General features: G+C 63.5%; 52 protein-coding genes (2 of these 52 cut by a window edge). 39 read left to right on the plus strand and 13 right to left on the minus strand.

Annotated elements, in window-relative coordinates; all coding sequences use genetic code 11:
* The 4 genes from D0Y85_RS00710 to D0Y85_RS00725 all read left to right on the plus strand — a co-directional run.
* On the plus strand, positions 1–191 hold the end of the coding sequence (locus tag D0Y85_RS00710) for a hypothetical protein (protein WP_117309200.1). It extends 241 nt beyond the left edge of the window; 191 of the gene's 432 nt are visible here — the last part of the coding sequence; the start codon falls outside the window, past its left edge; it ends in the stop codon at positions 189–191.
* Between the two features lie 57 nt (positions 192–248).
* Positions 249–686, plus strand: a complete 438-nt coding sequence (locus D0Y85_RS00715) for a rhodanese-like domain-containing protein (RefSeq protein ID WP_025875933.1) — start codon at positions 249–251, stop codon at positions 684–686.
* A 99-nt stretch (positions 687–785) separates the two neighbouring features.
* Positions 786–1,304, plus strand: a complete 519-nt coding sequence (gene secB, locus D0Y85_RS00720) for a protein-export chaperone SecB (protein ID WP_025875931.1) — start codon at positions 786–788, stop codon at positions 1,302–1,304.
* A gap of 20 nt (positions 1,305–1,324) precedes the next feature.
* Entirely contained in the window at positions 1,325–2,350 is a 1,026-nt protein-coding gene (locus D0Y85_RS00725; RefSeq protein WP_032978039.1) for an NAD(P)H-dependent glycerol-3-phosphate dehydrogenase, read from the plus strand.
* A gap of 96 nt (positions 2,351–2,446) precedes the next feature.
* Here the strand turns inward: D0Y85_RS00725 and D0Y85_RS00730 are convergent, their stop codons facing one another.
* A complete protein-coding gene (locus D0Y85_RS00730; protein WP_117309201.1) occupies positions 2,447–2,902 on the minus strand; it encodes a nuclear transport factor 2 family protein in 456 nt (151 codons plus the stop codon).
* A 129-nt stretch (positions 2,903–3,031) separates the two neighbouring features.
* On the opposite strand from D0Y85_RS00730, the gene D0Y85_RS00735 reads away from it, so the two are divergent.
* Positions 3,032–3,709 (plus strand): hypothetical protein, encoded by a 678-nt coding sequence (locus D0Y85_RS00735; protein ID WP_117309202.1) that lies wholly within the window; start codon positions 3,032–3,034, stop codon positions 3,707–3,709.
* A gap of 30 nt (positions 3,710–3,739) precedes the next feature.
* On the opposite strand, the gene D0Y85_RS00740 is transcribed toward D0Y85_RS00735, so the two are convergent.
* The 4 genes from D0Y85_RS00740 to D0Y85_RS00755 form a co-directional block, all read right to left on the minus strand.
* A complete protein-coding gene (locus D0Y85_RS00740) occupies positions 3,740–4,108 on the minus strand; it encodes a hypothetical protein (RefSeq protein ID WP_033832719.1) in 369 nt (122 codons plus the stop codon).
* 466 nt (positions 4,109–4,574) lie between these two features.
* Positions 4,575–4,787 (minus strand): helix-turn-helix domain-containing protein, encoded by a 213-nt coding sequence (locus D0Y85_RS20695; RefSeq protein ID WP_199776064.1) that lies wholly within the window; start codon positions 4,785–4,787, stop codon positions 4,575–4,577.
* Positions 4,788–5,106: 319 nt separating this feature from the next.
* On the minus strand, positions 5,107–5,694 hold the full coding sequence (locus D0Y85_RS00750; protein WP_117309204.1) for a hypothetical protein: 588 nt from the start codon (positions 5,692–5,694) through the stop codon (positions 5,107–5,109).
* Between the two features lie 411 nt (positions 5,695–6,105).
* Positions 6,106–7,038 (minus strand): aromatic alcohol reductase, encoded by a 933-nt coding sequence (locus D0Y85_RS00755; RefSeq protein WP_117311817.1) that lies wholly within the window; start codon positions 7,036–7,038, stop codon positions 6,106–6,108.
* A gap of 142 nt (positions 7,039–7,180) precedes the next feature.
* Between D0Y85_RS00755 and D0Y85_RS00760 the strand changes: the two genes are divergently transcribed.
* The 4 genes from D0Y85_RS00760 to D0Y85_RS00775 all read left to right on the plus strand — a co-directional run bounded on the left by D0Y85_RS00760 (position 7,181) and on the right by D0Y85_RS00775 (position 10,134).
* Positions 7,181–7,549, plus strand: coding sequence for a helix-turn-helix domain-containing protein (locus tag D0Y85_RS00760; protein ID WP_229290520.1), 369 nt, complete (start codon positions 7,181–7,183; stop codon positions 7,547–7,549).
* 203 nt (positions 7,550–7,752) lie between these two features.
* Positions 7,753–8,307 (plus strand): TetR/AcrR family transcriptional regulator, encoded by a 555-nt coding sequence (locus tag D0Y85_RS00765; protein ID WP_229290521.1) that lies wholly within the window; start codon positions 7,753–7,755, stop codon positions 8,305–8,307.
* Positions 8,308–8,381: 74 nt separating this feature from the next.
* Positions 8,382–9,368, plus strand: coding sequence for an MDR family oxidoreductase (locus tag D0Y85_RS00770; RefSeq protein ID WP_117309206.1), 987 nt, complete (start codon positions 8,382–8,384; stop codon positions 9,366–9,368).
* Between the two features lie 322 nt (positions 9,369–9,690).
* Entirely contained in the window at positions 9,691–10,134 is a 444-nt protein-coding gene (locus tag D0Y85_RS00775; protein ID WP_099786284.1) for a Rid family hydrolase, read from the plus strand.
* A 93-nt stretch (positions 10,135–10,227) separates the two neighbouring features.
* Here D0Y85_RS00775 and D0Y85_RS00780 read toward each other — a convergent pair whose 3' ends face one another.
* The 3 genes from D0Y85_RS00780 to D0Y85_RS00790 form a co-directional block, all read right to left on the minus strand.
* Positions 10,228–10,704, minus strand: a complete 477-nt coding sequence (locus tag D0Y85_RS00780; protein WP_025875918.1) for a nuclear transport factor 2 family protein — start codon at positions 10,702–10,704, stop codon at positions 10,228–10,230.
* Between the two features lie 63 nt (positions 10,705–10,767).
* Entirely contained in the window at positions 10,768–11,337 is a 570-nt protein-coding gene (locus D0Y85_RS00785) for a TetR/AcrR family transcriptional regulator (RefSeq protein WP_117309207.1), read from the minus strand.
* A 212-nt stretch (positions 11,338–11,549) separates the two neighbouring features.
* Positions 11,550–12,392, minus strand: a complete 843-nt coding sequence (locus D0Y85_RS00790) for an SDR family oxidoreductase (protein WP_229290523.1) — start codon at positions 12,390–12,392, stop codon at positions 11,550–11,552.
* 76 nt (positions 12,393–12,468) lie between these two features.
* Between D0Y85_RS00790 and D0Y85_RS20480 the strand changes: the two genes are divergently transcribed.
* Positions 12,469–13,323, plus strand: coding sequence for an AraC family transcriptional regulator (locus tag D0Y85_RS20480; protein WP_051585132.1), 855 nt, complete (start codon positions 12,469–12,471; stop codon positions 13,321–13,323).
* Positions 13,324–13,326: 3 nt separating this feature from the next.
* Here the strand turns inward: D0Y85_RS20480 and D0Y85_RS00805 are convergent, their stop codons facing one another.
* From D0Y85_RS00805 to D0Y85_RS00815, 3 genes are all read right to left on the minus strand, one after another.
* On the minus strand, positions 13,327–14,313 hold the full coding sequence (locus D0Y85_RS00805) for an NAD-dependent epimerase/dehydratase family protein (RefSeq protein WP_117309209.1): 987 nt from the start codon (positions 14,311–14,313) through the stop codon (positions 13,327–13,329).
* A gap of 28 nt (positions 14,314–14,341) precedes the next feature.
* On the minus strand, positions 14,342–14,890 hold the full coding sequence (locus D0Y85_RS00810) for a TetR/AcrR family transcriptional regulator (RefSeq protein WP_099786279.1): 549 nt from the start codon (positions 14,888–14,890) through the stop codon (positions 14,342–14,344).
* Between the two features lie 71 nt (positions 14,891–14,961).
* Positions 14,962–15,234, minus strand: coding sequence for a winged helix DNA-binding protein (locus D0Y85_RS00815; RefSeq protein WP_117309210.1), 273 nt, complete (start codon positions 15,232–15,234; stop codon positions 14,962–14,964).
* A gap of 11 nt (positions 15,235–15,245) precedes the next feature.
* Here D0Y85_RS00815 and D0Y85_RS20485 point away from each other — a divergent pair, with 11 nt between their 5' ends.
* Positions 15,246–15,410, plus strand: coding sequence for a hypothetical protein (locus D0Y85_RS20485; RefSeq protein WP_162887586.1), 165 nt, complete (start codon positions 15,246–15,248; stop codon positions 15,408–15,410).
* A 204-nt stretch (positions 15,411–15,614) separates the two neighbouring features.
* A complete protein-coding gene (locus D0Y85_RS00820) occupies positions 15,615–16,811 on the plus strand; it encodes an ATP-binding protein (protein ID WP_117309211.1) in 1,197 nt (398 codons plus the stop codon).
* Positions 16,812–16,850: 39 nt separating this feature from the next.
* Here the strand turns inward: D0Y85_RS00820 and D0Y85_RS00825 are convergent, their stop codons facing one another.
* Together D0Y85_RS00825 and D0Y85_RS00830 are read right to left on the minus strand one after the other, a co-directional pair.
* Positions 16,851–17,549 carry a hypothetical protein gene (locus tag D0Y85_RS00825; RefSeq protein ID WP_117311818.1) on the minus strand — a complete coding sequence of 233 codons (699 nt, stop codon included), beginning with the start codon at positions 17,547–17,549 and terminating at the stop codon, positions 16,851–16,853.
* A gap of 156 nt (positions 17,550–17,705) precedes the next feature.
* Positions 17,706–17,975 (minus strand): hypothetical protein, encoded by a 270-nt coding sequence (locus D0Y85_RS00830; protein WP_025875897.1) that lies wholly within the window; start codon positions 17,973–17,975, stop codon positions 17,706–17,708.
* Between the two features lie 2,116 nt (positions 17,976–20,091).
* On the opposite strand from D0Y85_RS00830, the gene D0Y85_RS00840 reads away from it, so the two are divergent.
* From D0Y85_RS00840 to D0Y85_RS00965, 27 genes are all read left to right on the plus strand, one after another.
* Positions 20,092–22,254, plus strand: coding sequence for a type I secretion system permease/ATPase (locus tag D0Y85_RS00840; RefSeq protein ID WP_117309213.1), 2,163 nt, complete (start codon positions 20,092–20,094; stop codon positions 22,252–22,254).
* Positions 22,251–23,672, plus strand: a complete 1,422-nt coding sequence (locus tag D0Y85_RS00845; RefSeq protein ID WP_117309214.1) for an HlyD family type I secretion periplasmic adaptor subunit — start codon at positions 22,251–22,253, stop codon at positions 23,670–23,672. The genes D0Y85_RS00840 and D0Y85_RS00845 overlap by 4 nt, the downstream gene beginning before the upstream one ends.
* Positions 23,673–23,934: 262 nt before the next feature.
* Complete coding sequence (locus D0Y85_RS20960) at positions 23,935–27,003, plus strand: calcium-binding protein (RefSeq protein WP_117309215.1); 3,069 nt, start codon at positions 23,935–23,937, stop codon at positions 27,001–27,003.
* Positions 27,000–27,803: a glycosyltransferase family 9 protein gene (locus D0Y85_RS00855; protein WP_162887587.1), complete on the plus strand. Its 804-nt coding sequence runs from the start codon at positions 27,000–27,002 to the stop codon at positions 27,801–27,803. Before D0Y85_RS20960 ends, D0Y85_RS00855 begins: the two co-directional genes overlap by 4 nt.
* A 78-nt stretch (positions 27,804–27,881) precedes the next feature.
* A complete protein-coding gene (locus tag D0Y85_RS00860; protein WP_117309217.1) occupies positions 27,882–41,951 on the plus strand; it encodes a LysM peptidoglycan-binding domain-containing protein in 14,070 nt (4,689 codons plus the stop codon).
* Positions 41,952–41,961: 10 nt separating this feature from the next.
* The gene (locus D0Y85_RS20490) at positions 41,962–42,417 is read left to right on the plus strand and encodes a hypothetical protein (RefSeq protein WP_162887588.1); all 456 of its coding nucleotides are present in this window, start codon (positions 41,962–41,964) and stop codon (positions 42,415–42,417) included.
* 84 nt (positions 42,418–42,501) lie between these two features.
* On the plus strand, positions 42,502–42,897 hold the full coding sequence (locus tag D0Y85_RS00865) for a hypothetical protein (protein WP_162887589.1): 396 nt from the start codon (positions 42,502–42,504) through the stop codon (positions 42,895–42,897).
* Between the two features lie 350 nt (positions 42,898–43,247).
* The gene (locus tag D0Y85_RS00870) at positions 43,248–43,547 is read left to right on the plus strand and encodes a hypothetical protein (RefSeq protein WP_162887590.1); all 300 of its coding nucleotides are present in this window, start codon (positions 43,248–43,250) and stop codon (positions 43,545–43,547) included.
* Positions 43,548–43,668: 121 nt separating this feature from the next.
* Positions 43,669–44,205: a tetratricopeptide repeat protein gene (locus tag D0Y85_RS00875; RefSeq protein WP_117309220.1), complete on the plus strand. Its 537-nt coding sequence runs from the start codon at positions 43,669–43,671 to the stop codon at positions 44,203–44,205.
* Positions 44,206–44,225: 20 nt separating this feature from the next.
* Positions 44,226–44,576 (plus strand): hypothetical protein, encoded by a 351-nt coding sequence (locus D0Y85_RS00880; RefSeq protein WP_162887591.1) that lies wholly within the window; start codon positions 44,226–44,228, stop codon positions 44,574–44,576.
* 182 nt (positions 44,577–44,758) lie between these two features.
* Positions 44,759–45,898 (plus strand): tetratricopeptide repeat protein, encoded by a 1,140-nt coding sequence (locus D0Y85_RS00885; RefSeq protein WP_162887592.1) that lies wholly within the window; start codon positions 44,759–44,761, stop codon positions 45,896–45,898.
* A gap of 18 nt (positions 45,899–45,916) precedes the next feature.
* Positions 45,917–46,180 carry a flagellar biosynthetic protein FliQ gene (locus tag D0Y85_RS00890; RefSeq protein ID WP_057499772.1) on the plus strand — a complete coding sequence of 88 codons (264 nt, stop codon included), beginning with the start codon at positions 45,917–45,919 and terminating at the stop codon, positions 46,178–46,180.
* Between the two features lie 3 nt (positions 46,181–46,183).
* Positions 46,184–46,954: a flagellar biosynthetic protein FliR gene (locus tag D0Y85_RS00895; RefSeq protein WP_117309223.1), complete on the plus strand. Its 771-nt coding sequence runs from the start codon at positions 46,184–46,186 to the stop codon at positions 46,952–46,954.
* Positions 46,951–48,018: an EscU/YscU/HrcU family type III secretion system export apparatus switch protein gene (locus tag D0Y85_RS00900; RefSeq protein ID WP_117309224.1), complete on the plus strand. Its 1,068-nt coding sequence runs from the start codon at positions 46,951–46,953 to the stop codon at positions 48,016–48,018. The genes D0Y85_RS00895 and D0Y85_RS00900 overlap by 4 nt, the downstream gene beginning before the upstream one ends.
* Positions 48,015–50,075: a flagellar biosynthesis protein FlhA gene (flhA, locus tag D0Y85_RS00905; RefSeq protein WP_117309225.1), complete on the plus strand. Its 2,061-nt coding sequence runs from the start codon at positions 48,015–48,017 to the stop codon at positions 50,073–50,075. The genes D0Y85_RS00900 and flhA overlap by 4 nt, the downstream gene beginning before the upstream one ends.
* Before the next feature lie 7 nt (positions 50,076–50,082).
* Positions 50,083–50,763, plus strand: a complete 681-nt coding sequence (locus D0Y85_RS20965) for a flagellar hook basal-body protein (RefSeq protein ID WP_117309226.1) — start codon at positions 50,083–50,085, stop codon at positions 50,761–50,763.
* A 16-nt stretch (positions 50,764–50,779) separates the two neighbouring features.
* On the plus strand, positions 50,780–51,559 hold the full coding sequence (locus D0Y85_RS00915) for a flagellar hook-basal body complex protein (RefSeq protein WP_117309227.1): 780 nt from the start codon (positions 50,780–50,782) through the stop codon (positions 51,557–51,559).
* Between the two features lie 14 nt (positions 51,560–51,573).
* Entirely contained in the window at positions 51,574–52,260 is a 687-nt protein-coding gene (flgA, locus tag D0Y85_RS00920; RefSeq protein ID WP_162887593.1) for a flagellar basal body P-ring formation chaperone FlgA, read from the plus strand.
* A 28-nt stretch (positions 52,261–52,288) separates the two neighbouring features.
* Entirely contained in the window at positions 52,289–52,828 is a 540-nt protein-coding gene (locus D0Y85_RS00925; protein WP_240329303.1) for a flagellar basal body L-ring protein FlgH, read from the plus strand.
* Positions 52,825–53,940 (plus strand): flagellar basal body P-ring protein FlgI, encoded by a 1,116-nt coding sequence (locus D0Y85_RS00930; RefSeq protein WP_117309230.1) that lies wholly within the window; start codon positions 52,825–52,827, stop codon positions 53,938–53,940. Before D0Y85_RS00925 ends, D0Y85_RS00930 begins: the two co-directional genes overlap by 4 nt.
* Positions 53,941–53,961: 21 nt before the next feature.
* Positions 53,962–54,321, plus strand: a complete 360-nt coding sequence (locus tag D0Y85_RS00935) for a hypothetical protein (RefSeq protein ID WP_205420717.1) — start codon at positions 53,962–53,964, stop codon at positions 54,319–54,321.
* A 2-nt stretch (positions 54,322–54,323) separates the two neighbouring features.
* Entirely contained in the window at positions 54,324–54,716 is a 393-nt protein-coding gene (locus tag D0Y85_RS00940; protein ID WP_117309232.1) for a flagellar basal body rod C-terminal domain-containing protein, read from the plus strand.
* Complete coding sequence (fliE, locus tag D0Y85_RS00945) at positions 54,716–55,012, plus strand: flagellar hook-basal body complex protein FliE (protein WP_064237848.1); 297 nt, start codon at positions 54,716–54,718, stop codon at positions 55,010–55,012. Before D0Y85_RS00940 ends, fliE begins: the two co-directional genes overlap by 1 nt.
* A gap of 34 nt (positions 55,013–55,046) precedes the next feature.
* The gene (gene fliF, locus D0Y85_RS00950) at positions 55,047–56,435 is read left to right on the plus strand and encodes a flagellar basal-body MS-ring/collar protein FliF (protein ID WP_117309233.1); all 1,389 of its coding nucleotides are present in this window, start codon (positions 55,047–55,049) and stop codon (positions 56,433–56,435) included.
* Complete coding sequence (locus D0Y85_RS00955; RefSeq protein ID WP_117309234.1) at positions 56,432–56,878, plus strand: hypothetical protein; 447 nt, start codon at positions 56,432–56,434, stop codon at positions 56,876–56,878. The genes fliF and D0Y85_RS00955 overlap by 4 nt, the downstream gene beginning before the upstream one ends.
* Positions 56,875–57,528 carry a FliH/SctL family protein gene (locus tag D0Y85_RS00960; RefSeq protein WP_117309235.1) on the plus strand — a complete coding sequence of 218 codons (654 nt, stop codon included), beginning with the start codon at positions 56,875–56,877 and terminating at the stop codon, positions 57,526–57,528. Before D0Y85_RS00955 ends, D0Y85_RS00960 begins: the two co-directional genes overlap by 4 nt.
* On the plus strand, positions 57,525–57,671 hold the 5' end (the start) of the coding sequence (locus D0Y85_RS00965; RefSeq protein WP_117309236.1) for a FliI/YscN family ATPase. The gene runs 1,170 nt beyond the window's last position; only the first 147 of its 1,317 coding nucleotides appear in the window; it begins with the start codon at positions 57,525–57,527; the stop codon falls past the right edge of the window. Before D0Y85_RS00960 ends, D0Y85_RS00965 begins: the two co-directional genes overlap by 4 nt.

Genomic DNA, 57,671 nt, shown 5'->3' on the forward strand with positions numbered 1-57,671 from the left:
CGTCCTACCGCGAGCGCAGCAGCGCATCGCTCGAAGGCGGCCTGGTCGAGCGCCGGGTCGAAATCGGGGTGATCAACCAGAACACCCAGGCCGAGCGCACCGTGGTGGTGACCGAGCGCTGGCGCTGGGATCCGGAAGCCAAGCGCTGGTGGCAAAGCGCGGGCCTGCCGGACCTCTGGCAGGGGCAGTGACGGGTCGCGTCCGGCTTGTGCGACAATCGGCGCCCGCTTAATCGACCCGTGACCTGAGTGAATTACGAAGAGTTGCTGGCCTTCGCAGGCCGAAACCCGATGCTGTCCGCGGCCCTGGTCGGCCTGACCGTGGCCCTCATCGTCACCGAAATCCGCCGCCTGTTCCGGGGCTTCAAGGGCATCAAGCCCGCCGAACTGACCCAGCTGATCAACGCGGGCGGCACGGTGGTGGTTGATCTGTCGCCCAGCGCCGATTTCGAAAAGGGCCACATCGCCGGCAGCCGCAGTGCCCAGGCCAGCGCGTTCGGCCCCGAGCACAAGCTGGTGGCCAACGCCAAGCAGGCCCCGGTGGTGCTGGTGTGCCGCAGCGGCAACGCGTCCGAGACCGCCGCCAAGGCGCTGAAGAAGGCCGGCTTCGAGAAGGTCTTCGTGCTCGACGGCGGCATCCCCGCGTGGCAGCAGGCAGAACTGCCGCTGGTCAAGGGCCGCAACTGATAGCAGGCGGTGGCGGATGTGGCCTTGTTTGCGCCCTCCGCCGCCCCCATCGCAGTAATTCGACCATCGTTTTCATTGCATTCACTGGAGTTACTGGAAATGTCCGAAGAGACCACCAACGGCGCTGTCGCGCCGGTCGATGCCGCCACCGGCCCCGCGTTCACCGTCGAGAAGATCTACGTCAAGGACGTTTCCTTCGAGTCGCCGAATGCCCCGTCGATCTTCAACGACCAGGTGCAGCCGGAACTGCAGCTCAACCTGAACCAGCAGGTCCAGCGTCTGGGCGAGAATGCCTTTGAAGTCGTGCTGGCCGTGACCCTGACCTGCCAGGCCGGCGAGCGCACCGCGTACGTGGCCGAAGTGAAGCAGGCTGGCGTGTTCGGCCTGGTCGGCCTGGACCCGCAGTCGATCGACGTGCTGCTCGGCACCCAGTGCCCGAACATCCTGTTCCCGTACGTGCGCCAGCTGGTCAGCGACCTGATCCAGGCCGGCGGCTTCCCGCCGTTCTTCCTGCAGCCGATCAACTTCGAAGGCCTGTACGCAGAAACCCTGCGCCAGCGCCAGGAGCAGGGCGACGCACCGTCGCTGGCTGACTCCGAGCCGGCCGGCAACGCCTGATCCCGGCCGCGACGTCACGGATGAGCACTACCGCTGACAAGGTTGCCGTACTCGGCGCCGGTTCCTGGGGAACCGCGCTGGCGACGCTGCTCGCCCGCCACGGTCGCCAGACCGTGCTGTGGGGGCGCGATGCCGCCGTGGTCGAGGCCATCGACCAGCGCCACGAGAATCCGCGTTACCTGCCGGGCATTCCGTTGCCGGAATCGCTGCGCGCCACCACCGACCTCGCGTCGGCGGTGGAAGGTGCCGCCTGGATCCTGGTGGTGACCCCGTCGCATGCATTCGGTGAAACCGTGCGCGCGCTGGCACCGCTGCGTCCGGCCGGTGCCGGTGTGGCCTGGGCCACCAAGGGCTTCGAGCCCGGCTCTGGCCGCTTCCTGCATGAAGTGGCGCGCGAAGTGCTGGGCGAGGACGTGCCGCTGGCCGTTGTCACCGGGCCGTCGTTCGCCAAGGAAGTCACCCTGGGCCTGCCGACCGCGATCACCGTGCACGGCGACGTGCCGGAGTTCGCGCAGACGGTGGCCGAGGCGATGCACGGTCCGGCGTTCCGCGCCTACACCGGCGACGACATGGTCGGTGCCGAGCTGGGCGGTGCGATGAAGAACGTGCTGGCCGTGGCCACCGGCGTGGCCGATGGCATGCAGCTGGGCCTGAACGCCCGTGCCGGCCTGATCACCCGTGGCCTCAACGAGATGCTGCGCCTGGCGGCAGCGATCGGCGCCAAGCCGGAAACGCTGATGGGCCTGGCGGGGCTGGGCGACCTGGTGCTGACCTGCACCGGTGACCTGTCGCGCAACCGCCGCCTGGGCTTGGCCCTGGGCCGCGGGCAGACGCTGCAGGACGCCATCCGCGAAATCGGTCAGGTGGTCGAGTCGGTGCAGACCGCCGACGAAGTGATGCGACAGGCGCGCCGTCATGGCATCGACCTGCCCATCTCCGACCGCGTGCGCGCCGTGCTGCATGGCGAGCAGACCCCGGAAGAAGGATTGCGTGCGCTGTTGGCACGCGAACAGAAGCCGGAATATCCGGATACGCTGTTCAAGTGAATCGAAAAACCCCGGCCCAGCGCCGGGGTTTTTTCTGTGCGCGCGCGAAACCCATCCACGCATGGCGTGGATCTACTGTGGAACCCGTAGCGCCCATCACCGCGACCGCGGCGGCGTGTTGGTGTTGTCCATGTCCGAAAAAATCATCCATGGCCCACCCGCCACCCGCTTCAACGTCAGCGTGAACTTACCGGTATCGCCTGCGTTGTTGCCGTAGGTGTATGCACCAATGATGTAACCGGTGGATTCCTCTGCGGCATAGGCCAGCGCACGCAGCCGCAACGGGCTGCTTCCCTGGCCGGCATACGCCGCCTCGATCGCCGCGCGCCCACGCACGGGCGGCTGGTTGTTCTGCAGGATGAAACCATCCTCGGTAAACAACCTCGCCAACGCCTTCGCATCACCGGTGCGCCACGCCTGTTCGTAATCGCGCAGCACGCGATCCAGCGCGGCGGGCAGGGCTGCATCGGCAAGACGTGCGGCGGGCGAGGATGCGGTGGGCTCCTGCGCAACAACGGGCCCGGCCAGCAACAGGCCACTGATGAGAATCACGGCAAGTCTTGAATGGCACATACGTCTGCATCCTGGCGGTGATGGAAGGCGTGATTGCCAGAGTATCCACCTTGGCTGGCGGGTAGAATCACGCGGTCGCCGGCTGGGCGAATGGACACAGGACAGGGAATGACGTCTCGAATGATGGGAATGGCAGGGCTGGTCGCGTTGCTGGCCGCGTGCACGCAGGCACCGGCACCGGAAGCAGGCACCGCAGCTGCACCCGCCGCTACTGCTGCGCCGACGGAAGCCCCAGCCGCCACGGCCACGGTGGTCGAGAACGCGCCTTCCGTCGAAGACGGCGTGGACCCGTCGGTGTGGGACAACGAAGGCGAGCCGGAAGGTGAGCCCCCCGGCGCCGAACTCACCTGCGCGGACAATCCGCTGGCGACTTATTTCTTCACCCTGGTCGGCGGCAACACCGTGGACGACTGCGGCCGCAAGGACCCGAAGGTGCTGGCCGCGTTCGACGCCCTGATGAAGAACACTGCAGCGGCCGAATCGCCCGACAAGAACGTCCCTTCGCTGCGCGAACGCCTGCTGAGCGGTCCCAGCGGGCCTGGCGAACTGATGGTGCTGCAGGGCGAGCCGTGGTGGCTCTACACCGCCTGTCAGGCGCACCAGTGCTCGACCACCGCGCTGGCGATGCTGTATTCGCCGACGCACTCGAAGATGGTCGGCCGCCTTACCGCCCGCTGCAACGTGTGGTGGCTGGGTGAGCCGAACGCAGAGCAGCGCGCGCTGATCGAGCGCGAGCGGCCGGTGGACGAGGCGATGCTGAAGGAAGAAGGCGATTCCTGCGAGTGATGGGCGGTAACGCCGGAAGATTCTCCGGCGTTACGCCTCTGGCCGCATCCGCGCGCTGACCTGCGCGGTCAGCGCCAGGCACGCCATCATCAAACCTTCCATCACCCGATCGCCCACGTATTCGTCGTCCGGTCCGTTCTGGCGGACGCGCTCGGCCGCCAGCAGCATTTCCAGCGCTATGCGCAGGCCCGCCAGTGCGCAGTCCGCATCGGCCAGCGCCATGCGGCGGCCGGGCATCTGATGACGCTCCGGCCACGGCTGGCCGTCGGCGGCTGCGCCTTTTCCAATCCGCGTCAGCGTGGCGATGAAAGCTCTGGGATCGATCGCAGATGCTTGTTCTGATGACGCATCGCCAGCTGCGCGATAGGGGTGAGGGCGAGGAAATTCCGGTGCAGTCATGGCTGGGCTCCGTGCAGGACAGACGATAGCCGCCACACAAAGGTGGCGGGCGGAGACGTGGCTCGAAAACCGGGCGCTTGTTGAAGCCGGCAGGCACAGGGCCTCCACGCTCCGCCCGCCATAGCCGGCAGACGGATTGCCAGCCGGCGTCACGCGGGGTGACGCCGGCTGGCAAGCGTAATCAAACAAGCGCACGGGTCTTCGAGGCCCGGCCATCCTTTCTCGATGGCCCGTCATCTGTACCTCTGTGGCTGCGCAACGCCAATCAGACAAGTTGCATTCAACGCTTGATGCAAGACGCTTTCGGCATTCTCCCACGCTGTTAAGCCGCCCCAGACGCCGATGGCGCAAGGGCCCTAAGCGATAGAGGAATATGCGACATGGGTCGTGATTGCCAGCGTAGTGGGCTGACACGTCAACGAGGCAATAACGACAGAACTCCGCGATGCGGCGATACAACGTGGTGCTAGTCGAGCTCTATGAGAAAGCGCGTGGCCATGGCAGATGGCACCACAGACGCCCCGACCCGCTTCAGTTCAACCAGCCCATAGCCTTCCATCATCCGAAGGGTACGAGAAAGGCTTGGAACCTTGCGCCCGCAGTGCTCGGACAGTTCGGTGAGCGACCTGGGTTGAAGTTCGCGCAGCAGTCGCAGCAGCCGGCGGTTCTCATCGCTCAATACTGCGGCCAGGGAAGACAGGGTCGGGAAGGCTATCGCCCCCTCCGTAACCTGCGGCGGTGCCGATCTGTCCTTTCGTTCTCCGCCGATGACACAACGTCGGAAGGTACTTTGGACTGGCGAACGGCAGGTATCGGAATCTGTCATCGGTGCGGGATTGCATTGGGACCGATAGATCATGTCTGGCCGAGCACGCGCTGGATTGAACAAACGGCGCATGGATGGCGCAACCGAAGGCTGTGTCTGCTTCCGGCCAGAGGCAGACGTTCAAGGCCTGAGCTAAGCCGAGCCGCGAGGCAGCGTCGGCTTGAATGATGCCTTACTTAGCAACTACAGGGGACTTCACAAAGGAGAACCTGCAAGCCGTATCTGTTACCGCCGTGAGCCGCAGCAAGAAATTAGAATCAGCCACGTTCGCCTCGACTTCATGCCCAACGCTCATCGATGTGTTGCGATTACCCAGAATGAACTCACACTCGTTGGAGTGTGTGTAAGCGCGGACAACGCCTAGTAGCAGTACGTTTGGAATCAGATACTCGGAGCTGCCTTTTGCAACGGTGACATTTAGCGATTCCTGTGAAATCGTCGCCAGTTCCTGAGACAGGCGATCACGCTCAGACGAGAGCTTTGGCACTTGGTCTGCCAGCGCTCGCAGCCTCACGCCATCCGCCCGAAGTGCGACGAGTTCACTGCGCTCGTTGGCTGCAAGGTTCACGGACTTGCTCGCCTCGCGAAGCGCGGTGATGGTTTCCAAGGGCTTCCATGCTTCCGCCGCCTTATAGGAAGCGAGCTCGTTGGACTGCAAATGGGTGGCAAGCGTCCAAGTACCAATGGCTACGGCGGCACAGGCGGCGCTGATCCAGCTTATGACCTGTGCGAAGCTAAATTGTTTCTCACGCAGGCTCACAAACTCTTCCTTCTGCCATCCATCTGCCTAATAGCCGTTTGCTCCCCTCGCTGGGTCCGGCTACCCCATTTGTTCACATAGCACCGCATGGAGGGCCCTGATAATGATACGACGCGATCTTAGGGTGAGCGGGTCAGCCTCGCAAGCAGATGAATGGTCGGATCCGGCGATCTGATCGGCGTGCGCTTCATAAGCCACGGAGGATCACCGATGAATTTTTCCGCCTAGGATCACTAGCCGAAAGGAGAGCCGCAGCCAAGCGGCGTCCTCGGCCTTTTTCCGCTTTCGGCCAAAAGCGGACATTTGCCACGCCCGCAACAAACCTATCTAGTTCGCCGGTCGTACGTTTAGCACGCGTCCAATAAATTGAAGGCACAGCATGCTGTACCTTCGTAGCTTGCGCCTACGGACTCAGGAGACCTTAAGGTTGGTTTTCATCCAGTCTCTGATTCCCTCAAGCTTCGCCCCCGCCTTCACGTTGAAGGTCAGATCCTTGTCCCAGGAAACCCCCTTGCCCTGCGCAAAAACAGCTCGATACTTCTTGATCATGTTTGACGGGTCGTCGGCCAGTTCCTGCATCAATTGCGGAGTGCTCCAGACACTGTAGCTGAAGGCCTCTCCGAAATGCTCTTCAAGAATTTCCGGCAGTTCTTCGTAGCGAATCGTGTCGCCTGCCAGATAGACGATCTCGTTCCGAATTGGCGGCGAGTGGAACATGATCTGTGCAGTCATGGTACCAATGTCGTCAGGAGACGTCAGCGTAACTGAGTTGGCACCTGATCCGAGCGCGTGGACACTTCTGTTGGCAAGGTCGATGACACCGAATTCAGGTTCGAAGAGATAGCTGGTGAACATTCCGGTGGAAATGACAACCCAGTCCATCGCCGCCTGCGCGCGGAGATAGTCGCGCACGTCCAACTGCGCATCGAACAGATCTTGCGGCCCCCCGCGGCCGATGGCGTCGAAGTCAGCGCCGAACTGCCAGGGGAAATATCGCGGAATGCCCGACTTCACCGCCGCGCGGGCCACCTTCATCGGGGTATCCAGCCCTGCTGCATAGCCAGCGCAACCAATTACAGTGTCATAACGAGAGAACAGCTCCGCCAGCTCGTTGACGGTTGCCTTGACGAGATCACCTGGGACAAGGGCCACACCAAGCGAACGGATCTCATCGATGACGGCGCGCTTTTCTGGCAGCGTAGATTCGATCGACGCATTCCGAAGCATCACACTGATTGTTGCGCCATGGTTGTTAGCCATGCGGGCAAGGTTGCGGATGACCGGCATCCCGAGTTCGCCGGCGCCCAGTACTAAGATCGAGCGAGAATCAATCGATGTAGACATTGGAACCACCATGTGTGCTTAAGATGAAAGCGATTCTGCCCCTTCCACCCTCGCCACGTAAGAAGGCACACCGATGATACCGGACGCACCATTCATGAGTTCAGAAGATCTGCTGCGGCATTCCCAATCTATATGTGAGGGAATGAGCACTGATGATGACGGCCTTCGACGTGAGGTGCTTATGCATGCAGGTAGCCGCTGGTCCTTGGGAATCATACATACGCTCGGCGTGTATGGAACATTGCGTCACGCGGACGTGGCCAGACGAATGACGGGAATCACTCAACGCATGCTGACGCGCACGCTGCGTCAGCTGGAAAGGGATGGCTTGATATGCCGGCAGGACTTCGGGGAGGTGCCCCCTCGCGTGGAGTACAGCATCACCCCTCTGGGCAAAGACCTTCTGGTGCTGATGATCCCTATGTGGACTTGGGTTGTGCAGCACGCTGAAGACTTCCGAAGCTGTCGACAGGAATTCGATGCAAAAGCAGACGGAACCTCCTCCCTCTGATACATCCAGCACCAGTCCGCTGCCTGAACTGCCTTGCAGATTCGTTGAAGAAGGCTCCCCTCGCCGCCCAGGTATGAGTGAGCCTTGCGATTTATGACCGAGCGGTCTAAAGTGAACGCATGCCCATTTCTTCAACCCCGACACCGCCACGCCGCGGGCGCCCACCCAAACCCGGTCGCGGGTTCGAGGATACCCGCGGTGAAATGATCCGCGTTGGTCTGGAATTGTTGACTGAGCGCAGCTTCTCAGCGACAGGCGTTGACGCTGTGGTGAAGAGTCTGGGAGTTCCAAAGGGCTCGTTTTACCACTACTTCGACAGCAAAGAGGCCTACGGCCTGGCTGTGCTTCAGGCGTACGACGCCTATTTCTGCCGCAAGCTTGATCGTCACCTCCTTGACGTAGCGCGGGATCCCTTGGATCGAATCGTCGCGTTCATGGCTGATGCCTGCAATGGACTACGGCGATTCCAGTTCCGCCGCGGGTGTCTGGTCGGCAATCTTGGGCAGGAAGTCGGCACCCTGCCCATCGCTTTCCGAGATTGCCTGCTGAGCGTGTTCAATGGATGGGAGCTTCGACTGGCCAACTGCCTACGGCTCGCCCAGGCTCGGGGTGACCTGTCCTCCGCTGCTGACTGTAAAGCGATTGCGAGTTACTTCTGGATAGGCTGGGAGGGCGCAGTCCTGCGCGCCAGGCTGGAGGGCGGCGTCGCGCCATTACAGATCTTCTCGCAGTGCTTCATTGCAGGGTTGCCTCGGTAGTCGCTTTTTTGCCCATTTCTAGTCGATCGGTCTTAATCGCGAGGCGTGATCGTACGTCAACGTGAGGAGCAGATATGTTCAACGCAGTGCACATCAACAAGGTCGCAGACAAGCTCGAGGTTTCAGTCGCGCAACTGGCGGAGTCAGCGCTGCCACCAGGCAATGTCACAGTTCGTATTGCCTACAGCACCTTGAACTATAAGGATGCGATGGCCATCACTGGCCAGGGAGGCGCGGTGGTCAGAACGTTTCCCATGGTGCCAGGTATCGACTTTGTCGGCACTGTCAGTGAGTCTGCAGACGCCCGCTACAAGATTGGTGACTGGGTCATTCTCAATGGCTGGGGAGTTGGGGAGCGGTATTGGGGCGGACTCTCGCAGGCAGCCCGGGTAAATGCCGATTGGCTGATCCCCTTACCTCAAGGCATGAAACCGCAGCATGCGATGGCTATTGGTACGGCTGGCTATACAGCGATGCTGAGTCTGCTGGCCCTGGAGCGGCATGGGCTCACGCCGGAGGCCGGAGATGTCCTGGTCACAGGCGCCAATGGAGGCGTAGGCAGCTTCGCCATTGCGCTCCTTGCGGCACGTGCGTACAGGGTGGTCGCGTCCACCGGACGCCTTGAGGAGGCCGAATACCTAAAAGACCTGGGCGCCGCCGAAATTATTGATCGAAGGACCCTATCCGAGCCTGGTAAGCCCCTTCAACAGGAGAGGTGGAGCGCTGCCATTGATTCAGTGGGAAGCCATACACTGGCCAATGCTTGTGCCGCGATCAAGGCTGACGGCGCCGTGGCTGCGTGCGGGCTGGCCCAAGGCATGGATTTCCCCTCCACGGTAGCTCCCTTCATCCTGCGCGGGATCAGTCTTCTCGGCATCAACAGCGTGACACGCCCTACGTCGGAGCGAATCCAGGCATGGGCTCGACTCGTAACAGATGTTGATGTGCGGAAGCTCGATGCGATCACCCATGAAATCGGTCTTGGGGACGTAATCGAAAGCGCACACGGGCTGATGGCCGGCAAGGTGCGGGGCCGTATCGTGGTCGATGTGAACCGCTGACGGCTTGCTTCAGTCGATTTGCAGCAACGTCTGCGCACGTCTTCAGGTGATAGGAAAGGCGACGTTTAGCGCGACGGTCGGCGATCTGCACAAGCGAAGCTTCCTGTCACAGTAACCGCGGGCCGGTCCGCTTTCCCCGCTCACAGTCGCCGGCGGGCGCGCAGCCGATCAGGATCGTGCTTCGTAATCCCGCAGGTATGTCCGCTTCCGGCCAGCAGCAGCCGCACGAGGCTCACGATCACGCTTGCCTCACCCGTTCGGGGCAGGCGGGGACCCGAGCCTGCCGGCAGACTGGCGACCTTATCCTTGGAAGGACAACGCAATGAGTACCTCCAACCGCAAGACGGCCAGCTTCGGCGTGCCGTGGGAATCGGCCTATGGGTATGTACAGGCCGTGCGCGTGAACAATTCGATCTTCGTGTCGGGCCAGCTCTCGCACACGCCAGAGGGACAGCTGGTGGCGCCGGCCGCTTTGGGCGCTGATGGAAAGCCTGCCAACTTCGGCACCATGGAAGCGCAGATGAAGCGCACCTACGAGAACGCGCAGGTGTTGTTGGCCGAGCTGGGTGGATCGTTGGCGGATGTGGTTGAGGAAACCCTGTTTGTCATTGATGTGCCTGCGGCGTTCGCCGCCAGCAGCAAGGTCAGGCCTGCCGTCTATGGCCAGCCTGTTCCCCAGGTGGCCAGCAACCTCATCGGGGTTTCCGCGCTCGCTTTCCCCGAACAGTTGATCGAGATCGCGTTCCGCGCTGAAGTGCAGCCGTAACCGTACCCTGAAGCGAAGGAGCACCCCGCGCTGACATGGAAAGCCCGCGGGCGCATTCACGCCCGCAGGCCTTCCTCACGTTGGCTCCGCAACTTACATGCCCAGATCGGACAGCCCCGGGTGATCATCCGGGCGGCGCCCCAGTGGCCAATGGAACTTGCGTTCGCTGTCCTTGATGGGCATGTCGTTGATGCACGAGAAGCGGCGCTCCATCAGACCATCCGCACCGAATTCCCAGTTCTCGTTTCCATAGGAGCGGAACCAGTTTCCAGAGTCGTCGCGCCATTCATAGGCGTAGCGCACGGCGATGCGGTTGCCGGTGAATGCCCACAACTCCTTGATCAGGCGGTACTCAAGCTCTTTCTTCCACTTTCGGGCAAGGAACTGCCGGGCTTCCTCGCGGCCGTTGGTGAACTCGGCGCGGTTTCGCCACTGGGTGTCGAGCGAATAGGCAAGCGCCACTTTGTCGGCATCGCGGGAATTCCAGCCATCTTCTGCCAAGCGAACCTTCTGGATCGCCGATTCGAGAGTGAACGGGGGAAGGGGGGGACGGGGTGCTTCTGCGGACACGGTGGGGCCTCCAGTGGAAATGGATGAACGGGGTACTGCGGCGGGATTTCGGCTACTGCGGCGTTAGCGCGTGGCTTGCTTCAACAACACCTGCGCAACGACCCTTGCGGTGTCTGCGGCGTCGTAGTCACCCATCACGCGCGATACGGTGATGGCGCCTTCCATCAGAAGCAGCAGCTGCTGCGCCAGAACGGCCGGCTGCGCGATGTTCAGTTGCCCGGTGAGCTCCAGCGTGTAATCGAGCAGTTTCTGCTTGTGGTGCTTGGCGATCCTGCGGATCGGGTCGTGGGAATCGCCGACCTCGCCTGCCGTGTTGATGAAGGCACAGCCGCGATAGCCCTCGGACTTGAACCAACCTTTGAGCACCGTGAACATGCCCAGGATGCGCGCTTCCGGGCTGCCGGCCTTGTCGCATTCCTGCCTGAACCAGTTGAGCCAGCGCACGTCCCGCGCGCTCAGCGCGGCTGCGGCAACCTGGTCCTTGTTTTCAAAGTGTCGGTAAATGCTCTTGCGCGCAACGCCAGAGGTCTTCACCAGCAGATCCATGCCGGTCGCATGTATTCCGTTCTGGTAAATCAGCGCCTCCGCCGTGTCCAGGATCTTCAGTCGGGTGTCGGTCGTTGTCTTATCCATGGCGCCAAGGTAGAACGATCGTTCTACCTTGTCAACCAGCGATTACACATCAGCTCTGCGGCACAGTTGCCGAAGGCGACCTGCCAGGTAATCCGGACATTTCCACAACCTGTAGCGCCCGGCCGGGCTGACCAATATCTGACTCGGATGGCATGCACACGCCAGCTTCCGCTTTCGGCCAGAAGCTGGACATCGCGAGGCCCTCTAGTCGCTTACAGGAGCATTCCTCCTGAGGCCTCAATGCGCTGACCGGTAATCCAATGACTGCCTCCCGCCAGCAGGTTTGCCACGGCCATGCCGATGTCGTCGGGGCGACCCGTACGTCCCATCGCCGTGTGCTGTGCCACATAGTGGTTCACGGCGGCATCGTCGCGCACTGCACCGCCGAAGAAGTCGGTCTCGGTGGCGCCAGGGGCTACGGCGTTGACCGCGATGCCCCTCGGTCCCAGCTCGAGCGCGAGATAGTGGGTGGCGGTTTCCAGTGCGCTCTTCATTGCTGCGTACACCAGGCTGCCCGCAGCCACGTGGCGGGTCAGGCTGGTGGAGATGTTGATGATGGCGCCGCCATCGGCCAGCTGCGGCGCCAGCAACTGGGTCAGCAGCAGTGGCGCTTTGAAATGCACGCGGTACAGCAGGTCGATGTCATCGCCGCGGATCTCACCGAACGCCGATGGTGCGTGCAGCCCTGCATTGTTCACCAGCTGTTGGAAGTGCGATGCACCCCAGCGCTGCAATTGTGCCCGCACAGCCGATACGAAGGTCTCCAGTGATCCAACCGCATCCAGATCCAGCGGCAGCATCGCGGCGCGTACGCCATAGGCTTCGATCTGGCGCAGGGTTTCGGCGGCCTGAACCTGCTGATGCTGGTAGGTAATCATCACGTCGCTACCCTGCCTGGCCAACTGGAGGGCAATGCTGCGGCCAATGCCGCGGCTGCCGCCGGTAACCAGGGCGATGGTGCGCGGAGTGTGTACGCTGTTCATGGTGGCTTTGTCTCGTGAAACGGAGCGTGACATGCTGCGCCCACGGTGCCGTCCGCACTTGCCCAATTGCACACGATCCTTGCCCGATTTCCCTGCTACCTGTGATCGCCAAGCCCCGCTGCGTGCATTAGCGCTGCAGGCGCAGGCGGTGCTGCGCGCACGCAGCCTGGACGCGGAGCCGCTGCTGGAACTTCTGCCCGGCGCTTGGCTGGCGCGTACAGGATCAACGCGCGCTCCGGCCCCGGCTCTGTACCGTCCCGCGGTGGCGGCGGTGCTACAGGGGGCCAAACAGGTATGGGTGGGCGATGCGGTGCTGGAATATCGCGCCGGCGATGCACTACTCACCCGTCAGCCCGTTCCCGCTCGCGGGATGGCCGCCCGGGGCAACCACCAGACGCATTTTCTGGGGCTGGTGGTGGAGTTGGACACCGTCTTGTTGCGACAGTTGCTGAGCCAGTTGGGCAACCCACCTACAGGCCAAGCGCCTCATCCTGCGCCATTCAGTGTGGTAGCGCTGGATTCACCCGTATTGAGCTGTCTGCTGCGTCTGCTGGAGCTGGCCCTCGACACGCCCGACGCCCAGCGGCTGCTGTGGCCTGCCCTGCAGCGTGAGCTGCTGTTTCGTCTGTTGCAGGGTGAAGCAGGGCCAGCACTGCTGGCGATGGCCCAGCCATCTCCCTTGGCACGGCGGATGGCGGGCGCGATTCGCACCCTGCAACGCAGCTTCCGGCAACCGCTTGATGCGGCCGCGCTGGCCAGCCGTGCAGGCATGGGCAGCGCGCTGTTCTATCGGCATTTCCGTGCGGCAACGGGCCTGTCACCGCTGCAGTACCAGAAGCAGCTGCGCCTGATCGAGGCACGTCGCCTGCTGCAGCGGGGCGGCACCAGCATCTCCGCCACCGCGTTCGCCGTGGGCTACGAGAGCCCTTCTCAGTTCAGCCGCGAGTTCAGTCGGCTGTTCGGCCACGCACCGCGCGAGGCTCTCCCGCCGATCGCTCGATGAGTATCAGCCTTGCTCGGCCACTTGGCGCTGCAGCATCGCGATTCCGGCTTCCAGCGTAACCGCCGGCCGATAGCGAAGCTCGCTGCGTGCACGGCTGTCATCCAGCGTGACCTCCACCGCTGAAGATGCGAACTCCTGGCGGGTCATTGGCGCACGCAGAGGCAGCCGCAGTCTGCGGAACAGGTCATCCAGTCCGATGAAAACACGCAGCAGCGCACGCGGCACCTGTTTTTCAGGCGGTTGTACGCCATAAGCCAGCAACTGAGCGCCAATCAGACGGCGGAACGGCACGGGCGCACCATCGCAGATGTGGTAGACACGGCCGCCCGCACCACGCGTCAAGGCGCAGCAGACCGCTTCAGCCAGGTTGTCCACGTGGGTGGACGAGGTGAGGTAGTGCCCGCCGTCGATCCAGGCGAAGCGGCCGCTGCGTACGGCCTGCAGCAAGTAGGGCATAGCGGTCGTGTTGTCGCGGCCCCAGACAAATCTTGGTCGCAGCACCTTCACTGCGAAATGCGGTGTGGACAGCGCGATCGCCACCCGTTCTGCTTCAGCCTTGCTCGCGCCGTAGATGCCTGCTGCGCGCGCCGGATACTGATGGTCCTCGCGCGCCTGATGCAAAGGCGCACCGGTGGTCAGTGCCGATTCGCTGCTCAGCACGATCGCCACCGACACACCCGCAGTACGGGCGGCCGTCAGCACGTTGCGGGTGCCTTCCACGTTGGTCTGCCACTGGCTGGGTGAAGCATTTCGGTGGTCGGTGTCGGCGGCCGCGTGGATCAGCGCGGCGCAGCCCTCCATCGCCGCAGCGATGTCGGGGTCCAGCAGATCGCCGTGTACCGGCTGGGCGCCCAGCGCCTGTACCACCGCCGCCGCCTGGGGGCTGCGCACCAGCGCACGCACGTGGTGACCGTCTGCACACAGGCGGCGAATCAAATTGCGGCCCACGTAGCCGCTTCCTCCGGTCAGGAAGAGGGTGGAAGAACTCATCAGGGTTACCTCGGGGGAGAGAACGGGTTCAGCGCGGCGGCGTCTCGATCAACGCGCCAATGTCCTGCAGCAGCTGCTGCCGCTGCGCGGCCGGCCACTGCACGTAGTCCAGCGACTCCAGCAGCTTCATACCCTCCAGCGCGAGGTATGCCAGCAACGCGCTGCGTGGGTGCGTGGCCTGCTGCTGGATCTCGGCCAGGATCTGCGCCTGGTTGTGCTGGATGGGCGCGCGCAGCTGTGGATCCTGGGCCATGGCCGCGCACAGCGCCAAGGCCACCGGCTGGAATGCCTCGGGAAAGGGCTGGGCCGCTGCGGCAATACGACCGCGCAGCAGCGCATCCTGGTTGAACCCCTTGGCCGCCTCGCGGTTGAAGGCGTTGTCGCGGGCCACCGCACGTTCGACCACGGCCTGGATGAGACCGGCCTTGGACTGGAAGTCGTAGACCACCGAGGCCTTGCTGACCCCGGCTTCGGCGGCCACCGCATCCAACGTCAGGCGCGCCGCGCCCATCTGGGCGACCACGCGCTCGGCAGCATCAAGGAGCTGCTGCGGATCAATACTTTTGCGACGGCCCATCACCGGGCCCCATATTTAACCATCCGGTCGATTATAAATGTGGATGCGCTAGTGTAAAGCCCTCTGGTGGCCTACAGCGCGTCATGGAGTGCGCCCAGCTGGCGCAGGATCTGCGTGGTCGCCGACAGCTCGGCGTCGGAGTACTGCGCCAGCGCATGCTGCATCCACTGCTGGATGTTCGCTTCGCGCTGCCGGTGGCGCGCTCGACCGGCAGCCGTCAGCTTCACCCGCACCTTGCGCCGGTCGTCGGCTGCCTCCTGCTTGTCCACGTAGCCAGCACCTACAAGACCTTTCAGCAGCTGGGTCACGGCCGCAGTGGAGGTTTCGGTGCCCTCTGTCTTCAACCTGACGTGCGATGGAGCGTCAGCAGGAAGAGCAAGCTCCGCGTGAGCGTGGGCAACTGCTGCAGCAGGCGATCATTTCGGGGAACGCCTACTTCGACGAGAACGGCTCGACGGATATCGAGCGGCGCCGCAAGACGGCGCTGTTGTATCGGGCAACGCTGGAAATCAAGCTCTGAACGGTCATCGACGATCGGCGCGACCACGAGACCAAGGAGATGGCCTGACCTGCGCAATGTCTGCATTCGGACAGATCGGTCGTTCACCTCCCGCAGGGGGCCCGAGTGTCCGCCACGACCCAGCCTGAAAAGGCCGCAATCACCCTCGCATCAACCTACACAACGGTTCCATGGGATGATGCGGTGCCCACCGGACGACCGACCATGCAGAAGCTGACGGACCCCAATCTGCTGGACGACATCGCCGAGATCGGTCGAATCCAGGCCGTGCCGCGAATCCTGGAGACCGTCGCTCACATCACGGGCTCACGATTCACGGCTATTGCCCGCGTGACCCAGACAACCTGGACCGCGTGCGCGACCTTCGACACCCTGGGGTTCGGGCTGGTTCCCGGTGGCCAACTGGTGCTTGAGACCACCATCTGTGACGAGATCAGGCAGTCGGCGACGTCAGTTGTATTTGCGCATGCAAGCGAGCACCCGGTTTACTCCCAGCATCACACGCCACGGATCTACGGGCTTGAGAGCTACGCGTCCGTTCCCATCCATCGGCCAGACGGCAGCTTCTTCGGCACGCTCTGCGCGATTGATTCGACACCGGCCAATTTCGACGTAGCCCACGTCCAACGCTCCATGGAGTTGCTGGCCGACCTGGTAGGAAGTTACCTCGACAAGGAAGATCGCCTTGAGCGAGCGGAAACGGCGCTCTCCGATGCGCATCGTGTCGCCGACCTGCGCGACCAGTTCATTGCCGTGCTGGGTCATGACCTGCGCAGTCCGTTGCAGGCCATCAGCATCGCCGCAGATTCGCTGGCATGTGAGGCGGGCACTGAGCGTCAGCAACGGATGCTCGCGCACATCACTTCCGGCGTTGCCAGAATGGACGGACTGATCAACGACGTGCTTGATTTCGCCAGGGGACGTCTGGGCGGCGGCATTCCCATCGCGCTGCAGCTGACAGGCACGCTGGAAGAAGACCTGAAACGGGTTGTGGAAGAGGTGGCAATCGCCACAGGCCGCCAGGACATCAAGGTCCACATAAAGATAGACGACGACGTGGTCTGCGACCCGAGCAGATTGGCACAGCTCCTGGCCAACCTGCTCACCAATGCAGCGGTACACGGAGAGCGCTCGTCCCCGATTACGCTGACCGTCCACTCCGAGCCGGAAATGCTCACGCTCGACGTACACAACGATGGACACATTCCATCAGCGAGGTTGGACGCGATTTTCAGCCCATTCTCACGTGAAAAGAGTGAGCGTCCGCGGCCGGGTCTCGGCCTCGGCATCTACATTGCGTCGGAGATCGCGCGGTCCCATGGCGGCACGTTGGAGGTGGAGTCCAGTGCGGCCGCCGGCACCTTGTTCACGTTCAAGATGCGCAGGCTGGAGCTTCCGTAGCGGTCTGCCGCGACCACGTCCGCAGCCTTCAACCGGGTTTCATTTGCGGGCGTGTCGCGCGTCTTTTTCATCCACGTCCTTCGCAGCCGCGCGACTCTGCGCGAACTCCGGGAACGTCTCTTCGATCGAGTCCTTGTCCGGCAGCACGTAGAACACGCCACCCTTCTCGAACGTGGGATGCACGATCTGCTCGTAGAACCCGGGCGAGACATTGATGCAGCCGTGGGTGACACGGTTGTCGTCCGGTGTGGCCGATGCCAGTCGTTCGCTGCGCTTCTCTTTCGGGGTGCCCGGTGGAAGCGGGTGCATCGACACGGCGGAATCGTAGTCCACCCACAGCACGCGTCCGGCGTCCTCGGACGGGCCATAGGCGCCAATGAAACGACCCGCCGGGGTCGTGCGGTCGTGGCCGGGAATCGCGCTCAGTGCGAGCTTGGCGACGCCGGGTGCCGAGTGATCGCCGATGGCCGAACCAAACAGCGCTGGCGCTGCGCCGCGCAGCTTGCCGTCACCGCCGAAGACCAGGACCTGCGCAGCCGCCTTGTCCATGATCGCGAACGGATAGCCCTGGTTGTCCTTGCTGGCCACGACCCAGCCGGCCAGTTCAATCACCGTATCGGACACTTCCTGGCCCGGCGGAAGTTCATCGGCGGCGGTCGCCGTTTCCGTGGGCGCGTCCTTGGCTTCCTTGGCGTTCCTGGCGCTGGCTGCGCCGGTTCCTGCCAGTGCCAGCGCGATGGCCAGCGTGGCCGATACGGCCCGGCGTGCAGGGAGTGAGTACGTACGAATGGGACGGCTCCTTCGGATGACGACCGAGAGGCTGAAAGACACCAGTGGCCGGTGAAGGCCACTGATGTCTGGTTCAAGCGTTCATCAAAGTGGGTGGGAGAGCGGTTACCCGCGCGGCTTGCGGCCGGGGACCCTTTCGAGCTGCTGCACGCGGCCTTCGATCTGATCCAGACGCTGGTTGGCCTGCTGTGCAGACTGGTTGGCCGATTCGGCGCTCTGTGCCGCGCCCTGCACCTTCACGTCGAGCTGGTCGAGACGCGAGTTGATCGTTGCAAATTCGTCTTTGTAGGTGGCGCAAGCACCGAGGCTTACGGTAGCAACGATGGCTACGGTGACGGCACGTGCCGCGTTGATTTGCTGCTTGGTCAGGAACATTCCACTCCCTCCTTCGTCTGGGGAGTCTGGAATATAGCGGCCTTTGTTCCCGCCGCTGCCAAGTGCTTTCAGCTGCAGTTGGAAGACGTGGATGGCCTGTGAAGGTCGGGCAATCAACAATCCTTAACAAGCGGGCACAAGCGAGCTCTGCTGCATCGGTTGATGTCCTTGTGCCACTTCAATCTCCCCAATTCATCAGCCTGAAGCCGATTCATGTCGTTCCTCTCAATGGGTGGAGATGAGCATGGCGGAACAACATCGACGCGCGCACGCGCTTCCGTGAGTGCAGTGCTCCTGTGCGATCAACGACCGAAGCGGCTTGGCAGGTCGGCGTGCATCCAGCGAGCTACTACATAGACGGGCAACCATAGGCTGATCCTGCTAGGAAACCATAGGTTTAGCTAAAAGCGCTCAGTACAGATCAACCTAGGGTTGCCTAGCAACCATAGGTACGTCACTACCTGCACGCAAAGCCTTTAACATCAAGTGGATACAGTTCTTGAAGTTGGCGTTCGGGCATAGCTGTCAGACTTTGGTTGCCCTTCCTCCAGAGATAGCCGTGCTCGCGAGGGTCGTACCACCACCAGGGTCACACTGTGGGCACCCGACAGTTGGACTGCACTGGTGGCGCGTAGCGGTGGGCGAAGGACCCTTGCCGCGCAACGACCGAGTACCAGGGGCGCTGTTGGACGCGGCTAGCTTCACAACGTGAAGCTCAACACCTTCCTCGTTGGCGGCTTCGGCTGGATCCTTGCCTGTAAATCTCTGAGCCGATGTTGTCGGGTCCGTTTGTCTTCGCAGTCATGCCACGTTCCCCGAGCTCAGTAGGCTGCGGATGCGAATTAGCGAAAGGTGGTAAGCAGCGCTCTCGCAGGGGGGAATTATCACGGCTTCGTCGTCGATCCTGCGAATCCGAGTAACACATTCCAGAATTGATCACATCCCCATAAAGCTGACAGGCGCACCTCATGCTCTGGCCTTGGGCAGGTGATTCACCTTGAGCTTGTGATTCGGAGACTACCTGCAATTCTGCAAAACTGTCCTCGATTGGCGTACTCAACGCAGCTTGGTAGTCGAAGCTCGCACGTAAATGTGCCGGAAAGTCGAGCGCGCCCTGCACGACAAACGCTTGGCCTCGATTGCCAACCACCATGTGGTCCACCTCGCTCATACCTGCCTGCTTGGTTGCGATAGTTCCTGCGATTGCCAAACGCTCTACAGCGTGATCTGGCAGTCCGTCCTGGGCAAACACCAGCCGCTGCGCGGCTTGATGATTCTGGCTTAAGCTCGCATTGGATATGTGATCAGGATCGCGTGGATCGAGGGACGCTTTGGGGCCAACGGACGAAGGGAGGGGCGGAGTCTGCCGGTAGATTTGAATAGAGCCGTTGAGAAGCATGCCAATCTGTTCGCGTGAGCTCGATTGGGCGGATAGAGCCGCGCGGTTCACCGTCTAGGGCCACTTGTTGCAGATTCCTGCTGAACCGAACGGCATCACCTTGCAGCCGGCGGGCTATCCCGATAGCGAATGCAACGCCATCCCCACCCTGAACCAAAGGTGCCAATCGATCATGACGCCCCTCAGAGCGCTCGATCATCTTCTGAGTGCGCTGCAAGAAATCCTGCATCTGTGCTTCAGTGAAGCTGGCTGTCACCGTTTCACCCGGCTGAAGAACTCCTAGTCCTTTGTGCGCCCAGGTGAGCGCTCCATTCAAAAAGACTGCAGTCGCTACATCCGTGTCGACGACGAAGTCGTAGCTACGCGCATCCACGTCCTCCCGGAGCGCGTCAGCCTCACGGATAGCCGGACGCCAGGTTTGAATGCAAGGGCCGCCGGAGCCAGCGCGAATTCACTATCTACTGCGGGGAGCGGTTCTACGAGTTACCCAGCACGGAAAACATAGATTCGATGGCCGCCGCGGTCCGCTGCATCGTTGCCTGATGGCTGCCCTTCAGAATCACAGAAGAACGACAGCATCACTGCTCCAGACAGCCCTGGCTGATCTTTTCCCTTGGCCTGCAAATAGCTCTCCATATCAGTCTTGACAAGGAGGTTTAGCGGCCCCAATCTCCCGCTCCGGGGATGCGCTCAACGGAAGCAGCGCACGGGAACGTTATGCCACAGGGAGACGCGGCACCTTCGGTGCCGGGGGACGAAGGGGCGCACGAACACCAGGACCTGGCACTGCGGGGGCTGGTGCTGCTTGCTCAATTCCATGGCATCGCCGCTGACGCAGGTCAGCTGACGCATGATGCTGGAGTGGGCAGTACGGCAATGGACGAGACGACGCTGGTACTCGCCGCGCGCAAGCTGGGCCTGAAGGCCAGAGTGAGCTCGACGGCGCTGGCGCGCCTGGCGATGACCAGCCTTCCGGCGCTGGCACTGGGTGACAACGGCGACGCCTTCATCATTGCCCGGATCACCGGCGACCAGGTACTGATCCACGACCTCACCCAGCGGCGTCCACGCACCATCGACATGCCCGCGCTGCAGCAGCGCTATCGCGGGCGACTTCTGCAGGTGGCCTCGCGGGCGTCGGTGCTTGGCGAACTGGCCCGCTTTGATTTCAGCTGGTTCATTCCTGCGGTCATCAAGTACCGGAAGATGCTGCTGGAGGTCTTTGTCGTCTCCTTCTTCATCCAGCTGTTTGCCCTGGTAACGCCTCTGTTCTACCAGGTGGTGATGGACAAGGTGCTGGTGCATCAAGGCCTGACCACGCTGGACGTGATCGCGATCGGCCTGGTATCGATCGCTGTATTCGACGTCGTCCTGAGCGGACTGCGCACCTATGTATTCGCCCATACCACCAGCAAGATCGATGTCGAACTCGGTGCGCGCCTGTTCCGCCATGTCCTGGCATTGCCGCTGGCCTACTTCGAGTCCCGCCGCGTGGGTGACACCATCGCCCGCGTGCGCGAACTGGAGAACATACGCAGTTTCCTGACCGGGCAGGCCCTGACATCGGTACTCGACCTGTTCTTTACCGTGGTCTTCCTCGCCGTGATGTTCTACTACAGCGGTTGGCTGACGCTGATCGTGATGATGTCACTGCCGGTCTATGCCCTGATTTCCGCCAGCATCACGCCGGTGCTGCGCAAGCGGCTGGACGAGAAGTTCGCACGCGGTGCCGACAACCAGTCCTTCCTTGTCGAGACGATCAGCGGTATCGGTACGGTCAAGGCCAGCGCGGTCGATCCGCGGGTGACGCGTACCTGGGACAACCAGCTGGCCGGCTACGTGAATGCCGGCTTCGGGGTCACCAAGATTGCCACTGTTGGCCAACAGAGCGTGCAGTTGGTGCAGAAGCTGGTTGGCGTCGCCATCCTGTTCTGGGGCGCGAAGCTGGTGATCGACGGCAGGCTGTCACTGGGCCAGCTGATCGCGTTCAATATGTTGTCCGGGCAGGTGGCGGCACCGATCATCCGGCTGGCGCAGCTGTGGCAGGAGTTCCAGCAGGTCGGCATCTCGGTCCAGCGCCTGGGCGACATTCTCAACACGCGCACCGAACTGCCGGGCAGCCGCATGGCACTGCCGCCGATCCGGGGTGACATCACGTTCGAGCAGGTTGGATTCCGCTATCGAACGGATACGCCCGAGATCCTGGCCGGCATTGACCTGCACATCCCGGCCGGGCAGGTCATTGGCATCGTCGGGCGTTCGGGGTCCGGCAAGAGCACGCTGACAAAGCTGGTGCAGCGCCTGTACACCCCCGAGCGTGGGAGGGTGCTGGTGGACGGGCATGATCTGGCCTTGGCCGATCCTGCCTGGCTGCGCAGGCAGCTGGGCGTGGTACTGCAGGAGAACTTCCTGTTCAACCGCAGCGTGCGCGAGAACATCGCACTGAGTGACCCGGGCATGCCGCTGGATCGGGTGATCCAGGCGGCAACCCTTGCCGGCGCGCACGAGTTCATCTCGGCCCTGCCCGAGGGCTATGACACCCGGGTGGGCGAGCACGGCGCCGGTCTGTCTGGGGGGCAGCGGCAGCGGGTGGCGATCGCGCGTGCGCTCATCACCGATCCGCGCATCCTGATCCTGGACGAAGCGACCAGCGCGCTCGACTACGAGTCCGAACATGCGGTGATGGCCAACATGCGCGAGATCTGCAAGGGTCGCACCGTCATCATCATCGCCCATCGCCTGTCCACCGTGCGCAGGGCCAACCGCATCGTCGTGGTCGATCGCGGCCGCATTGTCGAAAGTGGAACCCATGATGAGCTGCTGGCCGGGGCCGGTGGCCACTATGCCCAGCTGCACCGCCTGCAGCAGGGGGCCGCATGAAGCACATCCGCGACGGACTGGGTGATTTCGCCACACGCTATATCGCTGTGTTCAAGGCGGCCTGGCGCAATCGCCACGCACTGGACTCGCTGCAGCGCGACGCCGACGAGCGTGCGTTTCTGCCTGCGCACCTGGAGCTGGTCGAAACGCCGACCTCGCCGGCTGCACGCTGGACCCTGCGCATCATCATGGCGCTGTTCTGCGTGGCATTGCTCTGGGCAACGATCGGCAAGCTCGATATCGTCGCGGTAGCGCCCGGCAGGACCGTCATCGACTCGCGTACCAAGGTGGTGCAGCCGGTGGAAACCGGCGTGGTGCGGCGCATCCTGGTGCGCGACGGGCAGGTGGTGAAGGCTGGGCAGGTGCTGATCGAGCTTGACCCGACCGCAACGGCGGCCGATGTGGTCAAGTCCGGCGACGCCTTGTTGAATGCACGGATGACCTCGATGCGCCTGCGGGCACTGGACATGGCCGTGCAAGCGGGTGAAGTGCCGGTGATCCGTGCGGAGCCGCACCTGCCGGCCGACCGCGTCCTTGCGGAGCAGATGCTGGCGCGCAGCCAGTACGAGGCACTGCAGGCCAAGCGGCATAATCTGCAGGCTGTGATCTCACAGCGTCGCGCCGAATGGGAAAGCGCCAAGGCCGCAGTCAAGCCATTGGAAGAGTCGGCACGGATCTCCACGTTGCGGGCGGATGATTATCGCCGCCTGCTGGAAGGCAACTACGTCGGCCGCCATGACTATCTGCTTCGCGAGCAGGAGCGCATCGCGGGCGAGCGTGACCTGATGGCGCAACGTAACCGTCTGCGGGAGATCCGGTCCGCCCAGCAGGCTGCCGAGGAAGAGCTGCGCGTACTGATGGCGGATTTCCACCAACAGACGCTGGATGGCCTGCGCGCCGCGCAGGAGCAGGTCGGCCAGATGACACCCGAAGTCTCGCGCACGGGCCAGCGTGACCAGCAGAAGATTCTGCGCGCCCCGGTCGATGGCACCGTGCAGCAGTTGGCCGTGCACACCGTGGGCGGCGTTGTCACTCCGGCGCAGCCGCTGTTGGCCGTGGTGCCCAGCGGGGAAGCGCTGGAAGTGGAGGCCAGCATCCTCAACAAGGATGTCGGCTTTGTCCGCAATGGCCAGCCGGTGACTGTGAAAGTCGAGAGCTTCCCGTACACACGCTATGGATACCTGACGGGCAGGGTGGTGAGCGTGTCGCATGACGCCTTGCAGGACGAAAAGCTGGGCCTGGTGTTTCCGGTGCGGATACGCTTGGACAGCGCAACGCTGGACATTGATGGCATCCGCGTGCGGATGACCGCAGGCATGAATCTGAATGCCGAGATCAAGACCGGCAGGCGACGGGTGATCGACTACCTGTTGAGCCCGTTGCGCCAGCATGCGGGAGAAGCGATGCGTGAGCGATAGTTTCGTTCATATAGCTGCGCCGACGAGGTAAATGTCGGCAGCAGGCGACCTCTGCACGCCGGCTCCGATTGGCAGGCCAGGGGCGGTCACGAGACAAGTGCGAGGGCTGCCGAGGCTGGGCTGAGGCAAGGGCTAAACCTTCCGACGCTCGCCGGGATACCGGTAGTGGGAGTCCTGACGTTGGAGCTGGGCTCCGGATTCTATGTGCCACCGGGATGATCCTGGTCGCTACCCCTTCTGTATCCCCTCCAGGAACTGAGTCATGAGCGAACCGAACCACATCGTCGGAACCGACAGCTTTGACAATCTTTATGGAACAGAAGATGACGATGTTCTCGAGGGACTGGATGGTTACGACATTCTGTATGGAAGGGGAGGTAACGACGTTCTGCTGGGCGGCTACGCAGGGGACCATCTCTATGGCGGTACTGGAAACGATCTGCTGATAGGTGGTCCAGGCGACGACTTCCTGAGTGGCGATGAGGGGGACGATGTCTATCGCTTCGACAACGGCTTCGGCAACGACGTGATCGAATCATGGGGGCAGTCCGGCAGCGATGTGGTTGAGTTCACCGGCACCCTGGTGCTGTCCGCTTTCAGCTTTACGTTCACGGACAGAGGCCTGGTGCTTGAAGCATTTGGCAACAGCCTTTCGCTATCGGGCTTTTCTCTCGATGCTGCCTATCCGGTACAGGAGTTTCGTTTTGCCGACGGCGTCGTGATGACGGCAAGTCAGCTTTACGATTGGGCAATGAGGCCAACGGATGCCGACCAGAGACTTGCAGGCACCGAAGGCGACGACGTAGTACATGGCGGCGGTGGCAATGATTGGTTGAACGGAAATGGAGGCGACGACACTCTCTGGGGTGATGATGGCAACGACTCACTCCAAGGAGGTGACGGCAATGACGTCCTTCATGGGGGCTCTGGCGGCGACAACCTCTATGGGGACAGCGGAGACGATGTTCTCATCGGCGGGAGTGGCGCCGACCGCCTTTCGGGGGGCGAGGGAAGTGATACGTATCACTTCGAAATCGGCTTCGGTTCCGACGAGATCGATGAACCAGCATCGAGCAACGCGGCCGACCTTGATTTCATCGAGTTCGGCAATGGAATCCAGGCCTCCAGCGTTCTGCTCTTCCGCGAAGCTGACGACCTTCTGCTGAAGCTGGCGGGCAATACAATGGACAGCATCCGCGTCCGGGATTTCTACGTCGCGCCCGAGCCGGGCATGGAAGGCATCGACGGTGTGAAGTTTGCCGATGGCACTTACTGGAGCGCGGCTGAGCTTCGTCAGCGTGTGCTGACACCCAATGATATGGCCCAGCTGATGATCGGCACCGAGCTTGCCGATTTGCTGGATGGTGGCGGTGGGAATGACACGTTGGAGGGCGGTGGCGGCGATGACGAACTCATTGGCGGATCCGGCCACGATGTCCTGCGCGGCGGGACTGGCAACGACCTCCTGAAGGGGGGCAGCGGCCATGACGAGCTTGACGGTGGAGAGGGTGATGACCGGCTGATGGGCGGCACAGGCAATGATCGCCTGTCAGGTGGAGCCGGCACCAATACCTATGTCTTTGCGCGTGGAGACGGGGTAGACACCATCAGCGCTGCCGGCTCGGAGGGGCTGGATGTGCTCGAACTGGGCGTGGGACTGGGGCGCGCCGAACTCGCCTTCGTGCGGCAGGGCGACGCGCTGCGAATCGATGTGATCGGCAGCGCTGACAGCATCGTCGTCGAGGACGCGTTCAATGGCGGGGCCCTGTCACGCTTGCGCTTGGCTGACGGCAGCGTGCTGGAAGCCGCGCAGATGCGTGAGCTGGCCCTGCTCGAGCATCGCGGCAGCGGCCTTGCGGACACGCTGGCTGGGGGCCTTGCGAATGACTATCTGCTTGGCCTGGATGGCAATGACATCTTGAACGGCAGCGCCGGCGACGACCTCCTGGAAGGCGGCCGTGGCAACGATACCCTTGACGGTGGGACCGGCAACGACACCTACGTGTTCGCGCCCGGATGGGGGCAGGATGTCATCCTCAACCTGGACGTGCATGCTGATGGACTGGATACGGATCGTATCGTGTTCGTTGGCGGTATCCGCGCGGAAGACGTGGAGGTGTCCAGTACCGGGCATGACCTGGTGCTTCGGCACAAGGCCACGGCTGACCGGGTGGCGGTGAGTGGCTTCTTCGTCGATGCGGTGGGACAGGATCGCCAGATCGATGAAGTGCAATTCAGTGATGGCAGCATCTGGACACTGGCCGATCTCTACCAGGCTCAGCAGATCGGGACGTCTGCAGCCCAGACGATGCATGGCGGAGCGCTCGCTGACCTGCTTGATGCCGGTGGCGGCAACGACTGGCTGTATGGGCACGATGGCGACGATACCCTGGTCGGCGGAGCCGGCCATGATGTACTGGTCGGTGGCCGCGGCAGCGATACCTACCGCTTCGATCTCGGCTGGGGCACCGACATCATCGACAACAGCGCGGCAGGCGATACCGCGTCGGATATTGACCGGGTTGTCTTCGGCACCAGTGTGGCGATCCAGGATATCCGCGTGTCGAGCCACCTGGATGATCTGGTGCTCCAGCATGCCAACGGCGACTCGGTAACATTGCAGAACTTCTTCGGCGCAGGCAATCAGGTCCAGGAGGTGGTGTTTGCCGATGGGACGCGCTGGATGCAGTCTGATCTGTTGCAGATGCAGCTGCCCGGCGACGCCAGCGATCAGTATCTGTACGGCACCGCACTCAATGATCTGATCCAGGGACTGGACGGCAACGACCAGTTGTACGGCAATGCCGGTGCTGACACCCTGGAGGGCGGTGCCGGAGATGACGTGCTGGATGGCGGCACCGGCAACGACATCCTGGATGGCGGCGAAGGCAACGACATCTTTGTATTCGCGCGTGGCAGCGGGCATGACCGCATCATCAGTCAGGATCCGGATGGCGCCTTCTGGGATGTCCTGCAGATGGGGACAGGCATTGCCGCAAGCGACGTCACGCTCAGCAGGAATGGCAGGGATGTGGTGCTCACCCTCGACGGTGGCAACGACAGCGTAACCCTGGTTGACTTCCTGCCTGCCATGGAAGGTGACTGGCCCACCGCACTGGATGAAATCTGGTTTGCCGACGGCACGGTATGGGATGCTCCCGGCATCGTTTCGGCATTGCCGGTGCAGGCTTCTGCCCAGGGCGCCGAGGTCGGACAGCTGGTCGCGGCGATGGCAACGTCGGCTGCCGACAGCAGCCGTTTCCTGCAGCCGCATGCGGACCGCTCGGAGGCAGGTACGCAGCTGTTCGCCGTGCACACGCTGCTGCGATGAGCCCGCCGCCCGTGTCGGTGCCTGCGGAGTCGGTGGTGTTCCCGCTGGGAGGACTGCACCTCGGTGACCTGCTGATGGCGCTGCCGGCGATTGCCGCAGTACGACGCTTCGCCACGCCGGTTGTATCGGGGCTGCAGCCGCGGCACTTTGCCGCGGTGTCGGCGCTGCCTCTTCTATTCCGACAGAACGGTCCGCCGGCGGCACGGACGCTGTTGCCGATGTGGCGGACCGGCGAGCACCGAACCGATGGCTGGCTGGCCACGCTCGGTGCCGGCGTGGAGCCTGAGCGGATGGCGATCCCGGTGCGTGGCTTGGCGCAGGCGCACGGCGCATTGCCGGGACCGGGCTGGGCATTGCTCAGCCCTTGGGCTGACCATCCGCCCAAGCGCTGGCACGCGCAGGGCTGGCGGCAGGTGGCCGGGCATCTGCGCACGCGTGGATACCGGATCGCCCTGATTGGCCCCAAGTCTTCTGCAGCGCTCGTCTCGCAGATTGGCGCAGCCGCAGACCGCGTGCTGGTCGGCATGGATTCGCCGACAACCTGGCCGGCACTGCTGACCCGTGCCGACATCGTGGTCAGTCCGGATACGGGCTGCGTGCATATGGCTGATGCCCTGGGCGTGCCGGTGGTGGGGTTGTATGGCCCGACCTCTGCTGCTGAGTATGGTCCGTACTGGCAACGCGATTTCTGTGCGAGTGCATCGGACATGGCGTCGCTGCGGGTAGATACGGTCTGCGAGAGGATTGATGGCCTGCTGTCCGGGCTTGGACGGCAGAGGCAGGATCGCGCCGCGCCCTAAACTGTTCTGCGCACCCTTGGATAACTGGAGAAGGAGCCGACGGAGAGCCGCGGCTGTTCACCAATTCGAGGGCGAGTGATGGCCGCAGTGATTTCAGGGAATGGTCTGGGTCTGTTCAACAGTTCTTTGCAGGCCGGCCTGGGGCTGGGCAGCGACGCACGCCTCGGCGCGCAGGGCAGCACTCGCCAGTATGTGAACATCGCCAATGGCAATCTCATGCTGCAGGGCCAGGATGAACAGATCCTGTTCCGCGGCATGTCGATCGGGCAACTGCGTACCTACAACAGCCAGGGACTGCCCAGCCAGGTGGGCGCGGACGGTTGGCTGACCGGCTTCGAGCGCCGGGTCGAGCTCCTTGCCGGAACGGTGAACAGCGCAGGCAGCATCATGCGCCTGCACACAGGGGATGGCGCCTTCCAGGACTTTGCCTACGTCGGGAATGGCAGCTACCAGTCCACCTCCGGCGATGGTGCGCATGATTTGCTGACATACGCCTCCGCAACACGTTCGTGGACGTATGTGGAAGGCAGTACGCGGCGCGAGGAAACCTACGCGGATCACGCCAATGCGACCTTGAAGGGGCGGCTGACGCGCCTGCGCGATCTGCGCGGCGACGCAGCCAGTCCGACCACCTGGGACGTTCTCTACGATGGTGCGGGGCGCATCACGCAGATACGCAGCAAGGACATCGCGGCTGGGGCAACGCCGGATGGAATGGTGTTCAGCTATGACGCCGCAGGACGGCTCTCGGGCGTATCTACCCGCGAGAACGGCGTGCTGCTCGGCCAGGTCGGCTATGGGTATGACAGCGTTGGCCGACTCACGTCCGTACTGGTGGACCTGACTCCGCGCGACGGGGTGAACGACCGCGACAGCTGGGATGCAGGAAGCGCTGCCGCGAACGATGGCTACCTGTTCCGTACCACCTACAGCTATGTCGATGCGACCAGCCTGCAGATCAGCCAGGTGCGCCAGAGCGATGGCTTGCTGGTCAGCTATACCTACGATACTGCCGGCCGGATCCGCTCGGTGACCAGCGGCGATGCCAACGCCGACGACAGCGATGGCGTGGGGCAGACCCTGTTCTACAGCTATGACACCAACAACCGCCGCACCGACATCAGCGATGCCAGCGGCCGGACCTGGACCTACGGCTACGACGCGGCCGGCCAGCTGATCGAAGTGCAGGGGCCGGCCAGCGACGGCCTGCGCGACGTCAGCCAGTACGCCTACGACGCCGATGGCAACCTGGTGCAGAGCGTGACCCGTCGTGCGGGACAGGTACTTGCTCAGGCCGACTTCCAGTACGACACGCAGGGCAACCTCACCTGGCAGTGGAGCCGGGTCGAGGGCGGTGCATCCGCTGCCGCCTCGGCGATCCACCGAACCTACACTGCAGGCAATCAGCTGGCATCGGAAACCGTGTTCGCCGGACTGGATGCGGATGGCGCAGGCGGTGCCGCGGCTCCCAGCGGCGGTGCCACCACCCACTATCTGTATGACGGGCAGAATCGCCTGCGCTTCACCATCAACCCCGCTGGCGAGGTAAGCGAGTCCCGCTATGCCGGTGCAGGCAATGGGATCGGGCAGCTGGCGTCCACGCGTCGCTACCTCGGCGGTACCTTCAGCGGTACGTTCACCACCACGGATCTGGAGACCTGGGCAGCCGGACAGCTCGCGCAGAGTGGTCTCACCGAATACGCCTATGACCTCCGGGGCCGCCTGAGCCAGACCCGCGCGTATGCACAGGTGGATGGCGCCGGCAATGGCGTGCAGGACGATGGTCTCGAGATCATCGACTACGTGCACGACGCGCAGGGCCTGCTGCGTGAGAAGGCGGTGACCCGCTATGCCAGTGGCAGGGACGGCGGCGTTGCCAGCCAGCGTGAGGTGGCAAGCTACACCTACGATGGCATGGGCCGGCTGTTGAGTGAAATCGTCCAGCAGCACGCACTGGACGGGGCATCGGATGTACTGATCCTGCGCACCAGTACCTGGATCTACCAGGACTCCGGCAGCACCGTGCGGACGGTGCTGCAGGGCAGCAGCGGCGATGCCGGCGATCTGCTGCGCACCGAAGTGCGTGACGCGGCCGGACGTCTGCTGGTGGTGACCGAATCCGCAGCGGCCGGGACCGGCAGCGTGCGCAGCACGCAGAACATCTACGATGCACTGGGTCAGCTGCGTGCAGTTCAGGATGCAAACGGCGCACGGACCTACTTCTTCTATGATGCCGAAGGGCTGCTGGCAGGCCAGGTCGATGCGACCGGTGCGGTCGTGGAGTACGTGCGCGACCCGCTGGGGCGCGTCATCAGTACCATCGCCTACGCCACCCGCGTGGATACCGGCAACTGGTTGGCTGGCGGTGCCGTGGTCCCGGGTGAACTGGCCAATGTGCGGCCGCTTACCGGCAGTGACGATCGCCGCACGTACGTCACGTACGACGCGCTCGGGCACAAGCTCAGCGAGACCGATGCCGAAGGCGGCATCGTCACCTACCTGTACGACGGTGCTGGACGCCTGCTGCAGACCACTGCAACCGATGCCGCCGGCGCTGCCGACACGGCGCGGGTGCAGCGCTATTTCTACGACGCGGCGGGGCGTGAACGCGCCAGGCTCGACGCCAATGGCTACCTGACCGAGTTCCAGCGTGACGCGGGTGGCCGCCTGGTTCGAACCTCCGCCTATGCCACGGTGGTTCCGGTGGCACTGCGTGGCGCTGGCGATCTGGACGCGTTGCGACCGGCATCGGCTGCTGCTGATGCGGTCACCCGTTATTTCCACGATGGGCGCGGCAATCTGGTTGGCCAGCTCGATGCGGAGGGCTACCTCACCGAGTATGTCTACGACGAAGCGCGCAACCAGCGCGCGGTGAAGGTCTACGCCCTGCGCCTTGATGCGGCCGACCCGGCCCTGGGGTTCAATGGCCTGCGCACGTTGGCGCAGGCTGGCGCCGCACAGACCACCCAGCGCAGCTACGACGCGGCAGGGCGACTGGTGGTGGAGGTCACCCCGGAAGGCAGGGTGACGCGTTTCAGCTACGACGCACAGGGCCGGTTGCTGGGCACCACCTCGGCCGCCGGGACCGACGAGCAGCGGCAGAGCCTGCGCCGCTACGATGCGTTCGGCAATCTGATCGGTGAACTGAACGCGGAAGGTTCGGCGCTTTACACCTCGTCGATGAGCGCCTCCGAGCTGGATGCGCTGTACGCGCAGTATGGAGTACGGCACAGCTATGACCTGCTGGGCCGGCGGATCCAGAGCACCGATGCGGCGGGATTCCAGACCTGGTACTTCCATGATGCTGCTGGTCGGGTCACCCACACCGTGTATGGCACGCAGGATGCCAACGGGCGGCTCAATGCGGAAGGTGAAGTCGAGGAAACCCGGTACGACGCCTTCGGCCAGGCCCGGGAGACGATCCGCTATACCGGGCGCATCCAGATCGACGTGCCATTCGGTTGGGAGCAGGCCTCGGCAGCGGTAAGGGTGCTGCAGTACGTTGCCGCCATCGACAGCAGGCAGCAGTATCGCTATGACCGCCGGGGCCTTCTTGCAGAACTGACCCGTGCGGAGGGATACAGGACGCTGTACACGCACAACGCCTTTGGTGACCTGGTCGAGCAGCGCGACCAGATTGACGGCAGCCAGTGGCGGGTCACGCGCAGCAGCTACGACAGGCTCGGCCAACGCACCGAACTGCTGGAAGACGCCGATGGGCTGCAGCGTGCAACCTCAAGCGCGTTCGATGCCTTCGGTCGCATCATCCGCAGCAGCGACGGCCGTGGCAACACCACTGGCTACGACTATGACCGGCTGGGGCGGCAGGTCGCCGTCACTCGGATGGTCGGCGCTCAGCTGGAGAGCATGCAGACGACCTACGACGCCTACGGCCGTACACTCAGCCAGACCGATGCCCTCGGACGTGCCACGAAGTTCCTGCACGATGACGCCGACAGGACGCTGACGATGATCACGCCGGAGGGCCTGCAGGTGATCACGCGGTACAACCTGCACGGGCAGACCGTGGAGATCCTGCGTGGCGATGGCTCATCACAGGTCTTCGCCTATGACGCCGACGGGCGCCTTGTCGAGGAGTCCATCGGCGCAGGCTACACGGTCTCACAGACCATTTACCGCTATGACATCCGTGGCAAGCTGGCCGGGCAGTCGGATGGGACAGGACGCGAGGTGACCTTCCAGTACGACGCACGGGGTCGGATCCTCGAGCGTCGCCAGGATCTGCAGTACGCCCTGCAGGATGCGGTGGTCACACGCTACGCCTACGACGGACAGGGGCGGCAGCTCAGCATCACCGACGCCAGTGGACGCCGCACGGTCATGGAATATGACCGCGAGGGGCGCTTGCTTGCGTCCATCGTTGATCCCGATGGCCTGTCGTTGCGCACGACCTTCAGCTGGGATGCGCTGGGCCGACGGCTTTCGGTAACGGAGGGCGCAGGCACCGCTGATGCGCGGAGCACCACATACAGCTATGACGGATTGGGGCGTCGTACAGCCCAGGTCGTGGCGGCGGGTGCGCTCAATCTGCTGACCCGCTTCAGCTACGACGCCAACGACAACCTGGTGGCCAGCCAGGACCCCGAAAACCGCATCACCCGCTACGTGTACGACGAGGCCAATCGCCTGCGCTTCACCGTCAATCCGCAAGGCGGCGTGACCGAGCAGCGCTACGATCCGGCCGGTCAGCGCGTATCCGTGCGGCAGTATGCCGGCCAGATCAACCTGGCAGGGTTGCCGGAGCAGGCTACCCTCGCCGAGGTGCAGCAGCGTCTGCAGACTAACGATGACAAGGATCTGCAGACCTATCTGCTGTATGACCGCGATGGCCGGCAGACGCTAAGCATCGATGCCGCAGGTGCGGTGACCCAGCAATTGTTTGATCGGGCTGGCAATGTGGCGCAGACGCGTCGCTATGCGACTGCCTATCCGCTGGACGCGGGCCGGCGCAGTCTTCTGGCTGCGGGGCAGGGACTCCAGGACATCGTGCTGGCTGAGCTTGTGGTCAGCGATGCCGACCGTGTCGACTCCTATGTGTATGACGCCGCAGGACGCTTACGCTTCCATCTGAACAGTGCCCGCGCCGTGGTCGAGACGAACTACGACCTTGCCGGCAGGGTGGTCGATCGGCGCGAATACGCCGACTTCCCTCCGACGATCACGCATGCGGCGATTGCTGCCGGAATGGTGAGCGCGGACGACATCACGTCGGACCTTAGCGAGACAAACTGGGAGCTCATGCGTGGCGCGAGCTATGTCTACGATGGCGCTGGCAGGCTTTCGTTCACGCTTACCCGAGTGCATGACGCAACACGGTGGGGGTACGGGGATGGGGTGAACGCCATCCTGGTTCAGCGCAACATCTACGACGGCTCCGGGAACATCGTATCCAACGTTGCCTACACATTTGCATTGGAAGCGCTCCGTGACGCGGATGCCTACAGCAGCGAGGCGGCTGTCATTGCTGCGTTGTTTGATGAATCCGGCGAGCCGCAGGGTTCGGAAATGGGTGCGCAGCGGAGCACCCATCACGTCTACGACCAGGCCGGGCGTGAGCGCTTCTCCGTAGGTCCGGACGGGGCCGTGACCGAGTATCGCTATGACGCTACGGGACAGCGCCTCGAAACGCGGCGCTATGGCGAGGCGGTCGAGCCCCGTCGTTGGGGCGAGGGGGAACTGGCCGCGACGGTAGCCGGAATCGGCTCCGTGCGGATCAGTAGCCAGGCCTACGATGAAGCTGGCCGCGTCATCTCCAGAACTGACCCATTGATGGCGGTGGAGCGCTACCAATATGACGGTGCGGGTCAGCTGCTCACCTATACCGACAAGAATCAGGCGGTCTGGACCTATCAGTACGATGCTGCGGGCCGCAGGACGCTGGAAACCAGCCCCGTGGTCATCGTCTCGATCGCCGGCGTCGACGGGACCCTGTCGACGGTCGCGCGATCGGTCTCGACACTGACCGAGTACGATGCGCTGGGCAACGTGACCCGCCGTATCGAGGACGCGGGCACCCCGACGTCGCGGGCCACCGAGTACGAGTACGACAGCCGCGGACTGCAGATCCGCACGCGCTTCCCTGATGCAGGACACTTGAATTCCGATGGCCAGCTGGTCGCAACCGGCGAGCGCCCAACGGTCGAAGTGACCTACAACGCGCTTGGCCAGGCGGTGATGCAGAAGGACGTGTTGGGCTACTACAGCTACAACACCTACGACGCTGCCGGCAGGCTCCAGTTCGAGGTCGATGCGGAGGGGTACGTCAGCGCGTACGGATATGATGCATTCGGCAAACAGATCCGCCTTCAGCGTTACGCCAACCCGATTGCGCTGCCTCCGGGCCAGGTAGCAATGGGCTCGGATGTTGCCGCACTATTGGTGCCTGCAACATTCCAGGACCGCATACAGTACAAAGAATACGACGTGGCAGGCCGACTGCTGCGGACCTACGAAACGCGATTCATCAAGAACGAGTGGGATGCCGAACCGCGTGAGGTTCTCGGCGGCGGCACCAAGGCTGAGTACGACCTGCTTGGCAATCTGGTCCGCGAGGGTCGCATGGTCAGCGCGAGCGAGTGGGATTCCGCTGGTTCCGAGTATGTTCAGTGGAGCCACATCGAGTACCAGTACGACATCGCTGGACGTCGAATCGCAAGTATCGACGATATGGGCTTCTTCACCAGCTGGAAATACAACGTCCACGCCGAGGTTGTACAGGAATGGCAGGTGGCTCGAAAGGTCTGGGAGCCGGCCGAGCCTACGTTCATGAGATCGACCTGGATTGACGGAAATCTGGTGCCCGGCGGGCAACCAGATGGCGGCTCTGCAGAGCTGGGCTTCGATCGTGTCACCGAGTGGCAGTACGATGCCCTGGGGCGGAGGATCTCCGAGCGCGTCAGCCGCGGCAATCCGTACGATGGAAACTTCGTCGAGTCACAGACAGCCTATGATGCGTCTGGGCGAGTTATCCAGACCACCGTTGATGGCCAGGCCAGCAATACCTTCTACGATGCCCTCGGCAGGGTCACGGCGATTCGCGAAAGCGAGCGCGATGTGGTCAATGGCAATGCGGACATCCAGCTGGCCTCAACCGGGGTTGGCTTGGGTTCGGGGTCACTGTATCGGCGTGCATCGCCCTACAGCAGCATGGCCTACGACGCTTTCGGGAACGTCGTGCAGGTGCGGCGCTATGCCGAAGGGGCCGAGCCGGGCCAAGCGCCGTCAGCGTCTTCGCAGGACCAGGTACAGAGCACTGTCTACGACTGGCAGGGCCGTGGCGTACTCGAGCGCGATGCGCTGGGTTCCGTCACTGCCCGCACCTACGATGCTGCCGACCGGTTGCTTGCCACGCGGTCGCGTCTTGACGGCAACGCAGGGCGATGGTCCCTGGTGGTCAACCAGGCCACGTACGACAAGGTGGGGCGCCAACTGACCAGCGTGGTGTCCCGCGACCTGTACCAGACCGGCAGCACCGCGCCCTCGCGCAGCGAGGTGGATAGCACCTCCCAGGTCCGCTACAACGCATTCGGCGAGATCATCGCCAAGGACAGCCGGCTCGATGCGTCGCTGACCACCGACAGCTTCGCAGTGCGTTACGTCTACGACCAGAACGGGCGCGTAAGTTCCACCAATGCCGAAGGTGGTGTCTGGCGCAACTTCGCCTATGACCTGTCCGGGCATGTGGTTGCCGAATGGCATTCGGTTCGTGACTCCACCGGCAACTTGATCAATGTCGAAACCCGGATGGAACTGGACACCCGGGGCAATGTTCTGGTCCAGCATCTGCCAACCAGTAACGACGATCCGTTTGATCAAGCCAGGATCATCCGGACCTATGACCGCTGGGGTAATGTCCTGTCGATGACCGACCCGCGGGGCGGCACCACCACCTACGAGTACAACCAGCGCAACCAGCTGGTGCGCGAGATCAAGCCCGAAGTCCGGGTTCTGGATGCCAACGGCACGGCGCGATCGGTTCGTCCGGAAACGGTGTGGGAATATGACGCGATGGGGCGCAACACCGGGGTGCGCGACGCCAATGGCAACTGGCAGCGCACCGGCTACGACGGAGCCGGCCGGCAGATCTACACCGAGACCGCCACCGGCAACCGCACGTTGATCGCCTACGACGCGTTCGGCCAGAAGCGCTACACTCAGGATCCGCTGGGGTACGTGACCTTCCTGGAGTATGACCGGGGCGGGCGCGTGGTTGCGCAGGGTGACTTCCTTCGCGAAGCCGATGGGGCGACCCGGCAGCGTGCCACCCGCGAGCGCTACACACTCAACCAGAATGGCAACCGTATCCGGGTCAATGACGCGCTCGGCTACGCCAGCACCTACGACTATGACAGTCGTGGGCTGGTGATACGCAGCCACACTGCGGCCGGAGTGGGCATGTCCTATGCCTATGATGCGCAGGGCAACAAGATCCGCGAGACCAATGCGCTGTCCGATCCCAGCCTCGCGGCGGATGGACAGCCAGTCTTCAACGGCGGCCTGGTCGAGAACCAGTATGGCTTGGTCGGCCAGGCTTTCAGTCACACTCTCGGCGCGGGCGCCTTCAGCATCGTGGGCGGCGAGATTCCCAGCCTGTCGGTGCGGGTGGAGTACTGGGATGCCACCTTGAACGTATACCGGGACGCCCCGGGTTTCAGCTACGACCCGCAGACCCGCGTGCTGAGCGGCACGCCCGCACAAACCGGGCCGTATCGCATTACCTACACCGCCACCAGCAGCAATGGAAAATCCGCCAGCATCATCGCCAGCCTGTACTCGGTCACCCAGGCTGCGTATGACAGCTACTACGCAGGAGCGCCGAAAGCCAATACGGGACTGTTCAATCGCTCGGTGGGAGTGAACCAGTCCTTCAGCTACCAGATTCCGCCAGGTACATTCACTGCTGAGCCGGGGCAGGGCATCTCCTATTCGGCACAGGTCTACGCGCTTGTCGAAACCTTCGACTACGAAACACGCCAGCACGTGCGTGAGTACCAGTGGGTGCCCCTGGGATCGGCCGAGGACGATTCCGGATTCAGCTTCGACGCCGCGACCGCAACCTTGTCGGGGACACCGGCAGCGCGTGGTACGTGGCAGGTGCAGATCGTAGCAACCGGAGCGAATGGCCGCAGTTCCGCGCTTGGACTGACCGTCGAGGCGCGGCAGGCAGACGGCCGCCGTACCGTGACTGATGCCGAGGGTGATGTCCTGTATCTGGACGAGAACACCTGGAAGTACGACTATTTTGGCCGACTGATCGACCACAACGACCTCAGTGGCGCCGACTACAACTACAGCTACGATGCCGAGACCGGTCAGCTGCTTGGCGAGAACAGCAAATGGACCGAACAGGGGCGCCAATACTCAACCCCGGCCACCGATTACTGGTATGACCGGGACTGGCAGCAGTACGGCCTGGATTCGGAGCTGGTCGGCCTGGACCTGCCCGATCCGGTCCTGCTGAACGACCCCGCGCGGAGCTACAGCTACTACAAATCCGGCGCGCTCAAGGAACTGCGCGAAGGCAACAACTGGTTCCGCTACCAGTACGACGCCGCCGGAAATCGCACTTCCGAGGAGGCGTACACCTACGATGCGGACGGTCAGCTGCTGCATGTGCTGACTAAGGTCAGCTACGACGCACATGGCCGGATCACCAAGGTAATCCAGCAGGACGTGAGTGCGGGTCGTCGCCTGCTCGAGCTCAACTACGACTATGACGCGGTGGGCAACCGCCGTCGCGTGCTGGCCCGCTCCGCGTACGATGCCGATTCGCCGGGGATCGATATCAACGGCATCACCAATCCCGACTTCGAGGATGGTGACTTCGGCTGGAAGCGTGGGGATGGCTGGACCATCGTGCCGGGCGGAGAGAATGGCAGCACGCAGCGCGCCCAGTTCCATATGGATGGCACGTCGAAGCTGATGAACATCCAGCGGGTGCAGGTCACGCGTGGCGAGAGAATCACTGCTGCGGTTCGTGTCGATCAAGGCGCGTCGAGCGCAGGCACGGCGGGTGCGGCCGTCATCATCGAGTGGTATGACGCCTCTGGTGCGCTGATCTCGACCTCCGAAGGCAACATGGTCGACTCGGCCTCCGGTGGGGCGATCTACGAATCACGTGTGACCGCCGACGTTCCGTGGGACGCCGTCTTCATGTCCATTGGCGCACGCGCGTTCCGCGACGGTGACAATGACGAGGTGTTCGTCGATAACTTCAGCTGGGGGGCAATGCCGTACAACGGCGGCCTTGACGGCAACTACTCCTGGGATTTCGGAGATTCGTGGTCGCCAACAGGCTGGTCATGGAGTAGCGAGTACGGCGGGTCAGCCCAGTACAACCGTACCGGTGAAGGGCGCATGGTGAGCCATGGCCGCATGGATGTGCGCGCCGGCAGCCAGGTGAGCGCGCGCGTCAATGTCCAGCAGGGTGCATCAAGTGAAGGAGAGGCGTGGGGTGCGGTATTCCTTCGCTTCTTTGATGCCAATGGCAGCATCATTGCAGATGTCGAGGGAAATCGCGTTGACAGTGGCTCCGGGGGCGAGTGGCATGAGTCGGTACTCAGCACGAAGGTTCCGGCGGGTGCCGTGAGCATGACTATCGGTGCGGTCGCTGGACGCAGCGGCGGATCGGATCCGTTATGGGTGGACGACTTCAGCTGGAACTACGAGCGCGATGGTGAGCTGGATGCGACCGGCAACTATGTCGATCCTGATCCCAGCGATCCCTACAACATGGCCGAGCCCTTCAAGGTCTACTGGTACGACTACGACGCACAGAATCGGGTCAAAGTGGCCAATGGCCGCCTGGTCAACAACCAAATCGTGCTGGGCAACGCCGACGTCAGCTATGCATTGGACTACGACGAGGCCGGTCGTGCCGTACGCCGCCGCTACCTGTCCGGGCTTACCGAGGTTTCCGAAACCACCCAGTACGATGACCGCGGCCAGCGCCTGAAGGTGTTCCAGGCTGTTGGCCTGGACAGCACCGCGCCGGTATCGCTTAAGGACAGCTACAGCTACGATGCCATGGGCCGGGTGATCGAGCAGCGTACCTACTTCGATGCCGGCAGCACCCGCAACGGCATCGACATTGGCGGTTGGCTCAAGCATGCCGAGACCTTCAGCTACGATGCCGATGGCCGCATTCTGCGGCAGAGCATCCAGGGACGGGAGTTGGGCTGGACCGCGACTGCCCAGAGCGATGGCGGCGCCGCACAGGTAACCCAGTTGGGCGTACTGCAGAACCTGGCGTGGATCGATTATTCCGCCTATGGCTATGACGCTGCGGGGCGCCTGCGTGGCTATACCTACCAGTACTCCCTGCATGAAGAGAGTAGTGGTGCGCTGCCAGGCGATCCCAAGGGCTATACCCACCGTTACACCTATTCCTACGAGGCGCGTGACAGCTATCTGGAATCGCGCATCTACGGGCAGAGCAGCAACCAGAACTTCCGCGCCTCCTCCAGCTACAGCAGCTACGATGCCTGGGGGCGTCGTGTCGCGGTACGCGAGCAGACGCCGCTGAGCAACGACCTGGGCAAGCTGGACGACCGTATCCGCTATTTCAGCTATGACGGTACCGGCAGCATCCTACGTCGCCGCGAGGGGTCGTTGGCCGGCGGTGTGTTCACCCAGAGCGCCGCACAGAAGACCCAGACCCAGCTGTATGCCTATGTCGGTGGCCAACTGGTGGCGTCGGGCAAGCGCAACGGTGAGGTCGATGTCGTTGGCCGGCTGACGGCTTACCAGAGCAACAATGCCGCCGGCAGTTCGCGGACCACGGTGCAGGCCGGCGAGACTCTGCGTGGTATCGCCCAGCGCGTCTACGGCAATGCCAACCTCTGGTACGTGCTGGCAGAGGCCAACGCCATCGCCGATGACAGTGGCCTGACCGCCGGTACCACCTTGGTGGTGCCGGAAGTGAAGGTCACCGCCAACGACGCGAGCACGTTCAAGCCGTTCAATCCGCAGGAAGCGATCGGCAATACATCCCCGTCGCTGCCTTACATCGAACCGCCGCCGAAGGAGCATTGCAACGGCATCGCCATGGTGCTGATGGTCATCGTGGCCGTCGTCGCAACCGTGTTCACTGCGGGTGCCGCTGCCCTGGCATTCGGCGCGGTTGCTGGTACCGGCGCTTTCGCCGCAGGCACCGCGGTATTGACCGGAACGGCCATGGCCGCGGCAAGCGGCTTTGCCGCGACCGCTGCGGTCGCCGGCGCGGCCTTCGTTGGAGGAATGGCGGGCAGTATTGCCAGCCAGGCGGTCGGCAAGGCGATGGGCGTGGTCGACAGCTTCAGCCTGAGAAGCGCGGTCGGCAGCGGCTTGGGCGCTGCGGCCGGCGCTGGTATTGCCGGTGCCATCGGTGGTGGCGCCCAGGTGAGTGAACTGATCCAGGCCGGAGGCTACGGCCGGGTTGCCGCGATAGGCGCAGCAAATGCAACTGCTGGTTATGCAGCAGGCAAGATCGCCGGTGTCGCCGACACGCACTTTAGCTGGCGCGCCATCGCAGCAAATGCGGTGAGCTCGGTGGTGGGCGGAAAGATCAACCAGAAGCTTGGCACCTCGGTCTCGCCTTACATTGGCAATGGTATCGCCAATGACACCATCGGCGGGATGGTGGGTGGTGTGGTGAGCCTGCACGCACGCCGGACCTTCGGCCTGGCCGATGACATCAACTATGGCGCGATTGCGGCTGATGCGTTTGGGAATGCGCTTGGCTCCTCGATGGGCAGTGCCCTGAGCGCGGCAGCGATGCGGAACAAACAAGCAGTGCCTAACGCATCCGGCAAAGCAATATACGATCCAGCATTGATGAACCGGTGGCATGAAGAAGACATGTCGAACCTTCGTCGGGGCCTCACCTCGGAGCGCTTGCCTGTTCGCGCGATCGGTTCATTCTACAGTCCGGAGAATACGATCCTCCTAGGTGAAACTCAGATGGGTGGATCTGGCGACGGCTTGAGTGCAGATGAGAGGTCGCGATGGGTATCGACTGAACAGTATTGGACCAGGAACGTTGATCCGTACGTACTGGGCCGGAACGGAAACCAGCGTTGGAGCACCAATGAGGTAATGGCGTTCCGCGCCAGCAGTGCGCCGGCTGTATCCATCGAACTTTTGAACACTCCCCCCGCAGTGACTGACTGGGTCTGGACCAACGATGGAGGTCGGAGGGTCATGCCGGCTGTCGTTTCGTGGACCGAGATCCGTACGGCCTCCTTGGAAAGAGATAAGGCCGAATCCTTGCAGTACTGGAAGGGTGCAATGCCGATGAGGGCCGCATCTACCGCAGGCTACAGTCTGCTGCAGACCAGCAACAAATTGTTTGGTGTCATGACCGATGCGGAGTACGGCAGGACGATCGAAAGAACAGTCGGGATTGCTGCCCAGAATCCTGGGGCGGTAGCAAGAGGCCTGGGTAAGGAGCTCGGTGATTGGTGGCATTCTCCTATTAGCCAGAAAGCCGAAGGTGTAATGGCATTTGGCTTCGAAACTGCTGCCACCATGGGCTTCAGCACCCTGAGCAAAGCATCTTATGGCGGGCGCGCGGTTGCAGACGTGGCTGAGCTGGCGGCGCGAGGTGCGGTGCGATCTGGTGATGTTGCTGGGGCCGAATTGCTGGGCGGCCTCCGGAATGCCGATGTTGTCTTGAAGGACACAGTGTCATCTGTTGGTGAATTCTCGGGAAGTGAGGTGCGCGCGATCCGAGTGTACAGAGGTACGGATAACCAGAATGACATCTGGATCAATGACGAGACTGGGCACCTCCTCAGCGATGCGGCTCGAAGAGAATACTTGGAGACCGGGTCAATGGATGTTGCCTACGAGTCAACGCGTCTCACCCATCAGAAGTGGATCGACATTTGGGGGTCAGAGGCTCGGTTTGTTGAGGAGCATTCACTGAGAGGCACGGAGTTCCCTCGGGAATTTGGGATGAATCGGACATTCATGTCGGTTACGACTGACCTGAGTGTTGCTCAGCATTACGCGGGCAGCGGGAGGGTCTACTCTGCCCTGGTTCCTGCATCCCAGCTCCTGAAGCAAACATTGGCAACATCCACAGAGAGTGAGTATCTTATTAGGATAGGTAGTGATCTATTCAGGCCGCTGCCTCAGGGATTGTAGAGAGGTCACCGTGCCGCGCGAATTGATGGTCGATGGTCAGCTGATGCATGTTCTGAATGATCTTGAGTGGGAGAGTGTCGTTGCGACCGGCACTTGGGAGGGCAGGAGCCTTGGCGGGCCGGAAACGATGCGCTTGCGTGCTGCGTCTTTTCGATTCACAAAGGAACATGGAAATCTGTTTGCATTCGCACTCTGCAAAATCGGGCCGAAATTTGTGAACTCTGTGACCCTGATGGCAATGCCGGATGGTTGGACAAGGGTGAAGATCGAGAAGGTTGGTTGTAATTTCTGCGGTACGAAACAGCTAATTGCCAACCCTCTCTTTGCCGATCTCTACTTTGGGGTTGAAAATGGTGTCTGGAAGAAGGTGCTCGGTCGATTCTCTGATGCAGAGCGCTTGGGTTGCATTAAGTGCGAGTCGGCTTTGCCTCGATTTGCGATCTGGTCAGAGGCTTGTCATGACTAATGGGGTGTCTTTATGAATAGAGTTATTGCGCGTCCGTCATGGCGGCCCGACATTGTGTCGACAGGTGAGTGGATCGTCGAGCACATGCGTAAGTATCTGGCCGGCAGCGCATTTACCCTGTACTCCCATGGCAGCTGCGTGGTTTGGGTGGGAGCGGAGTTGAGTGTCGCTGAGGCAAACGATCGACTGAGGGCTGTTACGCTTCAAGACCCCGATTTCAAGGTTCGGCGCCACATCGATGGAAACTTGCTTGTTACATTCAAAGGTGGGGTTGGGGGTCTTTTGTCGGGGAGATTGCTGGCAGACAATATTGAGTCCCTAAGGCGTGATGCGTTGACGTTTGGCATGCTTCCCTCGGAAAAGCTGGTTTCTAGTCGTCATGGCGACTCCGAGGAGCTCGATATGATTGCGGGCTTGTATGTTCGCGCTCAGCTGTACCGTGATGTTGATGACTTGGAGGTTGTGGCGATTTCCAGGTAGAGATTCTAGGTTTCTCGTCGTCACTGTTGTTTGGAAGCAATGGCAGGGTTGGCGGGAGTTCGAGCGGAAGGGTTTCCGTTCGTGGGATTCGTCGTTGCTTCGATTGCCAAAGCCCCCGGGCGCGGGATCATGTTGGATTTGCTGCCGCCGGTGCGCATCGGTGACCTATTTGTTTCAATGTATGAAGTGCCAAGAGCACTGGAGGATGCCCGGGTGGAACGCACCCGCGCCGCGCCAGTCAACGTCCGCATCATTCGTGTTCGTGTGGATGCAATAGACGTAGGGGCGATTGGAGAAGCTCCCGGGCGGCGTAGCAAGGGCGTTGATCACTCTGTACCCGGAGGCACTGTGTGAGGCAGTACAACATTGCTCTTTCTGCTGTTGAGTCATTTTATTCAGTCGAGACCGGTGATTGGCCCGGGATGATTGAATTGTTTCAGGAGCGCCTCGAGCAGGTTGAGGTATACAGGGAAGGGGTGAGGCGGGAACTTTACGATAGCCTTCGTGATCCCGAATTTTCCTGGAAATCGGCTCTCTGGAATGAGGACTTTCATGTCGAAGAGTTTGAGACGGAGGGAGAGGCGCGCGCCTTTATTGAGAATGTTGTGTTGCCGTTGGTAGAGCGCGTCTTCGCAAAGGTGCAGTCTTAGTCGGCTGATTCCAGGGGGCGAGCCGCAGGGCAAAGGTGTATTGACGACTCACGGGCGATGCGCATGTCCGTGAGCCATGATCACGTTCAGGGGGTACGCGATGGAATACACGAGGCTGGACATGGAAGAGCTACTCCGCCTGTCGATCGATGCGATCGCGGGCAATCGCCAGGCTGATGCACTGGTGCTGCTCAAAACCCTGCTCGAACGCGAACCGGAGCACGTCCACGCGACCTACCTGCTGGCGGCCCAGCACGCCCAGCTGGGCCTGGTGGACCGGGCCGAGACGGGTTTCCGCAGGGTGGTCGCGGCCGCCCCTGACCTGGCCATCGCGCGCTTCCAGTACGCGCAGTTGCTGATGGGTCAGGGCAGGGCCGAAGAGGCGCGACAGATGCTGGCGCCGGTGCTGGCCCAGGTCGACGCGCTGGGGGCGTATGCCCGCGCCCTCGATGCCGCGGCCGACCAGCGCATGGACGACGCCCTGCGTGAACTGGATGAGGGCCTGGCCCAGCCGCAGGCACTGCCGGCGCTGGCCATCGACATGCGCCGTCTGCGTGACCAGCTGGCGGGTGCGGTGCCTGCGTCGTTGACCGAGGTGGCAGCGCGCATCGACACGCCTGCACCGATCTTCCTGACCGGGTATGGTCGCACCAACTAGTTGCTGTCCGCGGGTGCTGCATGCCGATTGATCGGACCTCCCTATCAACGCCGTTGATCGCCGCGGTGCGCGCCGAGCTGAGCCGGCGCGGCGAGCGGGTGCGTGCGGGAAACTCCGGCGCCCCCGCGTCGGCGCCCCGCTCGCTGCGTGCCGAAGTGGCCGACCTGGTGCGCGGCGTGGATACCCAGGACCAGGTGGCGATGCGCGCCGCGCGGCGCCGGGTGATACGTGCGGTCCTGCTCGCCGAACTGGGTGCTGAGCTGCGTGAATACAGCCAATGGCAGCCGATGCTGGACACCCTGGTGGACAGTCTTGAGGCCAACGAGGAACACCGCGAAGCGTTCCAGGCGCTCATCCGTTCTGTGACCTGATCTCAGGATTTCAACAATCCCTTGACGCCCTATTGACATGCGCGATTGCACAGCTGTAGTTTCACCCAGCGCTCACGGCTCGGGGGAAACGACCGGGGCGCAGAAGGGAGTGTCGAGCACAGGGGCTGGCGCACGTTCGTGCGCTGGAGATGCAATCAGTCACGTCAGGATTCGTGCCACTCATGGAAGGCAACGGTGTGCGTGTGGCGCGCCTGCGAGCGTATTTCGCAGCGGATTCAGGTAACTCAGAACTTGCGTGTGAACTGCTGGATCTGCTGCTGGCCCAAGGCGCGGTCGGCGAAGCTGATCGCGTGCTTTCAGAGTTGCCCGCAAGCACGCTCGGGCACCCGGCGGTAGCATTCCGGCAGGCACGCTGCGCACTGGCCAGTGGCCGTTACGCACAGGCTGCGCAGCAGTTGCAGGGGCTGATCGAAGCCGGGGCGGATGCGCCGGGTATCGCCCACGATCTCGCCTTCTGCCAGCTGTGCCTGCGCCAACCGGAGCGCGCTCAGGCGACCGTGTCGCAGGCGATCACCGCCCATGGCGCGTCGGCACCGTTGCTGATTCTTGCGGCCCGGATCGCCTTGATGCAGGCCGACCATGACCAGGCATTGGCCCATGCTGACGGCGCCTTGATCCTTGATCCCGAGGACGCGCAGGCGTTGGGGGTGCGGGCACTGGCACTGTTCGATGGCAACCATCTGGAGCAGGCGGCACTGGCTGCCGATGCAGGCCTTCGCCGCGATCCGGACCAGCATGAGTCGCTGCTGGTGGCGGCCACGCTTGCGCTGTGGCGCCGCGACGCAGCTGCTGCCGAGCGGATGTATGGGCGCGCACTGCAGCGCCACCCCAACTCCGGGCGTGCCCTGTCCGGTCAAGGCCAGTGCGCGATGATGGCCAACGACCTGCCGCGTGCCCGTAGCATCCTGGAGCATGCTGTGCAGGCCATGCCGGGGCATATCGGTACGTGGCACGCATTGGCCTGGACCCAGTTGCTGCAGGGCCAGCGCGAGGCCGCGCGGGGCAGCTACCAGCAGGCCTATGCGATCGACCGCAATTTCGGCGATACCCACGGTGGGCTGGCACTGGTCGCGGTGCTTGCGGGCGAGCACCACGAGGCGGAGCAGTCGATCCAGAAGGCATTGCGGCTTGCACCTGCCTCGATCACCGCGCGCTACGCGCGCAGCCTGCTGCTGGAGGCGCAGGGCGATGCCCAGGGCGCGCAGGCATTGCTGTCGGAGCTGCTCGAAGACTCAGGCGTGACAACGCTGCCTGTCGCCGAGTTCTCCCGGCGCGTGCACCGCACACTCGTTCCCCACTGACCAGGGCGAAGCATTCAGATGGATTCTGATTTCGCCATGCGCCTGCTGATCGACACGCTTATCGCCGCACTGAAAATGTCGGCGCCGGTGCTGCTGTCCACGCTGGTCATCGGCTTGTTGATCTCGATCGTGCAGGTGGTCACCCAGGTGCAGGAAATGACCCTCACCTTCGTCCCCAAGATCATCGTCGTCGGCGTGGTCTGCGTGGCGATGGGCGGCTGGATGCTGTCGATCGCGGTCGAACTTGCCAAGCGCATGTTCGAAGCGGCGGCGGGAATGTAGCCCATGGATGCCTTGCACCAGTTTGCCGGCAGTTTCCTGCTGGCGATGATCCGCTACCTGCCTGCCACAGCGATGACATCGTTGACGCCGCTGCGCTGGGCGCCGCCGATGGTTCGCATCGTGCTGGCGATGGTACTGGCTTGGCTGACCGTGCAGGCGCAGCCGCTGCAGCTGCAGGCAACCCTGCCGCAGGGCGGAGCGTTCGGCTGGGTGGTGGCGGCGGTGGGAGAGTTGATGGTTGGCCTGGCTTTCGGGCTGGCGGTGATGCTGCCGCAGGCGGCGCTGCATATGGGCGGCTGGCTGATCGACATCCAGGCAGGTGCCAGCGCAGCGGTGTTGTTCAATCCTGCCGCACAGGGTGAGACCCAATCACTGTTGGGCACATTGCTGATGCTGGTCGGCACCGTGCTGTTCTTTACCCTGGATCTGCACCTGGACCTGTACCGCATGCTGATATCCAGTGCGCAGGTACTTCCGCTCGGGCAGGGCGGCCGCCTGCATGCCGACGGGCTGTTCGGCATGCTGGGCAGCAGCTTCCTGCTGGGTCTGGTGATGGTGGCGCCGGTGGTGCTGGCATTGCTTGCCGTGGACATCGGCGCGGCGTATGCCACGCGCTCGATGCCGCAGGCCAACGTGTACTTTCTGGTACTGCCGGTGAAGATGATCGTGGCGCTGCTGATGCTGATGGCAACGCTGCCGTTCGTGCCGGCGTTGTTCGAGCGCTTGTACCGCGATGCCTTCCAGCGCATCCCGTCGTTGCTGGGGGGCGCATGAGCCAGCCCGATCAGGACAAGACCGAGCAGCCCACCCCGCACCACCTTGAGCAGGCGCGACAGCGCGGCGAGGTCGCCAAGAGCGCGGATGTGTCGGGCAGCCTGGTGCTGGTCGTGTTCGCGGCGGCGCTGGCCATGACCGTGGGAGGCATCGCGATTGCGTTGGCCGACGCGACCCGGCACCTACTGGCCCTGGCAGGCAATGCGCCGGAGCTCAATGCGTCGTTTGTGCACTGGACCGCGCGCGCCTATGGCCCGGTCGGGCAGGCCGTGCTGCCGTTGGTGCTGGCGCTGCTGGTCGCCGGCGTGCTTGGCAACCTGCTGCAGACCGGCCCGATGTTCACCACCCAGCCGTTGAAACCCGACTTCAAGCGGATGAATCCGGCCAATGCGCTGCGCCGCATCTTCTCGATGCGGACCCTGTGGGAGCTCGGCAAGATGACCGCCAAGTTCCTGTTGCTGGGCGCCGTGTGCGCGGTATTCGCCTGGAAGGCGCGGGGCCTGGCGGAAGCCGTGATCCAGGTGCTGCCGCAGCGCGTGGGCGCGTTGTTCCGCGACATGTTCGTGCAGACATCGCTGTACGTGCTGTTAGTGCTGGGCCTGGTGGCGGTTGCCGACCTGCTGTTCACCCGGCGCGAGTACATGCGCAAGATGCGCATGAGCCGGCGCGAGGTGCGCGATGAAGTGCGCCGGCGCGACGGCGATCCCGCCATCAAGTCCAAGCGCCGCCAGCAATCGCGCGAGCTGCTGCGCAAGACCCGTGCACTGGCGCGCGTGCACGAGGCCGACGTGGTACTGACCAACCCGACCCATGTGGCAGTGGCACTCCGCTATCGCCCGGGCAAGATGCTGGGGCCGGTGGTCATTGCCAAGGGCGCTGGTTCGCTGGCGGCCATCATCCGCCGCCTGGCCGGGCGCCATCAGGTCCCGGTGATGCGCTTGCCCGTGTTGGCACGCGCACTCTACAAGGAGTGCGACATCGACCACACCGTGCCCGAGGCACTGTACGGCGAGCTGGCGCCGGTGTACCGGACGCTGTGGAAGCGAAAGGGAGCGTCCGTATGAAGCTGCTGCTCAGCCAGATGTGGGGCGGGCGCCGTGACCTGGCCCTGGTGGCGCTGGTGATCGGTGTGCTGGTGGTGCTGTTCGTGCCGATTCCCCCGGTGCTGCTGGACTTCCTGCTGGTGGTGAACATCAGCATGGCCATGCTGATCCTGCTGGTGACGTTCTTCACCGACACGCCGCTGAAATTTTCCACGTTCCCGACCATCCTGCTGTTGTCCACGCTGTTCCGGTTGTCGCTGAACGTCTCGGCCACGCGCCTGATCCTGGAAGGTGGCGATGCGGGCCGGGTGATCAACGCGATCGGCGAGTTCGTGATTGGCGGCAATTACATCGTCGGCATCGTGGTGTTCCTGATCCTGGTGGTCGTGCAGTACGTGGTGGTCACCTCCGGTGCGCAGCGCGTGGCGGAAGTCGCCGCCCGCTTTACCCTGGATTCGATGCCCGGCAAGCAGATGAGCATCGACGCCGACATGAACATGGGGCTGATCGATGAGCACGAGGCACGTCAGCGCCGTGCGCAGATCGAGAAGGAAGCCAACTTCTACGGCGCGATGGATGGCGCCACCAAGTTCGTCAAGGGCGATGCGATCGCCGGCATCATCATCATCCTGACCAACATCATCGGCGGCCTCGCCATCGGCATCGCGCAGCTGGGCCTGCCCTGGGGCGAGGCGGTGCAGCACTTCACGTTGATGACCATCGGCGACGGCATCGTCACCCAGATCCCGTCGCTGGTTATCGCGGTGGCCACCGGCATCATCATCACCCGCGCTGCCGCCGACGCGCAGCTGGGCACCGAGATTCCCAGGCAGGTGATGGCCAACCCGAAGGCGTTGGCGATCGTGGCCGTCGTGCTGCTCCTGGTCTTGCTGCTGCCGGGTTTCCCCAAACTGCCGGTGATTGCGGTCCTGCTGGTACTGGGTGGTCTGGGCTGGGCGGCGATGAGGGCGCGTGCGGGCGATGTCGCGGAGATGGTGCAGGAGCAGGTGGAGGCCAAGGCAGCGTCCAAGGCCGGCGAAGACGGCAGCGACTGGATGCGCATCGAACCGATCGAGATCCGACTGGGTGCCGAGCTCGCCGATGCCTTCCTGGGCGATGATGGCGACCTGGCCGATCGCATCGCGCATGTGCGTCGGCAGTTCGCACAGGACATGGGCTTCCTGGTGCCGCGCGTGCAGACCAGTCGGCGACCGGAGCTGCGCGGCAACGCCTATGAGATTCACTTCCAGGGCACCCGGGCGGGGCAGGGTGAGCTGACGATCGATCGTGTCCTGGCCATCAACCCGGGCGGCAGCCGTGCGCGCCTGGAGGGGCCGGAGACCCGGGATCCGGCGTATGGACTGCCCGCGCAGTGGATCAGCAAGGAGCAGCGCCAGCACGCGCGCAGCGCCGGCTACACCCTGGTGGATGCAGATACGGTGGTGATCACCCATCTGAGTGAGCTGATCAAGCGCCATTGCGCAGATCTGCTGACCCGCGCCGAGGCCGAACGCATGGTCAACCGCTTGCGCGAGCAGCAGGGCTCGCTGGTCGAGGAGCTGGTGCCCGGCGTCCTGACCTATTCGGAGATCCAGAAGGTACTGCAGCACCTGCTGCGCGAGCAGGTCAGCATCCGCCATCTGGAAGCGATTCTGGAAGTGCTGGTTGATGCCGGCCGCACCACCAAGCAACCCGATGAGCTGGCCGAGCGGGTGCGTGAGCGGCTGGGCGCGGCGATCTGCCAGAGCCTGCGCGATGCGCAAGGCGACCTGCATGTGATGACCCTGTCGCCGGAACTCGAGCGCACCCTGCTGGCCAACCTGCGCCCCGTTGACGGTCGCGGCGGTTCGCTGTTCGGTGACATGGCCCAGCTGGATGGCTTCATGAAGAACCTGGCCAGCCAGGCCGAATCGATGATGGGCCGCAGCCTGGTGCCGGTGCTGTTGTGCCCCTCGCCGGCGCGACGCTCGCTAAGGGCGTTGCTGGTGCGTTCGATGCCGTATCTGGCGGTGCTGGGCTTGAACGAAGTGCCGGCCACGCTGCCGGTCCGCTCCTTCGCCGCGATCCAGTCCCACTGAGGCCCGCATGACCGACACCCTTGAAGCGATCAGCCGCAGCCTTGCTGCCGAAGTCAGGACCCTGGCCACGATCAGCCAGAACGTGGCCAACGCGCATACACCCGGCTACCGCGCCTTGCGCACCGCTCCGGATTTCGCCGCCCAGGCCGGGCTGCGCACCGTGGCCGACCAGCGTGATGGTGGACTTGCGCAGACCGGCCGGGCGCTTGACCTTGCCTTGCGCGGGGAGGGCTTTTTCGTGGTGGAGCGCGAGGGGCGGGCCATGCTGGCGCGCTCGGGGGCCCTGCGCATCGGCGAGGCCGGGCAACTGATGACGGCCAACGGCGAAGCCGTGGTCGGCAGTGCGGGACCGATCGTGATTCCGGGGGGGCAGGCCGCCAGCGTTCGCGTGGACGGTGACGGACGCCTGTGGGTGGAGGAGCAGGAAGTGGACCAGCTGCGCCTGGTGGCGACAGCCGATCCGGCCGCGGTGTCGCCGCTGGGCGCAGGAACCTATGACTACAGCGGCGAACTGCATCCGTGGGAAGGCAAGGTGGTGCAGGGCGCTCTTGAGCGCGCCAATGTCGAGGCGGCCGACGAAATGCTGCGCTTGATGGAAACCACCCGCCACATCGATTCGGTTCGCCGCGCCATCAGCACCTACGACCAGATGCTGGATCGGGGCATCAACAACCTTGGCAACAACTGAGTACGGAGCGACCCAGATGATCGATGCCCTCTACATCGCCGCCAGCGGCTTGCGCAGCGAGCAGAAACAGATCGACGTGATCTCCAACAACGTCGCCAACATGCAGACTCCGGGCTTCAAGCGCAGCCGGGTCAACTTCGCCGACGTGGCGGGTGTCGCGATGCCACCGGCCCTCGATGCCACGTTGCCGGCGGCGCCAGCGCAGCCGATGCCGGGTGGCACCCGGATCAGTGCCACCCTGGCCGAGTTCGAGACGGGGGATATCCGCGCGACCGGCAATCCGCTGGATCTGGCGATCAGCGGCTCCGGGCTGTTCGAACTGGAGCTTGACGACGGCAGCGTTGCCTACACCCGCGACGGCCAGTTCAGGCTTGATGCCGAAGGCAGCCTGCGCACCCTGCAGGGCGCCCGCCTGGCAAACGCTCCGCAGATCCCGCTCGATGCGACCAAGCTGGAGGTATCCAGCGCTGGCGAGGTCTCGGTGTTGATGCCGGGCGAGACCCAGCGCACCGTGCTGGGCGCGATCGAGCTGGCGGTGTTCGGTGCCACCGATGCCCTGCAGTCGGTAGGCGACAACCGCTTTACCGCCACCGTTGCCGCCGGCTCACCCAGCTATGTGGTACCCGGTGAGGCCGGCAGCGGCAAGCTGCAGCAGGGCTACGTGGAAATGGCCAACGTCCAGATGATCGAAGAGATGTCCAGCCTGGTGATGGCACAGCGCGCCTATCAGCTCAATGCGCGTGTGCTGCAGGCCGCAGATCAGGTCCTGGAAACCATCAACAACCTGCGCCGCTGATCATGCACTCCTTGATGCTGATGCTTGCCCTGGCGTCGCCAGTGACCGCCCACTCCACGCCTGCGCCGCTGCCTGGCCAGTATCTGGCTGCCCGCGTGGTGGAGACAGTGCAGGCACGCCTGCAGGCACAGGGTAGTACCGCGATCGTGTCGGTGCTGGGCCGCGTGGCGGACGTGGCCGGTATCGGTGCCGATCCCGAGGTCGAGGTCGGCACGGTTGCCGGGCGCTGGCCACGCGCGCGCGCCTCGGTCCCGGTGCGCCTTTCCGATTCGAGGGGCACGCGCCGCCTTGTCACGGTGTGGCTTGCAGCGAGCGACCTGCGCGAAGTGCTGGCCTACAGCAACGACTATCCGGCGATGGTTCCGGGGGAGAAGCTGCAGGCAACGCCCGTCCGCATCGATATGGCCTGTTGCGAAGGGCCCGCGATTACCACACTGGCCGACGTGCGGGGCAAGCGACTGCGGCGCGCGGTGCATGCCGGTAGTCCGATGCTGGCCGAGGATCTTGCGGCTGCACCCGAGGTTGCGGCACAGCAGCAGGTGACCCTGGCAGTGGAGCGCGGCGCCGTCCGCATCGTAGTGGCGGGAACGGCACTGGCCAGTGGACGGCTGGGTGAGCGCATCCAGGTCCGTCCGCAGGGATCGCAGCGGGCAGTGCAGGCACGGGTCAGCGCTCCGGCAGAGGTGGTGATCGATGAATAGACAGGCTGTTGCCGCCCTGCTGGGCGCTTTGCTGGCGATCCAGGCCGCACAGGCACAGAGCTTGGTTGAACCCGAACGGTACCGCGCGCTGGCGGCGGACCATCGTGCCTATCGCCTGGGTGATGTCATTACCGTGTACGTCGCCGAAGCAACCCGGGCCAAATCGCAAGCCGCCACCGATGCGTCGAGCAGGCTCGATCTTGGTGCCGGGCTGCGCTCACCCAGTACCGATTTCAATGCCGATGTTGGCCTGAGCGGCAGTAATTCAGGCGGCGCGCAGACCACGCGCGTTGGCGAGTTGAGGACCCAGGTTTCGGTGCAGGTGGTGGCGTTGGAGCCGGATGGCAGCCTGCGCATCGAGGGTGCTCAGACGCTCACCGTCAATGGCGAGAACCAGCGCATCCGCTTGAAAGGCCTGGTACGCCCGCAGGACGTCTCTGCGCAGAACACGGTGTGGTCCAACCGTATCGCGAACGCCGAACTGGAGCTGGATGGCGTGGGCATCGTCAGTGAGTCCCAGCGCCAGAGTGTGATCTACCGATTCTTCAAGTGGCTGAGGTTGATGTGAGGATCTCTATCGCAGCAGTACTGGTGGCCGCATTGTGCCAGGCCGGCTGGGCCCACGCCGGCGCAGTGAAGGTGAAGGATATCGCCCGCGTGGCCGGCGTTCGCGAGAACCAGCTGACGGGCTACGGCCTGGTGTTTGGCCTGTCGGGATCCGGTGACTCCCAGCGCAACCGCGCCACCGTGCAGTCGGTGGCCAATACCCTGCGCAACTTCGGCGTCAACGTGGCCGAGGACGATATCGCCAGCCGCAATGTGGCTGCGGTGATCGTCACCGCCAAACTGCCGCCGTTTGCCGAACCTGGGCAGATGGTGGATGTGCAGGTCGCCTCGTCCGGCGATGCGCGCAGCTTGACCGGCGGCACGCTGATGCTGACGCCGTTGATGGCCGCCGATGGCCGACTGTATGCAATGGCGCAGGGAGCGATTTCAGTGGGCGGCTACCAGTTCCAGGGGGTTACCGCATCGCTGCAGAAGAACCACCCGACGGTGGGCTGGATTCCGTCCGGAGCCAGCATCGAACGGGCATCGCCATTGCCGGTGGCCGGAGAAGGACGTGAGCTGAGCATCCTGCTCAACGAACCCGACTTCACCAACGCCAGCCGCATCGCCAGCGTGATCCGCAGCGCCGAACCATCATCGACGGTACGTGCGGCGCATGCGGGCAAGGTCACCGTGTCATTCGTCTCGCCGCCGGCCGATCTGGTGGAGCGCATCGCGCATCTGGAGAACCTCTCCGTGGTCCAGGACAGGCCGGCGCGGGTGGTGGTCAACGAGCGCACGGGCACCGTTGTCGCCGGCGGCGACGTGCGCCTGGGCCAGGTCGGCATCTCGCATGCCGGCCTGCGCGTGGAGATCCGCACCGAGTACCAGGTATCCCAGCCGGACGGCATCTACTACCGCCCTGGGCACAGCATTGCCACGGCGGTGGTGCCCAGCACCACGATCAAGGCCGAAGATCCTGAGGCGCCGCTGGTACGCATCCCCGAAGGTGCCACCGTCGCCGACCTGATCTCGGCGCTGCGCGCGGTGCATCTGAGCACGCGCGATGTTATCGCGGTACTTCAATCGATCAAGGCCGCCGGTTCGCTCGACGGCGAGCTCGTCATCCAATGAATGCACACAGGAGCGCTGATGATGTCCAGCAGTGAGACCACCATCGATGCAATCAGGCTGGCGCTGGGCATGTACCAGAGCCGTGCAGAGATCGCCAATTCCAACATCGCCAATGCCTCGATGCCTGGTGCATTGGCGCTGCGTGCGGATTTCTCGCAGTATCAGGTGATGCTCGATGCGGCCGTGGAGGGCCGCAGTGATGGGCTGCGGCAGGCAATTTCTCAGGTGCGTGAGCCGGACATCCGTCCGTTGGAAACACCGCTGAACCTGGATGCGCAGGTCAGCGAACTGGTGGGGGTGGGTGTTGGTTTCCAGTCGCTGACCGAGGCGCTGAACCGGCAGTTCGGATTGATGCGCCTGGCTGTGGTCGGGAGGAACTGAGCATGCCGATCGATTCAGTACTGGATGTGGCCCGCGACGGCCTGAACTACGAGCGGCTGCGCCTGGATGCCGCCAGTCGCAATATCGCGGCCGCCAACGTCGCGGTGCCTGCTGGCCAGGAGGTGACGCTGTGGCAGATCGGCAATGGCAGCTCGTTCGGCCACTGGTTGGGGCAGGGCGGCACGCTGCAGCAGGCGCCGGCGGCTACCCGGGTGGTCCATGACCCCGGTAATCCGTTGGCCGACAGCAACGGCCAGGTACGTTTTCCGCAGGTCGACCTGGTACAGGAAATGACCACCCTGATGACGGCCAGCCGTGGCTATGAGGCCAACGTACGTTCGTTCAACCTGCTGCGCAGCATGATGCTGCGCTCGCTTGAAATCGGGGCCAAGTGATGAGCATCGAGGCAATCGGCCCAATCGGGCTGGAACAGGGACAGAGTCTGGCCATATCGGCGCCGGCCACACCTGCGGCGGACTTCTCCGGATGGCTTGCCAGTGGCGTTGGGCATGTCGAGCACAGCCTGGATGTAGCCGAGACCGGGGTCCGCGCACTCGCCGCCGGACGTGATGTGCCGGTGCACGAAGTGATGATCGCACTGGAACAGGCACGCCTGGATCTCAGCCTGGCCACCGAAGTGCGCAACCGCCTGGTAGAGGCCTACCAGGAACTGGCGCGGATCCAGCTGTAAGCCACTGCTCACTCTCATCTATCAAGCCGAGTCCATGGATCCCAGGAATTTCTATCTTTCGTTGCAGCGCCCGGCGCGGATTGGCCTGATTATCGGCATCGTCGCGCTGCTGGCGCTGACCATTGCGACCCTGTGGTGGGTGATGACGCCCCGGCAGCAGCTGCTGTTCGGCAACATGAATGAACGCGATGCTGCCGAGGTGGTGGCGTCGCTCAACGAATGGAAGGTGCCACACACCATCACGGACGGCGGCGCCGGCATCACCGTAGCGGCCGATCAGGTGTATGACACCCGCATGCGGTTGGTTTCGGCCGGGGTGCCGCGTGGGGGGCATGTCGGCTTCGAGCTGTTCGACGATTCGGACTTCGGTGTTACCGAGTTCGCGCAGCGGGTCAATTACCAACGCGCCCTGCAGGGCGAGATCGAACGTACCATCGCCGCGCTTCCCGGTGTCACCAGTGCGCGCGTGCACCTCACCATCCGCCGTCCTGGCCTGTTCGCCGATCAGCATGATGACTCGAAGGCGTCTGTCGCACTGGCACTGGAGCCGGGCCAGCGCCTGACCCGCAAGCAGATCAATGGTGTACGCAGCCTGGTGGCCGCATCGGTGGAGGGTCTGGCGCCGACCCAGGTCTCGGTGCTGGATTCCGATGGTGGTCTGCTTGCAGCCGCAAGCGCGGATGGCGCCAACGATGCTGATCTGCAGGGACATGCCGAAGAAGACCAGCGGCTGGAGAACCGCCTGCAGGCGCGCATCGTCGATCTGCTTGGGCAGGTCCTGCATGACGGAGAATTTCGTGTGTCGGTGGAGGCTACCCTCAACTTCGACGCGGTTCGTGAAGTGAGCGAACGGCCGCTGGCGCAGGGGGGCGATGGCAACGGCCTGCTCGCCAACAAGCGGGTCAGCCACTCGGGAGGCAGCGAGGGCGGGCAGAACGAGAACGAGGAGGAGTCCACCTTCGTGCACGGTACCTCGCGCCAGGAGATCGCCCGCGCTCCGGGCCGGATCGAGACGCTGTCCGTGGCGGTCATCCTACCGCCGAACCTGGACGACAGCGAGGTCGAGCGGATCCGCTCGCTGGTCGCCGCCGCGGCCGGCATCAACGAGGTGCGGGGAGACCGTCTGGCAGTATCGCGGCTTGGCCGTGGCCAGCGCTGGGATGCCTCACCCGGCGCGGCCCGTGCCGTCACCCCGCTCGGTGCAACGCAGGCCCCGCCACCTTCCCAGCCGACATCGCCGGTGAAGAAGACGACGGCATCGGCCCCCTGGATCCGTTGGGCCCTGATCGCCGTTGCCGGTGCCTTGCTGGGCGGGATTGCGATCCTGGCTACGCAACGACGCCCGAAGCGATTGAGCCCCACCGAACGGGACGCCGTTCTGGCCAGGATGCGTGGCTGGTTGGCCGAGGGCGGCGCGCCATGAACAGTTCGCGCGGCGAACGCAAGTGCGCCCTGATGCTGGCCACGCTGGTGGCGTCTGACCGGCGCCAGCTGCTTTCCCAGCTGCCGCCGGCCGCAGCATCCCGGATCAAGCGTCTGGTGGGCGAGCTGCAGGCTTTGCGCCTGCCCATCGCCGAGCTTGCCCAGGCGCTGCTGGCCGACGAAGTGGTTGGACTCACCAGTGAAACGTCGCTGGATGTAGAGCAGTTGATAGGACTGGCTGCGCACCTGCCGGATGCCTGGTACGCACGCGTGCTGGCGGCTTGGGGGGAGCTGGATCGATCGTTCTGCGTGTCGCTGCTGGAGCCGTCACGCGGTGCGGTGGTGGCGCGCGAGCTGGGCAGGGTGCCCGCACTGCCGCCGCGCCTGGCCCATGCACTCAAAGCAGAGGCGATGCAGTTGGCTGCGGTGGAGCGCGCCGCATGATCCAGCGACTGCCTGCTGATGAACCGAGGGTGGTAAGGCTTGGAACGTTGTTCGCGCCCGCCGAAGTCATGGCGTCGCCTGTGATCGGCATCGATCCGGAGCAGGAGCGGCTGAAGTGGCTGCAGGAAGCACGCGAAGCCGGCCATGCCGAAGGCATGCGCCAAGCCGATGCGCAGATCCGTGATGCGGTGGCTGCTGCGGAACTGGCCTGCCATCATCGTCATGCCCAGGCCCTGGCGGAACTGCAGGATGAGCGCGCACGTCTGGCGCAGTGGTCGGTGCAACTGCCCGCGCAGCTGGCTGAACTGGAACGCGCCATGCTGGCTATGGCGATTCAACTGGCCTATGCCGCTATGCTTCGCGTGCTGGATGCGCTGCCTGCCGAAGAGCGTATCGCGCAGGCCTGCCGCCAGGCGCTGGCCGAGCAGAAGCAGCGCCCGTTGCTGCTGCGACTGCCTCCGCTGGACGCGCCGTTCGCGCAGGCGCTGGCCACTGCGGAGATCCGCATCGAAGCGGATGCGCGCCTGCAGCCGGGCCAGTGCCGTATCGAAAGCCCGCTGGGGATCGACGATGCGGGGTTGGATGTGCGTCTGGATGCGTTGCGTACCGCCTTCCTGCAGGGACTGGCCAGCGCAGGGGACGCGCAATGACGGCTGCGTGCGACACCCTGCTTGAAGCCATTGCCGCGGCGCCGATGGTGCGTCGCCTCGGCCAGGTGGCGTCCTATAACGGCTTGGTGATCGAGGCGCTTGGCCCCGAGGTCGGTGTAGGCGAGTTGTGCCATATCGATCGC

It is taken from the genome of Stenotrophomonas sp. G4, from assembly GCF_003428825.1.
Classification (GTDB): domain Bacteria; phylum Pseudomonadota; class Gammaproteobacteria; order Xanthomonadales; family Xanthomonadaceae; genus Stenotrophomonas; species Stenotrophomonas indicatrix.

Bases quoted from the DNA above. Each gene is read 5' to 3' on its own strand.
- fliE (WP_064237848.1), top strand. From the start codon at position 54,716: ATGAGCATCGAGGCAATCGGCCCAATCGGGCTGGAACAGGGACAGAGT.
- D0Y85_RS00725 (WP_032978039.1), top strand. From the start codon at position 1,325: ATGAGCACTACCGCTGACAAGGTTGCCGTACTCGGCGCCGGTTCCTGG.
- D0Y85_RS20965 (WP_117309226.1), top strand. From the start codon at position 50,083: ATGACCGACACCCTTGAAGCGATCAGCCGCAGCCTTGCTGCCGAAGTC.
- fliF (WP_117309233.1), top strand. From the start codon at position 55,047: ATGGATCCCAGGAATTTCTATCTTTCGTTGCAGCGCCCGGCGCGGATT.
- D0Y85_RS00770 (WP_117309206.1), top strand. From the start codon at position 8,382: ATGTTCAACGCAGTGCACATCAACAAGGTCGCAGACAAGCTCGAGGTT.
- flgA (WP_162887593.1), top strand. From the start codon at position 51,574: ATGCTGATGCTTGCCCTGGCGTCGCCAGTGACCGCCCACTCCACGCCT.
- D0Y85_RS00855 (WP_162887587.1), top strand. From the start codon at position 27,000: ATGAGCCCGCCGCCCGTGTCGGTGCCTGCGGAGTCGGTGGTGTTCCCG.
- secB (WP_025875931.1), top strand. From the start codon at position 786: ATGTCCGAAGAGACCACCAACGGCGCTGTCGCGCCGGTCGATGCCGCC.
- D0Y85_RS00885 (WP_162887592.1), top strand. From the start codon at position 44,759: ATGGAAGGCAACGGTGTGCGTGTGGCGCGCCTGCGAGCGTATTTCGCA.
- D0Y85_RS00955 (WP_117309234.1), top strand. From the start codon at position 56,432: ATGAACAGTTCGCGCGGCGAACGCAAGTGCGCCCTGATGCTGGCCACG.
- D0Y85_RS00900 (WP_117309224.1), top strand. From the start codon at position 46,951: ATGAGCCAGCCCGATCAGGACAAGACCGAGCAGCCCACCCCGCACCAC.
- D0Y85_RS00860 (WP_117309217.1), top strand. From the start codon at position 27,882: ATGGCCGCAGTGATTTCAGGGAATGGTCTGGGTCTGTTCAACAGTTCT.
- D0Y85_RS20485 (WP_162887586.1), top strand. From the start codon at position 15,246: ATGGAGCGTCAGCAGGAAGAGCAAGCTCCGCGTGAGCGTGGGCAACTG.
- D0Y85_RS00845 (WP_117309214.1), top strand. From the start codon at position 22,251: ATGAAGCACATCCGCGACGGACTGGGTGATTTCGCCACACGCTATATC.
- D0Y85_RS00875 (WP_117309220.1), top strand. From the start codon at position 43,669: ATGGAAGAGCTACTCCGCCTGTCGATCGATGCGATCGCGGGCAATCGC.
- D0Y85_RS00735 (WP_117309202.1), top strand. From the start codon at position 3,032: ATGACGTCTCGAATGATGGGAATGGCAGGGCTGGTCGCGTTGCTGGCC.
- D0Y85_RS00935 (WP_205420717.1), top strand. From the start codon at position 53,962: ATGTCCAGCAGTGAGACCACCATCGATGCAATCAGGCTGGCGCTGGGC.
- D0Y85_RS00830 (WP_025875897.1), bottom strand. From the start codon at position 17,975: ATGTTCCTGACCAAGCAGCAAATCAACGCGGCACGTGCCGTCACCGTA.
- D0Y85_RS00775 (WP_099786284.1), top strand. From the start codon at position 9,691: ATGAGTACCTCCAACCGCAAGACGGCCAGCTTCGGCGTGCCGTGGGAA.
- D0Y85_RS00820 (WP_117309211.1), top strand. From the start codon at position 15,615: ATGCAGAAGCTGACGGACCCCAATCTGCTGGACGACATCGCCGAGATC.
- flhA (WP_117309225.1), top strand. From the start codon at position 48,015: ATGAAGCTGCTGCTCAGCCAGATGTGGGGCGGGCGCCGTGACCTGGCC.
- D0Y85_RS00960 (WP_117309235.1), top strand. From the start codon at position 56,875: ATGATCCAGCGACTGCCTGCTGATGAACCGAGGGTGGTAAGGCTTGGA.
- D0Y85_RS20960 (WP_117309215.1), top strand. From the start codon at position 23,935: ATGAGCGAACCGAACCACATCGTCGGAACCGACAGCTTTGACAATCTT.
- D0Y85_RS00765 (WP_229290521.1), top strand. From the start codon at position 7,753: ATGATCCGCGTTGGTCTGGAATTGTTGACTGAGCGCAGCTTCTCAGCG.
- D0Y85_RS00785 (WP_117309207.1), bottom strand. From the start codon at position 11,337: ATGGATAAGACAACGACCGACACCCGACTGAAGATCCTGGACACGGCG.
- D0Y85_RS00805 (WP_117309209.1), bottom strand. From the start codon at position 14,313: ATGAGTTCTTCCACCCTCTTCCTGACCGGAGGAAGCGGCTACGTGGGC.
- D0Y85_RS00940 (WP_117309232.1), top strand. From the start codon at position 54,324: ATGCCGATCGATTCAGTACTGGATGTGGCCCGCGACGGCCTGAACTAC.
- D0Y85_RS00880 (WP_162887591.1), top strand. From the start codon at position 44,226: ATGCCGATTGATCGGACCTCCCTATCAACGCCGTTGATCGCCGCGGTG.
- D0Y85_RS00810 (WP_099786279.1), bottom strand. From the start codon at position 14,890: ATGGGCCGTCGCAAAAGTATTGATCCGCAGCAGCTCCTTGATGCTGCC.
- D0Y85_RS00760 (WP_229290520.1), top strand. From the start codon at position 7,181: ATGAGCACTGATGATGACGGCCTTCGACGTGAGGTGCTTATGCATGCA.
- D0Y85_RS00895 (WP_117309223.1), top strand. From the start codon at position 46,184: ATGGATGCCTTGCACCAGTTTGCCGGCAGTTTCCTGCTGGCGATGATC.
- D0Y85_RS00865 (WP_162887589.1), top strand. From the start codon at position 42,502: ATGCGTAAGTATCTGGCCGGCAGCGCATTTACCCTGTACTCCCATGGC.
- D0Y85_RS00840 (WP_117309213.1), top strand. From the start codon at position 20,092: ATGCCACAGGGAGACGCGGCACCTTCGGTGCCGGGGGACGAAGGGGCG.
- D0Y85_RS00915 (WP_117309227.1), top strand. From the start codon at position 50,780: ATGATCGATGCCCTCTACATCGCCGCCAGCGGCTTGCGCAGCGAGCAG.
- D0Y85_RS00890 (WP_057499772.1), top strand. From the start codon at position 45,917: ATGGATTCTGATTTCGCCATGCGCCTGCTGATCGACACGCTTATCGCC.
- D0Y85_RS00740 (WP_033832719.1), bottom strand. From the start codon at position 4,108: ATGACTGCACCGGAATTTCCTCGCCCTCACCCCTATCGCGCAGCTGGC.
- D0Y85_RS00755 (WP_117311817.1), bottom strand. From the start codon at position 7,038: ATGTCTACATCGATTGATTCTCGCTCGATCTTAGTACTGGGCGCCGGC.